The 54934-nt window shown below is 48.1% G+C and carries 52 protein-coding genes and 1 riboswitch; of the genes, 12 read left to right on the top strand and 40 right to left on the bottom strand.

The genetic code is table 11. From position 1 onward, the window contains the following. The 5 genes from JXQ28_07900 to JXQ28_07880 form a co-directional block, all read right to left on the bottom strand. Nucleotides 1–297: hypothetical protein (locus JXQ28_07900; GenBank protein MBN2277653.1), on the bottom strand; the 297-nt coding region annotated here is incomplete at its 3' end. Between the two features lie 21 nt (nt 298–318). Then, on the bottom strand, nt 319–3009 hold the full coding sequence (locus tag JXQ28_07895; GenBank protein MBN2277652.1) for a T9SS type A sorting domain-containing protein: 2691 nt from the start codon (nt 3007–3009) through the stop codon (nt 319–321). Nucleotides 3010–3020: 11 nt separating this feature from the next. Next, nucleotides 3021–5021 (bottom strand): T9SS type A sorting domain-containing protein, encoded by a 2001-nt coding sequence (locus JXQ28_07890; protein ID MBN2277651.1) that lies wholly within the window; start codon nt 5019–5021, stop codon nt 3021–3023. A gap of 521 nt (nt 5022–5542) precedes the next feature. Then, entirely contained in the window at nt 5543–8317 is a 2775-nt protein-coding gene (locus JXQ28_07885; GenBank protein MBN2277650.1) for a T9SS type A sorting domain-containing protein, read from the bottom strand. Nucleotides 8318–8630: 313 nt separating this feature from the next. Beyond that, the gene (locus JXQ28_07880) at nt 8631–9734 is read right to left on the bottom strand and encodes a hypothetical protein (GenBank protein ID MBN2277649.1); all 1104 of its coding nucleotides are present in this window, start codon (nt 9732–9734) and stop codon (nt 8631–8633) included. A gap of 722 nt (nt 9735–10456) precedes the next feature. Between JXQ28_07880 and JXQ28_07875 the strand changes: the two genes are divergently transcribed. After that, entirely contained in the window at nt 10457–11374 is a 918-nt protein-coding gene (locus JXQ28_07875) for an alpha/beta hydrolase (protein MBN2277648.1), read from the top strand. A gap of 38 nt (nt 11375–11412) precedes the next feature. On the opposite strand, the gene JXQ28_07870 is transcribed toward JXQ28_07875, so the two are convergent. After that, nucleotides 11413–13773, bottom strand: coding sequence for a carboxypeptidase-like regulatory domain-containing protein (locus JXQ28_07870; GenBank protein MBN2277647.1), 2361 nt, complete (start codon nt 13771–13773; stop codon nt 11413–11415). Between the two features lie 182 nt (nt 13774–13955). Next, the gene (locus JXQ28_07865) at nt 13956–15017 is read right to left on the bottom strand and encodes an ankyrin repeat domain-containing protein (GenBank protein ID MBN2277646.1); all 1062 of its coding nucleotides are present in this window, start codon (nt 15015–15017) and stop codon (nt 13956–13958) included. Nucleotides 15018–15203: 186 nt separating this feature from the next. Here JXQ28_07865 and JXQ28_07860 point away from each other — a divergent pair, with 186 nt between their 5' ends. Beyond that, complete coding sequence (locus JXQ28_07860; protein ID MBN2277645.1) at nt 15204–15539, top strand: hypothetical protein; 336 nt, start codon at nt 15204–15206, stop codon at nt 15537–15539. Between the two features lie 16 nt (nt 15540–15555). Here JXQ28_07860 and JXQ28_07855 read toward each other — a convergent pair whose 3' ends face one another. The 18 genes from JXQ28_07855 to JXQ28_07770 all read right to left on the bottom strand — a co-directional run bounded on the left by JXQ28_07855 (nt 15556) and on the right by JXQ28_07770 (nt 30770). After that, entirely contained in the window at nt 15556–16455 is a 900-nt protein-coding gene (locus JXQ28_07855) for a DUF58 domain-containing protein (protein MBN2277644.1), read from the bottom strand. A gap of 48 nt (nt 16456–16503) precedes the next feature. Next, on the bottom strand, nt 16504–17139 hold the full coding sequence (locus tag JXQ28_07850) for an MjaI family restriction endonuclease (GenBank protein ID MBN2277643.1): 636 nt from the start codon (nt 17137–17139) through the stop codon (nt 16504–16506). After that, a complete protein-coding gene (locus tag JXQ28_07845; protein MBN2277642.1) occupies nt 17132–18430 on the bottom strand; it encodes a thermonuclease family protein in 1299 nt (432 codons plus the stop codon). The genes JXQ28_07850 and JXQ28_07845 overlap by 8 nt, the downstream gene beginning before the upstream one ends. 117 nt (nt 18431–18547) lie before the next feature. Then, complete coding sequence (locus JXQ28_07840; protein ID MBN2277641.1) at nt 18548–19144, bottom strand: hypothetical protein; 597 nt, start codon at nt 19142–19144, stop codon at nt 18548–18550. Between the two features lie 6 nt (nt 19145–19150). Continuing rightward, nucleotides 19151–19774, bottom strand: a complete 624-nt coding sequence (locus JXQ28_07835; GenBank protein MBN2277640.1) for a hypothetical protein — start codon at nt 19772–19774, stop codon at nt 19151–19153. Nucleotides 19775–19842: 68 nt separating this feature from the next. Beyond that, nucleotides 19843–20844, bottom strand: a complete 1002-nt coding sequence (locus JXQ28_07830; GenBank protein ID MBN2277639.1) for a MoxR family ATPase — start codon at nt 20842–20844, stop codon at nt 19843–19845. A gap of 245 nt (nt 20845–21089) precedes the next feature. After that, a complete protein-coding gene (locus JXQ28_07825) occupies nt 21090–21488 on the bottom strand; it encodes a polymer-forming cytoskeletal protein (GenBank protein MBN2277638.1) in 399 nt (132 codons plus the stop codon). Between the two features lie 10 nt (nt 21489–21498). After that, nucleotides 21499–22287 carry a M23 family metallopeptidase gene (locus JXQ28_07820; protein MBN2277637.1) on the bottom strand — a complete coding sequence of 263 codons (789 nt, stop codon included), beginning with the start codon at nt 22285–22287 and terminating at the stop codon, nt 21499–21501. A gap of 14 nt (nt 22288–22301) precedes the next feature. Further along, complete coding sequence (locus tag JXQ28_07815) at nt 22302–23156, bottom strand: ParB/RepB/Spo0J family partition protein (GenBank protein ID MBN2277636.1); 855 nt, start codon at nt 23154–23156, stop codon at nt 22302–22304. Next, on the bottom strand, nt 23153–23911 hold the full coding sequence (locus tag JXQ28_07810) for a ParA family protein (GenBank protein MBN2277635.1): 759 nt from the start codon (nt 23909–23911) through the stop codon (nt 23153–23155). The genes JXQ28_07815 and JXQ28_07810 overlap by 4 nt, the downstream gene beginning before the upstream one ends. A 79-nt stretch (nt 23912–23990) precedes the next feature. Continuing rightward, nucleotides 23991–24629 carry a class I SAM-dependent methyltransferase gene (locus JXQ28_07805; GenBank protein MBN2277634.1) on the bottom strand — a complete coding sequence of 213 codons (639 nt, stop codon included), beginning with the start codon at nt 24627–24629 and terminating at the stop codon, nt 23991–23993. Continuing rightward, the gene (gene mnmG / locus JXQ28_07800; GenBank protein ID MBN2277633.1) at nt 24626–26512 is read right to left on the bottom strand and encodes a tRNA uridine-5-carboxymethylaminomethyl(34) synthesis enzyme MnmG; all 1887 of its coding nucleotides are present in this window, start codon (nt 26510–26512) and stop codon (nt 24626–24628) included. Before mnmG ends, JXQ28_07805 begins: the two co-directional genes overlap by 4 nt. Nucleotides 26513–26524: 12 nt before the next feature. Beyond that, nucleotides 26525–27895 (bottom strand): tRNA uridine-5-carboxymethylaminomethyl(34) synthesis GTPase MnmE, encoded by a 1371-nt coding sequence (gene mnmE, locus JXQ28_07795; GenBank protein ID MBN2277632.1) that lies wholly within the window; start codon nt 27893–27895, stop codon nt 26525–26527. A gap of 24 nt (nt 27896–27919) precedes the next feature. After that, a complete protein-coding gene (gene yidC, locus JXQ28_07790; protein ID MBN2277631.1) occupies nt 27920–29653 on the bottom strand; it encodes a membrane protein insertase YidC in 1734 nt (577 codons plus the stop codon). A 17-nt stretch (nt 29654–29670) separates the two neighbouring features. Continuing rightward, nucleotides 29671–29919, bottom strand: a complete 249-nt coding sequence (gene yidD, locus JXQ28_07785; protein MBN2277630.1) for a membrane protein insertion efficiency factor YidD — start codon at nt 29917–29919, stop codon at nt 29671–29673. Beyond that, nucleotides 29912–30253: a ribonuclease P protein component gene (locus JXQ28_07780; GenBank protein MBN2277629.1), complete on the bottom strand. Its 342-nt coding sequence runs from the start codon at nt 30251–30253 to the stop codon at nt 29912–29914. Before JXQ28_07780 ends, yidD begins: the two co-directional genes overlap by 8 nt. Before the next feature lies 1 nt (nt 30254). Continuing rightward, a complete protein-coding gene (gene rpmH / locus JXQ28_07775; protein ID MBN2277628.1) occupies nt 30255–30407 on the bottom strand; it encodes a 50S ribosomal protein L34 in 153 nt (50 codons plus the stop codon). A 198-nt stretch (nt 30408–30605) separates the two neighbouring features. Continuing rightward, a complete protein-coding gene (locus JXQ28_07770) occupies nt 30606–30770 on the bottom strand; it encodes a hypothetical protein (protein ID MBN2277627.1) in 165 nt (54 codons plus the stop codon). Nucleotides 30771–31325: 555 nt separating this feature from the next. Between JXQ28_07770 and JXQ28_07765 the strand changes: the two genes are divergently transcribed. The 6 genes from JXQ28_07765 (at nt 31326) to JXQ28_07740 (ending at nt 35849) form a co-directional block, all read left to right on the top strand. Further along, nucleotides 31326–31628 carry an amino acid permease gene (locus tag JXQ28_07765; protein ID MBN2277626.1) on the top strand — a complete coding sequence of 101 codons (303 nt, stop codon included), beginning with the start codon at nt 31326–31328 and terminating at the stop codon, nt 31626–31628. Between the two features lie 87 nt (nt 31629–31715). After that, nucleotides 31716–32390 (top strand): universal stress protein, encoded by a 675-nt coding sequence (locus JXQ28_07760; GenBank protein MBN2277625.1) that lies wholly within the window; start codon nt 31716–31718, stop codon nt 32388–32390. Further along, nucleotides 32281–32886, top strand: a complete 606-nt coding sequence (locus JXQ28_07755; protein MBN2277624.1) for a hypothetical protein — start codon at nt 32281–32283, stop codon at nt 32884–32886. The genes JXQ28_07760 and JXQ28_07755 overlap by 110 nt, the downstream gene beginning before the upstream one ends. A gap of 167 nt (nt 32887–33053) precedes the next feature. After that, nucleotides 33054–34697, top strand: coding sequence for a C69 family dipeptidase (locus JXQ28_07750; protein MBN2277623.1), 1644 nt, complete (start codon nt 33054–33056; stop codon nt 34695–34697). A gap of 110 nt (nt 34698–34807) precedes the next feature. Beyond that, a complete protein-coding gene (locus tag JXQ28_07745) occupies nt 34808–35293 on the top strand; it encodes a DinB family protein (protein ID MBN2277622.1) in 486 nt (161 codons plus the stop codon). Between the two features lie 190 nt (nt 35294–35483). Continuing rightward, complete coding sequence (locus tag JXQ28_07740; protein ID MBN2277621.1) at nt 35484–35849, top strand: STAS domain-containing protein; 366 nt, start codon at nt 35484–35486, stop codon at nt 35847–35849. Nucleotides 35850–35887: 38 nt separating this feature from the next. On the opposite strand, the gene JXQ28_07735 is transcribed toward JXQ28_07740, so the two are convergent. Next, nucleotides 35888–36271, bottom strand: a complete 384-nt coding sequence (locus JXQ28_07735; GenBank protein ID MBN2277620.1) for a hypothetical protein — start codon at nt 36269–36271, stop codon at nt 35888–35890. Nucleotides 36272–36446: 175 nt separating this feature from the next. Here JXQ28_07735 and JXQ28_07730 point away from each other — a divergent pair, with 175 nt between their 5' ends. After that, a complete protein-coding gene (locus JXQ28_07730; protein ID MBN2277619.1) occupies nt 36447–37031 on the top strand; it encodes a YIP1 family protein in 585 nt (194 codons plus the stop codon). 107 nt (nt 37032–37138) lie between these two features. Here JXQ28_07730 and JXQ28_07725 read toward each other — a convergent pair whose 3' ends face one another. The 8 genes from JXQ28_07725 to JXQ28_07690 form a co-directional block, all read right to left on the bottom strand. Beyond that, entirely contained in the window at nt 37139–37480 is a 342-nt protein-coding gene (locus JXQ28_07725; protein ID MBN2277618.1) for a GYD domain-containing protein, read from the bottom strand. A 215-nt stretch (nt 37481–37695) separates the two neighbouring features. Continuing rightward, the gene (gene msrB, locus JXQ28_07720; protein MBN2277617.1) at nt 37696–38103 is read right to left on the bottom strand and encodes a peptide-methionine (R)-S-oxide reductase MsrB; all 408 of its coding nucleotides are present in this window, start codon (nt 38101–38103) and stop codon (nt 37696–37698) included. Nucleotides 38104–38412: 309 nt separating this feature from the next. After that, nucleotides 38413–38559: a hypothetical protein gene (locus JXQ28_07715; GenBank protein ID MBN2277616.1), complete on the bottom strand. Its 147-nt coding sequence runs from the start codon at nt 38557–38559 to the stop codon at nt 38413–38415. A 120-nt stretch (nt 38560–38679) separates the two neighbouring features. Then, a complete protein-coding gene (locus JXQ28_07710) occupies nt 38680–39249 on the bottom strand; it encodes a methyltransferase domain-containing protein (protein ID MBN2277615.1) in 570 nt (189 codons plus the stop codon). A gap of 11 nt (nt 39250–39260) precedes the next feature. Next, nucleotides 39261–39896: an NUDIX hydrolase gene (locus JXQ28_07705; protein ID MBN2277614.1), complete on the bottom strand. Its 636-nt coding sequence runs from the start codon at nt 39894–39896 to the stop codon at nt 39261–39263. A 33-nt stretch (nt 39897–39929) separates the two neighbouring features. Then, nucleotides 39930–41105: a M24 family metallopeptidase gene (locus JXQ28_07700; GenBank protein ID MBN2277613.1), complete on the bottom strand. Its 1176-nt coding sequence runs from the start codon at nt 41103–41105 to the stop codon at nt 39930–39932. A gap of 80 nt (nt 41106–41185) precedes the next feature. After that, nucleotides 41186–42568, bottom strand: coding sequence for a sodium:solute symporter family protein (locus tag JXQ28_07695; protein ID MBN2277612.1), 1383 nt, complete (start codon nt 42566–42568; stop codon nt 41186–41188). Between the two features lie 8 nt (nt 42569–42576). Beyond that, nucleotides 42577–45048 (bottom strand): TonB-dependent receptor, encoded by a 2472-nt coding sequence (locus JXQ28_07690; protein MBN2277611.1) that lies wholly within the window; start codon nt 45046–45048, stop codon nt 42577–42579. A 78-nt stretch (nt 45049–45126) separates the two neighbouring features. Beyond that, a riboswitch (TPP riboswitch) is annotated at nt 45127–45219 on the bottom strand. A gap of 136 nt (nt 45220–45355) precedes the next feature. On the opposite strand from JXQ28_07690, the gene JXQ28_07685 reads away from it, so the two are divergent. From JXQ28_07685 to JXQ28_07675, 3 genes are all read left to right on the top strand, one after another. Further along, entirely contained in the window at nt 45356–46549 is a 1194-nt protein-coding gene (locus JXQ28_07685; protein MBN2277610.1) for a metallophosphoesterase, read from the top strand. Between the two features lie 469 nt (nt 46550–47018). Beyond that, on the top strand, nt 47019–47252 hold the full coding sequence (locus tag JXQ28_07680; GenBank protein MBN2277609.1) for a DUF2934 domain-containing protein: 234 nt from the start codon (nt 47019–47021) through the stop codon (nt 47250–47252). 166 nt (nt 47253–47418) lie between these two features. Beyond that, entirely contained in the window at nt 47419–47841 is a 423-nt protein-coding gene (locus JXQ28_07675) for a ferritin-like domain-containing protein (protein MBN2277608.1), read from the top strand. A 62-nt stretch (nt 47842–47903) separates the two neighbouring features. On the opposite strand, the gene JXQ28_07670 is transcribed toward JXQ28_07675, so the two are convergent. The 6 genes from JXQ28_07670 to JXQ28_07645 form a co-directional block, all read right to left on the bottom strand. After that, nucleotides 47904–48779: a mechanosensitive ion channel family protein gene (locus tag JXQ28_07670; protein ID MBN2277607.1), complete on the bottom strand. Its 876-nt coding sequence runs from the start codon at nt 48777–48779 to the stop codon at nt 47904–47906. Between the two features lie 107 nt (nt 48780–48886). Beyond that, nucleotides 48887–49969, bottom strand: coding sequence for a magnesium/cobalt transporter CorA (gene corA, locus JXQ28_07665; GenBank protein ID MBN2277606.1), 1083 nt, complete (start codon nt 49967–49969; stop codon nt 48887–48889). Between the two features lie 60 nt (nt 49970–50029). Continuing rightward, on the bottom strand, nt 50030–51106 hold the full coding sequence (locus tag JXQ28_07660; GenBank protein MBN2277605.1) for a mechanosensitive ion channel: 1077 nt from the start codon (nt 51104–51106) through the stop codon (nt 50030–50032). Between the two features lie 291 nt (nt 51107–51397). Beyond that, a complete protein-coding gene (locus JXQ28_07655) occupies nt 51398–51913 on the bottom strand; it encodes a flavodoxin (protein ID MBN2277604.1) in 516 nt (171 codons plus the stop codon). Between the two features lie 168 nt (nt 51914–52081). After that, the gene (locus tag JXQ28_07650; GenBank protein MBN2277603.1) at nt 52082–52597 is read right to left on the bottom strand and encodes a flavodoxin; all 516 of its coding nucleotides are present in this window, start codon (nt 52595–52597) and stop codon (nt 52082–52084) included. A gap of 96 nt (nt 52598–52693) precedes the next feature. Then, nucleotides 52694–54391, bottom strand: coding sequence for an AarF/ABC1/UbiB kinase family protein (locus tag JXQ28_07645; GenBank protein ID MBN2277602.1), 1698 nt, complete (start codon nt 54389–54391; stop codon nt 52694–52696). Between the last annotated feature and the right edge of the window lie 543 nt (nt 54392–54934).

The following is a 54934-nucleotide window of genomic DNA, read 5'->3' as shown; positions in this document are numbered from 1 at the left end:
TCCCGACTGGGTGTAATCCGGGGTCCAGCTGAACGTCCCCGTCCCATCGGTGTTATCCGTAAATGAGGCCCCGGTCGGTAGTGTCGAAGTGGTTAGCACCGGTGTGCTTTCGACATCCGATGCTGAAATCGAGAAACTCAGATTAAGATTTTCATCTATCGTCTGTGATCCGATCGGATCAAGAACCGGCAATTCATTGGCCTGCGCCATAACATTGGGGCAAGCCAATATTAAAATCGCCAGCAAACCGAAAACGGATCGCAGTTTCATTCTGTCAAGTCTAACAAACTTTTTCATTTTCCCAGCCCTCCTGTTTCCTTACTTAAGTAAAAGCATCTTTTTGGACTGGGATTTATCGCCGACTTCCAATCGATAAAGGTAAATTCCGGTCGCGACTCTGGTACCGTCGCCATCGGTGGCATCCCAAATAACGCTATACGATCCGGTGGTCATATCATCGTCGACCAGCGTTCTGACCTTCCGACCGAGGATATTATAGACTTCAAGCCGGACATGCTGTTGCGAGTAATCGCTCTGACCGATTTCAAAATCAATCTTCGTGGTCGGGTTGAAGGGATTGGGATAATTCTGGTTGAGTGTGAAGGTGGTCGGTAAAAGCGGATTGATTCCTTCGATCGGGATATCGCGGGCGCTGGGATTGGAAAGATAGGCCCGCGTGATTCTCACTTTGGATATATCATCGGACTTGATTTCTTTCTTGGTTAAAGCCGGAATCCGGATAATATCCGACAACCCGGCCGGGATGGTCGAACTGGTTTTCCATGGCTGGAAAGTGAAAAGAAGCACCTTCAATCGACCATTGCCATCATCGTTATAATCAAGAATAAAATTATCAACTTCGGCAGCCATTTCAGGCCTATCCAGTTCGATGGCGGCGGGATCATAGTCTATCTGAAGCTCTATCCCGGCGACAGCATCGGGGAATTCGCCGCGAACATTCAGTTTGGTTAATTGTCCCGACATTAAATCATCATATTCGATATCAATCGTGGCCATTTGACTGCCGGCGGGAGCTGGCGACGGTGGCGTGAAATCAAGACCCAGAACCAGGTAGGTGATCGCCACCAGATCCACCACGTTGACAATACTGTCGGTTATCACATTGGCCGTGGCGAAATTCCGGTACGGAAGCGTATGATGACCAAGAATATGCGAAACGACCGAGGTCGCATCGGCCACGTCGATACGTCCCTCCAGGGTAACATCGCCCATGCGGTCCACTTGGATAATACCGGAATCGACCACCAGCGGAAGGGATGAATCCTGATAACTGGGACTGACAGCTTCCCAGGCATCGAACAGATGTATCCAGTAATTGCCCGGTTCGGCCAGGGAATCCATACTGAAAAAGGCATTGAGGATGGCCGTGGACGAGCCCTCCACCACCGGTTCACTGGCCAGACCATAGGTGATAACATTAACGGTATCCGGAACTTGGCCGATTGTCTCCCACACGACGTATTCAGGAATTCGATCGGTAACATTAATGGAATCGAGTTGGGCCACCGAGCCGGGATATTTCATGCGGAAGTTAACACCGTACACGGTCTTGGTGGTGGCCAGATCGATCGGAAAGACCACTGGTGTCGCCCCGGCAATCCCGCCAACCGGACTCTGTCCATAAGATGAGGAAGAATATAAACGATCTCGATCGATTTCTTCCACATAAATATTTACCGTTTTGGTCGTGGTTAAACTGGTGGCATCGACAGCCATGAAAGTAACTGCAAAATCGCCTTTCTGAGAGAAACTCGGGGTCCAGATAAACTGACCGGAAACACTGCCGGTACCGCAGACGGAATCAGCTGTTCCGAATTTTGCCCCGGCGGGAAGAGACAGTGCTTTGAGACAGAGATTATCGCCGTTAGGATCCGTGGCCGAAGCGGTAAAGGTTAGTAACTCACCCTGGGTTAGGGCAAAAGAGGTCTGAACTGTTATGACCGGATTATTGACGGTAGTTCCGCCGACAATGATGGTCACGGTTTTGGTTCCCGGAGATGAAATACCATCGTCAGCCGTAAAAGTTATGGAATATGTCCCGTTATCAGTGGAAGTAGGGGTCCAGCTGAAAGCCTGAGTCAGCGGCGTAGCGGCATTGGTGGCCGGACTAAACGAGGCTCCCGTGGGTATCCCGCTTCCCGTCAGGGTTACATCATCGCCATCAGCATCAGTTACGTTGACATTAAAGGACACCGGCTGGCCGGCGGTGACATTGTATGAATCCGGACTGACCGAAATAACGGGGGAGCTGTTGTCCGGTTCTCCGACCGTAAAAGTGCAATAAGCGAACTGGGGATAACCGTACCCCGGCTGAATATAAATAAGTCCGGTGGTATCCGAGAGCTGTACCTCACGCGGTTCATCTTGGCTGTTCTTTATATAAAGGTACCCCACCTGCCCCAGCGTGGCCGTTGATTTCACCTGGAACAGCAGATTTAAAATAGTCGAGGGGTCGCTGGTTTCGGGCGTGAGTCGAGGAGAACCCCAGAGATTACGGATGTATTCGGTCGTATCAGGTGGATACGGCGGGAAAAACGAAATAAACATCGCTTTCTGGTTGGGATATGGTTTAAGCGAATCATATCGGGCGAAAACCGTATAATCTGTTTCCCAGGGCGGACTACCGCTGGTAGAGTCGATGTGAATTGTACCTAATCCCCGGCCGACCAGTTCCAGTGAGTCAAATACGACTGTCGCGGCATCGGTTCCGACATAAACAGGTTTGAGCAGGGTGGTGTCGAATTCAAGACGAATCATGAAGGCCCCAATAGACAACAGATTCTTAAGTTTGATAGGGCAGCGAACAGTATCCCCGGCCAGGCCTTTGAAATTCCCCATAGCGAGTTTATAGTTGACACTATCAACCAATTGGGCGTGGCCGGTGTTTCCTATCAAAAGCATCAGGAGTAGAACCAACAGAGGGATTCGGCTCCATCTTAGCATGAACCTCAGTGGATTATTTTTTTCGGTTTTCAATTTGGCATTCATATATCTGCACCTCACTTAAGAAGGATCATTTTTTTTCGCGCTGAATATGACTCGGTACTCAAGCTGTAGAAATAAATCCCGCTGGAAACCATCCGGCCGGCGTCATCACGGCCGTTCCAGGTCACCAGGTGGTTCCCCGCCGGAAGCACCTCATCGACCAGACTCCGGATTTCCTGCCCGAGAATATTGTAGATCTTCAGGCTGACCGGAGCCGATTGGGGAGTACTGAAACTTATTTCCGTAGCCGGGTTGAAGGGATTGGGATAATTCTGATACAATTCAAAGCCGGCCGGAAGCAGTTCTCCCGGATCGTCTTTCATAACCGGGGTCAAGATAAACCCGTCGGCCGATGAAAGCTGGATTTCATCTATGGTTAAACTCAAATCATTTTCGATTTCCATAAAAGTATTCAGTCCCGACGGCATCCGGACAGCCTCATCGCTGTAAATAATAATCCTTACCAGATCGCCGTCGATCGACATTTTTATTTGCATCCCCAAATCAAGCATCGCGGATTTGACTTCGAGCGGCTGATCGATCGGCTGATTGGCCTTCAATACCAGGGCCACGGCGCCGAGTTCGCTGACAGATCGGTAACTGAAACCTAATCCGTTCGAAGTCGGCCCGAAGGCAATATCCACCAGGGCTTCCCCGGGAGAGATTTTGGAGCTCCCCGGAAGGATATTCATCAGTCGATTGACCAGGTAAACCAGGTCGGCCACATTGGGAGCATAGCCGTCACCATTGACATCGGAATTAAGAATCTGTTCCGGGGACAATGGATAACGGGACGGATCCGCAAAATAATTGGTGAAATAAATAACGTCACCTATTTCATAAGTCAGACCGTTGAGGTTGATATCGCCGATCCCGTCCTGGGAAGACGCTTTGATTTTAACATATCCATCGTAATAATCAATCTGATCCTGGTCGATGCGCGCACCATCCGGATCAGTCATGGTATTGTCATTCTGTTCCAGATTATCCCGGAAAGCGAATTTGACGGGTATCGAGTAGCCGGCAAAAGTGAGATCGCCGGTGATATAAAATCCCATCCGGACCACCGGCCCATCGCCCACCTCAAGACCCGGCGTCGCAACGCTATTTTCCAGATCAGCCACCCCGATAATTTTAATATCCCCGGGGATACCACGGCTGTTCAACTGGTAGGTAAAATATTCAAAGTTTTCAGTTCTGGTGTTCGTGCGCGTGAGAGAACCGAAAATCATGGCCGAGGGATCAAAATTGATCACCAGATTGATGCCTGAAACCTCTTCCAAATTCATCAGTTCGACATTGATCTCAACATTTTCGCCGGGGTAAACCGAAAGAGTATCGATTTTCAGGGCATAGACTTCGGTCTGCAAAACGTGGAGAATAACCGTGGCCGTATCAGTGGCGCCAAATTGATCAGTCAGGAGGGCGGTCAGGTAATGCATGCCGGAATCGGCAAAAGTGGTAGCCCAGGTAAAATGGGCTGACTCACCGCGTGTTAATTCCATTCCCTCCGGCATCGTGACCGTGCTCCAGCTAAGCGGATCCTGATCGATATCAGAACCACTCAAATCCAGGTCGAGTATAGAACCTGAAGCTACCGTCACGGTGTCGGGTCCGGAAATGATCGGTTTGCGGTTATTGTTAATCACCACGATTTCAGTCTGAATCAAATCATAATTAAGGCCGTCACCGGCCCAGAAAGTCACTGAAAACGGCGATCCGACCGAGGAATTCGGCCCGATAAAATCGGGTTGCCAGATCAACTGCCCGGTGCCGTCGCCATTATCGACAAACGAAGCGCCATTGGGCCGGGCGGTAACGCCGAGTTGAATCGGGTCGCCATCGCCGTCGATTGATTCTATATTCAATTCAAGCAATTGTCCCTCAAGAAGATACTGCCGGGGAACCGGCTTCAAACTGGGGGCGTCATTGGCCGCTGATAAAGCCGGGCATAGCAGTCCCAGGATTATCAGGAAAATCGCCATCTTATGTGTTAATCTATATCCAGCTAACATATTACCTCAAATGCGGATTGCTCCGCCCTCCCATCAAGCAACTCACAGACCAAGACAGGGCCGAATTAAATTATCGTTCAAATCCAAAACAATTCCCGAAAAAACCTTCTCCAGGGCCCTCTATATCCTGAGCATATTCTCCTATCTTCTGTTTCAACAACAGGTTAAAAAAGCGTCAAAAAAATCCAAAAGTTAGCTACGATCAATTACACGTCCTTTTGATGGCGATAAAAATGATTATTTAAAGATGTGGCGGGTAGAATTGAAAATTTAGTACTGATATTGCTTTTATGATGCAAAACCTTGCAAGTAAATAAATCGACAGTCCTTGTACAAACAAAAAAGCCCCTATCCTTCTTAGGGATCAGATATTTGCAGGTTTTCAGGGCCATCTTCAAATTCTCAACTTTGTATAACTAAAATCTTTTCTCTTTATCTATCCTGGTGTCAATCACTCTCCCTTATTTTTCCCCCTCGGGGAGGTTGAACCTCCCCGGGGAGAAATGTGTAATAGTTTACACTTACTTAATCAGGACCATCTTCTTGGTCACGGAATACTTACCAGCTTCCGCTTTGTAGAAGTAGATACCTGAGGCCTGATTTGAAGCATCCCAAACCAGATTGACGGTACCAGCTTCGCTGTGACCGCTGAACTCACCAACTTTCTGACCGACAACGTTGAAGATGCCGACATTGTAGTTGGAGGCCACCGGCAGTGAGAGAGCGATGGTGGTCATCGGGTTAAACGGGTTCGGGTAGTTGTTCAAAGCAAATTCCGCAGGAATGATCTTGGTTGTGTAAGCAAAACCATCATAGTTGGCCGCTTCCATGGAAATCAGGTTGCCGTTGGTGATCAGAATTTCACCGGAGGCGGACATACCCTTCTCCATGCTGTAAACCAACACGTAGGTGTTGTTATCGCGAACCGCGCTGATCATCTCCATTCCAGCCGCACCGGAACCGAGAGTCACATCCACATTGCCTTCCAGAACAAACTGGGCGGCACCGAGTTCGGCGTTGACGATGATAGCATCGTTAGCGTCGATAACTTCAGCAACCAGACCAGGATTGATCTTGGCGGCGGGCAGAGGCAGGGCATCGCCGATGATGACACGGATCAGGTAAACCAAATCCGCAACCGTCAGGGCAACACCGTCGCCATTGACTTCGGTGGCCGCAGCCTGACCATCAATATTGATGGTGAATGCATTGTAACCAACGATGAAGTAGTTGGTGAAGACAACCGCGTCGGCAATTTCGTTTGGAATGCCGTTCAGGTTAACGTCACCACGATCATCGAGCTCGCTGACCGGAATGATGTCGAAGCCGCCGTTGAAGAACCGAATGAACGGTACTGGAGCCGGTTTCGGCTCACCCGCTAACGCGTGACCGGGAGGATACACACCGGCGTCATCAAGGCAGTTTTCACCAACAACATCGGCACCATAGTAGGTCGGGAATTCTTTGCTCATGGAGGTCGGAATAACCATCAGGCGATAGGTCTCGCAATAAATGGTTTCATCATCGCCGCCATAGGCATAAACTTCATCAGCCACGGCCGTGTAAACGGCGTTCTCGTCATCAAGTTCACTGGGGTTGTAGGCGATGGTGTTGTCACCGCAATCCATCCAGTAGAAGCTGACGGGAGCGAACTGTGACTGGAAGTTATAATCCGAGCTGATCAGGAAGTCGAGGGTGAACAGAATACCCAGAGAATCCTCAAAGGTGCAAGGATCATAATCCGGGATAAACAACTCTTCGGGATGATTCGGCCCATCGTTGGACTCGGCCATAGCAACCACACGGAGCAAGCCGCTCGGGCAGGCCGAACCGCAGTTGCCGTTGTAGTTGTAACGATAGGTGAAGTATTCCCAATCATAGGCCGGATCCGTGAAGATAGCGCCCTTGATAGCGCCGATAAAGGTCAGGGCCGACTGGTCGTAACCAATCAGAAAATCCCAACCAAACATGTCTTCAGAACCGTCACCCTTGAAAACACTGATGTAGCCATGGACACCCTGATGCTGGCCGTGAACCTTTTCAATCACGATGTCATAAGGAACGGCGCTGATAACGTGGAAGACAACGGTATAGGTGTCGGTGTCACCGGCGCAATCCTCGACTGTTACAGTCACAGAATAATCACCAGCGGCAGATGGAGCGGTATAGGTAAGGGTGGCCTTACCGGTCACGCCATCATAAACAATGACTCCGTCACTGGTTGACCATTCTTCAGTGTCGCCGATATTGACATCATTAGAAGTGAATACCACTGTCGCGACACCCTCGGTGCCGACTGAAATAGTGTCTTTCGCCGGCGGCTGAATTTCCGGAGCGGTGTTTTCCACCGTAATAGTGAAAGCGCAATCGGTATAGGTGCCCGCATGGGCGGCATCGGTCACACCAACGACAACGTCGTTCGAACCAACATCAGCGCATGCCGGATCCCATTCATAGAGACCGGAGGTGGCATCAATTCCACCGGGACCGGAAATCATCGCGAAGGTAACGCCGCCCGGAGTTACGGGGGTGCCATCAACCGCGTTGAAATCATAGCTGTAAGCTACATCAAACTGAATGCCGTCATCGACTGGCGGGCAGTTAGTGAAAGTCGGCAGTGGGTCCGGCTGGAATTTCACCGGCCAGCAGGTCTGGGTCCACTCAGGAAGCGGCGGGTCGAACAACCAGTTCAACTTGCCATCAGGATCCTGATCGGGAATGTGGGCGCAACTGTCAATACAGATTTCGCCTTCTTCATCAACAGCCATCGGAACATTGAGGAAGATCCTAAGACGTTCCAAACCGGTCGGGGTGTCGGTGCCGGTGTGGTTAACGACAAAGCCGGGGAATCCGGCGCCCGAGTAGTTGAGGGTGTCGGGAAGAGTTCCATCCCAGCCAAAGGCAAAGAAGAAGTTGCCAAGAGTCCAGAAACCGCCGACCTGGAAGCCGTTCATCAGCAGAAGACTTCCGTCGCCGGTACTGACGACACCATTAAGCATACTGCTGGCAGGCCATTCATAACCCTTGTCAACATGGTTGGCAGTAACGACAGCCCCGGTGCCATAAAACTGGAACGGCATCGAGATTCCGGCCTTATCGGTATCAGGATCACCGGTCGAACCGGAGTTCGCGATGCTGATATCGATATAGAATTCCTGGCCGGCCTTGATTTTCATCGTGCCGCCGTCATCCCACTTAAAGGAATCAGGAACAGACGGGACAATGGACATTCCGTAAGCCAGCCCAAAAGAAAGAAGTAATGATGCGAAAACGAGTGTAAACAAAACGCGTTTCATGCTGTACTCCTGTTTTGTTTCGTTAGCATTTGTCATACTAAACTCAAAGCAATGACTCGTTTTGAGTCAGTTAACATCCCCCTCGAGTCCGAAATCACTCTTGTCTTCAACGGCGAGAGCCACCAAGCCGAGGAGAGACGTTGAATTCCGGCAAGAAAAAGTAGTAATGTAGATCTCTTTCTTCTGAGCGCGTGTCTATCAAATTACCTCTCTTAAGTTTCACCTCCTTTCTTGTTTTTGGTTGCAAGTTAAGTTAACTGTTATTAGTCAAATATTAGCTCCCAATTAAAATCAATTTATTTCTCTCTCATGATCAGCAACCCGGCGGGCAGTGCGGGCTCGGGCCGCCGCGATAGAGGTAGTTAATCAGATAAGTGGCATCCAGGATATTACGTTTGGTATCGCAATTGACATCCATCAGATCGGCAACACAGGGTGCCGGTCCGCCGCGATAGAGGTAGTTGATCATATAAGTAGCATCCAGGATATTGACACTGTTACTGCAGTTGACATCGCCGCAGTCATAAGGCGGCGGCAACTCAATGGTCAATGAACCGTTGAATATATAAACTTTCGAAGTGTCGATATGACCGTTTAAAATGGTATCGGAAATGACAAAACTGTCGGTCGGGCCCTCTTCGACCTCTTCCCAGAGCGTGCAGATTCCACCCTCCCAGACCAGGCACTCATACCAGGTGGTATCGTAAATGGTGTCGGTCAGGATTCCGATAGCGTTTCCCTTTTCATCGGAGAAACTAAAATTATCGGCCGTGGTGGCCTGGACGTAAATGGTCACCGTCCGGTCGGTCATTTCGTCGGGAATATCATAAACATCGGCCAGAATCTTAAACAGCGGTTTTTCGCCTACCTGCGGATAGCCGATGCCAGTGGTGTACGGGGGTTTTAACTGGTTGGCCTGTCCGACCACTTTGATATCATAGGGTCCCCCGGACATGGAATTGGACCGGACATATTCCCACCCGGAAATCAGGGTGCCGGTGGTATCGAAATTACCGATGACAGCCGGATATTCATCGATATTAATCGAGTCGTAGGGGTAGAGCGGGTCAAGAATCACAGAATCGGTGATATCCCGCCACTCTTCACAGTCTGGTCCGTTCCATGAAATACAACTGTAATAAGTGGTGTCGGCAAAAGTGGCCGTGTCGGTTTGAAACTCGCAGATATAATTCTTATTCAGCAACAGCCAGACTTCAAATCCGGCGACAGTGTCGGCATAATTTTTGGCGAATACGGAGATGACCGTATTTTGTTCGCCGGGCATGGCCGTAGTATCGCCTACCTGGACAACCAGGTCGGGGAACTGCGCGACAGTCGGGGAAAACGCCAGAACAATTATGGCACAGACCAAAAGAAACGTCCAGTTTAGCCGTGAGGGCAAAGAGCTGAAGGACATTCTTTTCCTCCTTGGTTGAGATTCAATCGTGTTGACAGCAATCCCTTAGCAATTCCGGCCTAAATAGCACACCCTTGGGTTACAAATTCCGGTTGTAAAAAAGCGACAGCCGTTCTACTACCAACTATCGGCTTTTTTATCCAATCTTCCAGTTTCGCAGGTCCTAACAAGCTAACGCGCAGTTGCTTTCTTTAAGAAGGCCCCCCGCCGCCTTAAAGCTGGATTCTCTTAATTGTACTGTATTCTTCAGAGTTATCAGAAGACCAAATAATGTTCACCTTATTGTTTTAACAAGGTTATGCTGCGGACATTACACCTATCATCCGAAAGGCAATATAAACACTAAGGTCTCTTATGTCAATAAGAAAATCCTGATTTTCTGCAGTTTTTTATCAGCAAATTCCCGACCAAATCCTGTGGCCCCTTTGTTTTCAGAGGTCCGCGGGGCAACAAATCCGGCGCGGCATGAATTACGAAACATAATGTCTGCAAAATCATTCCTAAATTCGGCCCCTTGATTTGGTACTATTTTTCTCCTTTCCGGAGGCAAATTAGTGAAAAATTATTTCAATAATATTGCTGTTTTTTTGGTTTTTTTTTAGGAAATCCGGTGATTTTAATAACCCGAACTAAAATCCAATGAAAATATTGTTGGCCGAACCGACTAATTTTTGTATCCTGAACGAACAAACTCAAACCGCAATAACAGGATAATACTGAATATGGCCAAACTGATGAGCAAAAAGACCAGAGAAACGGTTTTGACGGCGACCGTCCTGGTTATAGTTGTCGCCTTTATATTCTTTTACATAATATACCCCCTGATAACTGTGCCCGGGCTGACCTGCCGATCCGACCGCGATACGTTTGATGATCCTGATTATGCCCCGGTCAATGACGCGGCTTATTTTGTCGAACTGGGCCTGAACCCTGATACCTTTACAGTTACGACCGATGATAACCTGCGGCTGGCCTGCCTTTATTTTGCCCCCGATTCGGCCATATATGATTCGGTCAGGGGAACAGTGGTTTTTCTTAACAGCTCCGATACGGATCGGACGGCTTTCGCTCCCTATTTATCGCCCTTGCTTGACTCCGGCCTGGCGGTGGTACTCTATGACCTGCGGGCCACCGGATTATCGGGCGGCACCTATCACACGGCCGGATTTTACGAATCGGATGATCTCAACCAGCTTCTGATATATCTCAAATTTCATGAGCGCGATCGGCACCCGCTTATCACGGTTGGTTTCGGAATCGGCGGCGATGCCGTTTTAAGCGCCGCCCGGAAGGAACAGCGCGAGGAGCTGGTGGTGGCGATCGATCCCTTTATCACCGCCGCCCGCTGGATAAACATGATGAAACAGGAAAAAGGCGCCTGGCCAATACCTTTTTATAACCGATTATATTACTGGTGGTATCTGAAACTTTACGGCTTGCCGCTGAATCGGACCGGCCTTGATGATATCCAAGCGGTAGCCTCGCGCACGGTGGTGGCGGCCGCGGAAGAAAATCTGGAGTCCCCCGAAATTAAGCAACTGATTGATTTGTCCAGCGAGATGGTAACCCCGGTCAAAAAGCCCACCAATGAAACCGCCATGAAAGCCTGGCTGGTAGAATTGATTTACCGGGAATTATAGATTATGCGTAACCGGTGAAATCCGACTCCAAAAAATATCTAAAATCCCATATTTAAACCGAAAGAGAAATCCTCGGTCGGATAATTCGACAACTGCCAGGTCAACATCAGCTTTAATCCCAGAAGTTGTGGAAAACCGATTCCGAAGCCAAGTTCCCGATACGGCTTCCCGGCTACCAAAGAGAGCCGGTCATCGGTCTGCGGAAGATGGTTCTTGAAATCGGTCCAGAAAGCTCCGCCATGAACACTCAGGGTCAGGGGCAAATCTTTTATCAGCGGCAAACCGCTTTTGCGAAACAGGTAGCGGCCGAAATCGTGACTGAGATGGACAGAACCGACCCGGTTGCCTATGAAATTGGTTTCGCCGGTGGTCCAGAACGCAGACTCGATAAAACTTATTTCACCGCCATGGTCCACCGTAAAATATCTCTGGGGCGATAAATCATAATCAGAGCCGCCGGCATAGGCGGTAAGATTGGTAAAACCGAAATTGAACAGGCGGAAATTGTGATCAAGCGATATATAGTAACGCGAAAAATGAAAATCATTTCCAATCAGATCGGGATCGGCCAGTTCCCCGCCTGCTTTCACAATAGTATAGGGCAAACTGTTAAGCGGTCTCTCCCCCTTTTTGAATTTTGCAAGCTGACGGCTGTCCCAGACCAACTCCGCCCCAAGTGAGCGTAATTTCCCCTCTGTAATTTCAGGATTCTTACGAAATTCCTTATCTTTATCGAACAGACTGTAGGTGGCGTGATTGGAGACGCTGTATTGATTGAAGTCGTTGTATGACAGAGTCATTCTGGTATGATTGAGAAGTTTCGCGCCGAGACTCAGCCGGTAACCCTTTTCACGGAAATAATCAACATGATCTATTTTGCTCCAGAATGCGAAAAAGGTGGAATTATAAAAATCTCCCGATACGACAGTCGGACGCTGGACGATTTCGTCATGGTATTCCGCTCCGACCCATAAGCGTTGACGTTTATTCAGCAAATATCTAAATCCATAATTATGTTGCCAGTATTCGCCATCGAAAGCATAACCGCTTTTCAGATGAAGGCTAAGTTCCGGAGTAATAGCGAGATTATAAAGGCCAAGGCCGAGATAGGCGCCCTCGACCCGGTTGTAATGGAATAAGTCATAATTGGAGAGAAGGGCTATTAACCCCATCATGGTATATCTAATGATCGTTACCGGAAGCGGTTTGGATTCATTTTCGAGCGAATCGATCCGCGTGTAACCGTATTCTTCCTCTCCGGTCAGAGGGATCAACTGGCCGGAGGCCCATTCCAGCGAATCGACATCGTCGGCGTTTTCATCGACCTCAATGGCATATTCATCGAAAGCAACTTCGGGCACATCGGCATCAAACAAATAACGGTGAAGGGCGGCGCGGTAATCGATGGTCATGACCGGAATACCGGGGAAACCAATATTGATGGTTCCTCCGAGGGTGATTTCGATGGGCATCCAGATATTATTATCAAACTCAGCATACTTCTGAGTGTATCGAATATCATAGAAATAGGGTAGCTCGACCCCCTCGCTGAAACCAACATCGACTCCCACCACGGCAAAGGAGGAATCGACAATATCGATGGTGCCGACAAAAAGCGGCTCATTCTGGTTTTTGGGTTCGATCTCCAGTCGGAAAATGGCTTTGTTATCGACATAAATGGTATCGATCAGATAATAATTATAATGATCCAGGGCATCATAAGCGGTTGGCGAGACCACCGAGTAACGCTCGATTTCCATCCGGTTGCCGTTGAAATCCAGAATTCCGCCGACCGTGACCATGTTTCCTTCGGCGGGAAGGTTTGAGGTTTGTTTGCGGGCCAGAATAATTTCCTTGTATTTATCCGGTGCTTCCCAGTAAGAAATCAGTTGAGTCTCGGTGATCAGAATAATGGCGTTGGAATCAGCTTTCGATTTATCCTTGACTACCAGCCGGGCGTAGGCCTCGAAAGAATAGTCGTGAAGCAGGGAGAGAAGGTCCTTTTTGCGGTCGATAGCCTGGACGATTATCTTCTGGGCCGGGTCATAGGCCCGCTGATAAACTTTCATTCCTTTGAGTATTTGAACCGACTGCCTCAACCGGACATCAAGAGTGATATTGCTGTCGGGAATTTCGATTTCGACTGTTTCCGAGTAATGGGCGATATGGCTGAACTTCAGTTGATATTTTCCGGGATCGAGTCGCAGGCGGTACTGCCCCTGGTCATTGGCCAGCATGGAGCGGCCGGTTCCTTCCACTCGAACAGTGGCGGCGGAAATTGGCTGGCCGCTGTCGAAATCATAGATTGTCCCCGTGATAATTCCCGCGAAGGAAGATGCCGCAGAAAGAATCATCAGAATTACATTGATGATTATCGTGAAGGGATAATATTTTTTCATGTATCAGTCGGTCTCCCAAAAGAAGGAATCGAGTTTATAAATGACAATTATAGACTGATACGTTTGTTATTCAAGATGGTTTCAGACATAAATAACACTTCTGTCGCGTTGATTTATGATTTCATTCGGGCGACCTTACCATCCGGGTATAAAGCAATATTTAAAATTACCGAAGCCGCTTTTTAGTCTATTCCGGCGGCTTTCAGGACTTCCATCATTTTAGCATCGCTTTTATTGGCGACACTCATCAGCGGTTCACCCTGAGCATTCTTGAACCTGGTGTCGGCCCCGGCTTCGATTAGATATTTAACCAGATCGACGTGGCCGTACTTGATCGCCTCTCTCAAGATGGTGGTGCTTCCCGATCCATAGACCATGTTGACATCGGCCCCGGCCTCCACCAGCATTTTGACGATCTCGGTTTTACCGTATTGAGATGCCGCCAGTATCGCCGACTGGCCTGTCCCGGTGACCAGGTTGACATCGGCCCCGGCCTCGACAAGAAATTTGACGGCCTTATCCCGGCCGTACATGGCGGCCATTAATAATGGTGTGTAGCCATCGCCGGAATCGAAATTTATATCGACTCCCGCATCCAGATGCTTTTTTATGACCTCGATATTACCCATCCCGGCGGCATTGACAATATCGATATCCTGTGAGCCCCCCGATGATGACTCGCTGAAAGGCGTATAGCCTTCGGGACCCTTGAATTCGGCCCGGTCTATTTTACCGGTTTTGATATTGGTTATTTTCGCGCTATAATCAGCCATCACCAAATTCTGGATTTTAATGGGGAAATTGAATTCCCGTGCTATCCAGACGATCATTATATCCTGACCACTGCTGGAATATTTGAACTTATCGCACTCCTGCTGTCCTATTTTTTCGATCCCGAGACTTTCTTTTTTGGCAATCGAGGCGGTATAGACGGCACTCTGAAAAGGATCATTCATCAGGCTGGTTTGATCCTGGCTCCCCATTTCACGGAATTGTTTTTCCTGGGTATTATAAACATGGGTGACGCTTTTAGTGCGGTCGACAATGACGATAATCGGTTGTCCGGACGGAGTGAAATCCATTTTATAGAACTCATCGCTGACCTTGATATTCCCAATCAGAGTATCTTTCCCCTGGGCAATTGTCAGATCACCGCTAAAATCGGTGGCGGCCGCGGTATGTGCCGCAGGTATCAGCGCCATGATAATCAGCGCCAATCCGGCAATGCTAATGGATCTGTTCATGTTAACTCCTTCCCTGATCCGGTCCGGCCGGAGATTTCTGGATTAAAACTGACTTGTGATAAATCCATTATAATGAAAAATTATATTGACATATATAAAAAGTTAGCCTTTGATTGACATCAGATTGATCATCATAGTTTTCACACCGAAAAATCAATAATATATCATCAAGCAGGGGAGGCAATTATGCGGACTCTAACCCTGATTGCGATATTTTCCCTTATCGCGATTATAACATCCGGGTGCGGCGATCAAATAGTCGAGATCAAATCCGATGGTAACTGGACGTGTACCTACCTGGGCGGCCCCAAAAATCCACTTCAGACTGTCACCGGCAACGGAAACAAGTCGGTCAATATCTATGATAAGCCGCCGGTCACGGTCGGGCTGCGGCTGGACGGCGGATCTTATGTAAAATTTAAGATTACCTGCAAACAATGGGCCTTTCTGGGCAGCTGTCATACGACCGGATGGAAAGAAAGCAAGAGTTTCGGTACCTGGGTTTATCTGGAATGGAAATAACAACAGGCCGGCGAAATTAATACAACCGCTCTCGTTTGGCCAGGAAGGCATAGAGAGCCAGGTCAAACGGGACCGAGGTGTCGATCAGATGATAATCGATCCGGCTCTGGCGGCATTCGGCGGCGATATGGTCGCAATATTCACGCGTCAGGCGGGCATAATGTTTCTTAATCTGCCAGGGTAAAGTGGTAATCTCTTCGCCGGTTTCGAGGTCCTTGAAAACCGCCTCGCGCGGGAAAGCGAAATCTCGTTCGCGGGGATCGAGGATATGAAACAGGATCATCTCATGGTTGCGATGGCGGAAATGTTTCAGACCGGAGATGATGGCGGCCGGATTATCGAGCAGATCGGAAAAGAGAACTATTAATCCCCGGCGATGAATTCGTTCGGCCATTTCGTGAAGGGCAGAACCTATATCGGTCTTGGATGAAGGGGTCTGGTTGGCCAGTTCCTGGAGAAGAATATGCAGGTGTCCCGATTTTGAACGCGGCGGCACATAGCGCCGGATGGTTTCGTCAAAGGTCACCAGTCCCACAGCATCCCGTTGCTTCAGCATCAGAAGCGACAGCGCCGCGGCCAGGGTGGAGGCGTAGTCGTGCTTGACCGGACCGCCGGAGGTGTAACTCATCGAGGCCGAGCAGTCCAGAAGCAGGTAGGCCTTCAGGTTGGTTTCTTCCTCGTATTGTTTGATATAAAACCGGTCGGATTTGGCATACACCTTCCAGTCGATATCGCGGATATTATCGCCGGGCATATACTGGCGGTGTTCGGCGAATTCGACCGAAAAACCATGGTAGGGTGATTTATGCAATCCGGCAATAAATCCCTCAACCACCATCCGGGCCTTGAGTTCCATCCCCTTGAGTTTCCCGACCACTTCGGGATCGAGATATTTTCGGTATTCGAGATTGGGCATATTCTATTATTTTAATGTAACTGACTTAATAAAAACGTAGAAGTATGTTTAAATTTGCTCAAGTCTTTTTATTTCTTTCTTTATTTCATCTATAACTTCAGTATTTTGAATAAATTTACTTTTATCCTTTTTAACGGAGATCACATAAAAAACATTCCCGCCATATTTTTTGAAGAAATTCGCATGAGTATTTTTTTGAAGCTCTCTTTCCTTAAATATTTGTGCAATATGAGACACATTACTTGCTGGCTTAATCTGAAGGCCAATATGTCGACCTTTTACAGTTATAAAAAAATCGACATTATATAACCTGTCCCATTCATCGGGAGCCGGCCTAATTTTCACACCAAGTATTTCTTGCAACTGCCCGTAAATTGTTCTTATTTCTGTTGTGTAACCATCATAAGTTCTATTAATAACCAAATTATATATATATTTAATACAGTCTTCTTCCGTTATATCATCTATTTCAGCAACAAGAACTTCTGTAATCTTGGCATATAATTTCCTTCCCAAATCAACCAGGTGTTCGTTAGAGAAGACGTTTTCGGAATAATATCTTTCCCATTCTTTCAGGTTTTTTGGTGCACACTTCCGTATTGCTTCGGAAACTGCACCGACATTTCTTTTAAAATTTAGTTGAAATCTATTGGTCGCAGAGTTGAGTATCCACTCTTTAGGCATGTATCTCACTCCGAAGCTTCAAAAGGGTTCTGTTTGAAATGCGGTAATTATCATCGATTTCAGCAAACCCCTTTTTAATCAAATGAGCATTAATAAATGTTTTGTTAATCAGGTACATATAGACCAACAGGTTGTTTTCAGTGTCATAGCAGTCATTATCAAACTTTAAAATCACTCTTCTCCCCTTGACGGTTCGATTCAAATAATTATTAAATTCATTCAATTTTGACTTTCTTGCTTTAATACCAAGTAATTTAAGTGTCAACCCATTTCTTGTCTTGAGCAGATTATCACCCAGAATTTCATCAATGATACAATAATCTATCTTATAATTACTCGTTTTAGAATCGATCTTAGATCCAAATGTCAGTTTTTTTACATCTATTTTCTTGTTAAATTTAACCGGATCCTTAAATTTATATGGTAATTTACTGATTCTTTCTATTAAATTAATTTCATTCTGCTTCAATTCTATAAATTCAAACCGGTTTTCCTTATTAAAAAGATCGCCATTATTCAAACCTAGTTTCTTCTTGATGTGTTTTTTATATTGAGAATTCATTTCGAAGCCTATTGAATTACGACCCTCATTTCTTGCTGCAAGAGCGGTAGTTCCACTTCCCAAGAACGGATCAAATATGGTATCGCCAACAAAAGAAAACATTTTTATTAGTCTTTTCGGTAATTCCTCCGGAAACATTGCGATATGGCCATTTTGCTTTTCACCCGCAAAATTCCAATGACCGTTGAAATAAAGATTCCATTCTTCGATTGACATCTTCGATGCTAATTTCACTCCATTCCCGACCTTTGGAGGTAACCCGGGTTTCTTAAAAACCAAAATAAATTCATAATCCAACTTCAGGATGCCATTTCTTGGATATGGAAATGAACCCATAATTGTTGCTCCACCGGTAGTATTGCAGGTTGTCACTTTCTGCCATATTATTGCTCCCATATAGTCAAAACCGATAGTTTCGCAGAATTTTATAATTTCGGTTCGTATTGGGATTATTTTATAGCGGCCGTAATAAACTGATCTGGCAAATTGATCCCCTATATTAATACAAAGCCTGCAACCCTTATGCAATACTCGATAACATTCCGACCAGACCAGATTAAGATTATTAATATATTCTTCATAAGAGTCATTGAATCCAATTTGGTTGTCTACTTCATAATCCTTTAGTTGCCAATAAGGTGGCGATGTTATCACCAAATGGATAGATTCATCATTAATGACATCAAGTTTTCGTGAATCTCCAAAGAATATTCTGTGTTCTGTATTCATAAAAATACCAATTTAAATTTCCCAATTTATTTAAATAATATAGGTAAATTAGGTTCACAATCACATTAATAATTAATCTAACTGGATTTTTATTAATTATCTATTCGCCGCAAGTTATCAGGCCGTGTCCTCATCAGTGAAATTTTTCTCCAGATTGCTGTTCAGCGAAAGCGAATACAGTGCTATCAAAATCAGGTGCAGGACAAAAAGAACCATACTCAGGACCAGTTTCAATCCATCGCCGACACCATATCGCGCCAGATCCATTTGATAAAATAAAAAGGTGTTGCCCAGCGAAATAATTGTCAGGGCCGTTATCGAGAGCCCTTTCAAACTCAGGATATTTGCGTATATGGCCGGATATTCAATTTTGTTTCCGGCGCGGCGATACGACAGCGGGTAGTCCTGCCAGAACTCCATGTTGGTGAAAAGAAAAAAATGTTTTAAAAATTCGAGCCGCCGGAGCATCAGGCAAAAATACAGCCGGATGTGAATCAGCAGGAAAATAAACATTATCCCCAGAATAATACCGATGGCCGGAAAATAGTCGGCCATGGACGCTGATTGCCCGCCCCGTAGAATAAAATACGCGGCCCAGATAGCCGGATATACTATTATATATGTGATCAGGACGGCAAAATAAACGCGGCCGTAACTTTTAAGAAGATCATAAGTTTTTGCGAACTCAATCTTCTTGAACTCATCGGGAATCATCGCGATTTATTTTTTCCTTAAATTGACCAGAATCATCAGCGACATGATAAAAAACATCACCAGTATGACCGGTCCGCAAAAATAGGTAAGGAAATTGGCCGGCCAGCAGAATCCCTTACCGGATAAACCGAACAGATGACCGATTATCAAAATACCCAGAATAATAAAAAACCATTTCTTCAGGGTTACCGGGTAGGTGCTAAATGCAAAAAGCAGACAAACCACAAAGTACAACAGGGATTGAGTGGTGATATGTCCGATCGCCTCGGCCATATTCCCTTCGAACTGGAGCCACATCAACTGACATTCCTGTTGCCGGGCGTACTCCTCAAATTTGTCAAGGTCGTCATATTCAATCGGTTCCTGTTCGCCCGAATCGGCCCATTCCGGGGCGGTCACGGCACTGTCGTCGGATAGAATGGTGTTAAAATCGGCTTCGGTATCATATTCGCCGTAACCTTCGCCAGCTTCATAATCATCCAGATCGGTGTTCAATTCGCCGATAATACCGATACTCATTAACCCGATCACGGTCATCCAGACAACGAGGAACATGACCAGGACGGCGAAAAAGGCGATAAAAGTTTTGCCGTACGGCGGCAGTTTGGTAAGATTGAAATCGTTGAACATGATTCCCTCCTATGGCCTATATATACCTATATATAATAGTATAAACCGGCATCCATTCCGGTTTGAAATCAGCTTTTTTCTTTGACTGCTTCCAGCAGACGGGTAACAATAGCCGGAGTATCGACTCCGTCGGCCTCGGCATTGAATGATGTCACAATCCTGTGGCGCAGAACCGGCAGGGCGGCAAAACAGATATCCTCGGGTCCCGGAGTCGGACGGCCATCCAGAATCGCCCTGGTTTTTGCGGCCAGAATCAGATACTGCGAGGCTCTCGGACCGGCTCCCCAGGAAACCCAGTTTTTAATAAAATCAGGCGCGTTTTTTTCATTGGGGCGGGTTGACCGAGCAATCTCGACCGCATAATGGATCAGATGATCGGAGACCGGAACCCTTCGAACCAATTGCTGTAAATCTATTATTTCTTTACCGCCCAAAATCTTATCGAGTTTATAATCAAGCGTCACGGTTGTCTTTTTGACCATCAACTCCTCTTCCTCAGAAGAAGGATAGTCCACCCCGACATGAAACATAAATCGATCCAACTGCGCTTCCGGCAAGGGATAAGTCCCCTCCTGTTCAATTGGATTCTGGGTTGCTAGGACAAAGAAAGGTTCTTCGAGAGTGAAAGTTTGTCCGGCCGAGGTGACTTCGTGCTCCTGCATGGCCTGCAAAAGCGCCGCTTGCGTTTTAGGCGGAGTGCGGTTGATTTCATCTGCCAGAATGACATTGGCAAAGACAGGACCCTTGACGAATTTGAATAATCTGCTCCCGGAGGCGCGATCTTCCTCAAGAATTTCAGTCCCGGTGATATCGGATGGCATTAAATCCGGGGTAAACTGAATACGATTAAATTTCAGATCGAGAATTTCGGCCAGAGTTGAGATCAAAAGAGTCTTGGCCAAGCCGGGAACACCCACCAGCAGACAATGCCCTCCTGACAGAAGGGCAATCAGCAGTTGTTCGATTACCTTATCCTGGCCGACAATTACTTTGGCTATTTCGCTTCTGATTTTTTTATAGGCATCATTAAGTTGTTCGACGGCTTTAAGATCATTCTTACTTTCGGTCATTTGGTATCCTCCGTAGACTCGGGAAAAAGCTTTCGGCCGCAGAGCGGCCGTTACAGGATTCGGCCCCCGAGAAATTTCAAGGGAACCTTAATAATTATCATAAGTCCAAAAGAGAGGATGAGTTGTGGAAAAGCCACCAAATTAGGGCTTTAAAAAAATGATGCAAGCCTCACTCTTTCAATAGGATTGTTGGCTATCCACAAAATCGCGGAGTTGTCCACATATTGAAGCCTGTCCGTCCAGACTTACTTCTTAATTTCCTCTTTGGGCTTATCTTTGACAATAAGAGAGTCTTTTTTCTCCTCGGGAGGAATAAAGCCGAGATTAGATCTCCCTTCCTTCATCTGGCAACCGCCGCAAAATATCGCACCCTGTTCCACCACCAGCGATTTGGTCTTGATATCGCCTTCAATATCTGATTTAGCCTGAAGTTCGACTTTTTCATTGGCGACTACATTGCCGACCAGTTTTCCGGCTACTACAGCGATCTGGGCCTCAATATCGGCCTCGACCAGCCCGCCGGAACCAACGGTCACGGTGTCGGAACATACGATTTTGCCTTTAACGGTCCCATCGACACGCACTGATCCCTTGATGTCGAGGGTTCCGGTAAAAACGGCGTCCTTACCGATGATTGTGTTCATTACTCCACCTTCATTTTTGCTCATGGGATTCTTCATCATAGCTGATATATTTTAAAGGGTTTACCGGTTGATTATTTTCCCTTATTTCATAGTGCAGGTGCGGTGCCGTCGATTTACCGGTATTGCCCGAGAGAGCAATCCGTCCTCCGACCAAAACCTCGCTGCCTTCTTCGACCAAAATTTCACTATTGTGACCGTACAGGGTCGAGATACCGTCATCATGCTCGATAATGACTATCAGGCCATACACGGAATCCTCGCCTGCGAAGGTCACCGTTCCCGATGCGGTCGCCAGAACCGGGGTGCCGATCGTGGCGGCGATATCGATGCCGGGGTGGTATCCCGCCGAATCATCGCGAAATCCCCTGGTCATATAGCCCTGAAGAGGCAGACCGTCCGGACGACCATCGCCGGCGGCCACCGATCGGGTCATTATGGCCGGGGGAGTTTTCTCGAAGCTTGCAAAGAGGACCGAATCCGACGGCAGTTCCGGAAGTTCGATATCGACTCCGGCCAGTTGTGATATCCGGCCGACGATTTCGCGGGTATCATTCATTTTTTCTTCGAGTAACCCCACCTTGTACTTGTATCTTTTCAAATCCTCGTTTTCTTTTTCTAATCTATCGGCCAAAGCGGCGCGAGCTATAATCTTTCCATAAAATGAAAAGAACAAAATAACCGCGATGACAAAGAGAATCGCCAGCACTACCAGCGTTTTAAACAGCCAGGCGCGCATTTTAATCCCGAACGGACTCTCGACACCGTCGGGGACAATCATCAGACTGAAATATTTGGCCATTAGTCAAACTCGATTCAATTAATCTTCCTGAACAGCTCCAGAAGACGGTCCAGATCTTCCTCGCCGTAGAACTCTATTTCAATTTTACCGCGTTTCAGGCGTGTGGTTATTTTTACCGCCGTTCCGAGAAGCTGTTTCAAATAATTTTCAGCCTCGACTAAGGCCGGCACTTTTCTTTTGGGCACCAGTTTCCGCCGTTTACCCTTACGGGCGGTATCCTCGGCGGAACGAACCGACATATTTTCCGAAACGATCCGCTCGGCCAGACGCACCTGCGACAGCTCGCCATCAACAGCCAGAATGGCACGAGCGTGGCCCTCGCTCAGTTTACCCTCACGGATCATATGCTTGATCTTGTCCGGCAATCCCAGCAGACGAAGCATATTGGCAACAGCGGCGCGGCTTTTGCCGACTACCACGGCCAGCTGGTTCTGGGTCAGGCCGGCTTCATCCATCAGATGCCGGAAGGCTTCGGCGGTTTCGAGAGGATTTAAATCCTCGCGCTGAAGATTTTCCACTAACGCCATCTGGAGCATCTCGGACTCGTCTTTTTCCTCGATCACGATCGCGGGAATTCTGTCCAGACCGGCGATATGAGCTGCCCGGTAACGGCGTTCGCCGGCGATCAGGATATAACCCTGGTCGGCGCTTTTCACCAGGATGGGTTGCAGGACTCCCTGGCTTTTAAACGATTCGGCCAGTTCTCCCAGACTGCTATCATCAAAGTCCTGTCGGGGCTGCATCGGATTGGGCGAGATCACGGTCAGCGGCAGGTTGATATATTTCGCGCCGCCGGGACTTTTCTCCTCTTCCCGCTGGCTCGGAATAAGGGCTTCCAGCCCGCGCCCCAGGACAATTTTGCCACTCATCGGCTTAATACCTCCTTGGTCAAAGCCATGTAATTTTCTGCACCGCTGGAAAGAATATCGTACAGGATAATCGGCTTCCCGAAGCTCGGTGCTTCCGAAAGACGAACATTGCGGTTTATTATTGTATCATACACCCGGTTGTTGAAAAATTTGCGGGCCTCATCGGCCACCTGCCTCGAAAGATTGAGCCGCCGATCGTACATGGTCAGCAGGACGCCCTCTATTTCGAGCGCCGGGTTAAGACTGCTCTGTACCAACTTGATGGTATGGAGCAACTGACCCAAACCCTCCAGAGCATAATACTCGCACTGGATGGGGATCATGACCGAATGGGCCGCGGTCAGGGCATTGAGCGTCAGCAGGCCGAGCGACGGCGGGCAGTCGATAATAATATAGTCATATTTATCCACTATTGGAGCAATGACCCCGGCCAGGATTTTTTCACGGGAAATCATGCCGACCATCTCGACCTCGGCGCCGACCAGGGCGATCGACGACGGGGCGACGTTTAATGAGGACAAATCCGTCGATAATATGACATCGGCAAGATTTTTACGGCGGATCAGAGTATCATAGATCCCGGCTTCGATCCGGGTCTTTTCGAGCCCGACTCCCGAGGTGGCATTGGCCTGCGGGTCAATATCTATCAAAAGCGTCTTTTTTTCGGCCACTGCCAGGCAGGAGGACAGATTGATGGCGGTGGTGGTTTTGCCCACCCCTCCTTTTTGATTGGCCACAGCGATAATTTTCGCCACTTATACCTCTGTATTCTTAATTCTACTCAGTTTTACGACAAGAGATTACGATGTTAAAACACCTTTTGCAAGGAAAAAATCAAGCCTCGGCCGAAAAGATAGTGAAGGTGCGAAGTTGTTTATTATCATCCAGATAATATCGGTGGGAGCCAGCCCTAAAACCGGGCGGGATTTTGATCGCGGCCGAATCAAAATCGGCATAGTAGATAAAATTCCCGGATGGTTTGAGGAGACTAATCGCCCGGCCGAGTATTTTCAAATCCAGGCGAACCAGCTTCATCGTTCCCAGGGGAAAGGAACCGGGATCCATTTGACCGGCCGCTTCAATAAAATCCTTCTCTATCACCCGGGCTTTAAGGTCAAAATGCTTGATTGCATCGCGGAGAAAGGTCGCCTTTTTTCCTGTTCTTTCGATTAAGACAGCCTCAAGATGGGGGTGGGTCAGAAGCAGAATAAGGCCGGGCAATCCCCCGCCGGAGCCAATATCAAAGAACCTGCCTTCGGGCCTGCCGAGGATATCAAATGGAATCAGACAGTCGGCCGCCAGACGAACCAGATTGACCGGGGTTGTTTCACGTGAAACAATATTGACATACTTGTTAAAATCAAGGACGGTCCGGATATATTCCGGAATGATTTCGTCAAGCCTATATCTGGAAATAATTTCCCGCGAATGATAAAACGGAATACCGGCGTTGTCTTCGGAAAGATGTATCATTGGTTGGTCGCTGATGGTCTGGACTGGGTTATCCGGAATTTCCTGACATGAATCGAAAGAGCCGCAATATCTCCGGTTGTAACACCTTCGATCCGGCCGGCCTGGCCCAGTGATCGGGGTCTTATTTTCTCAAATTTTTCTTTTGCCTCATTGCGCAAACCGTTCAATTGCCGATAAACCAGAGCATCGGGAATCAGTTCGTTTTCCAGACGGCGGAATTTCTCGACCTCGCGCTCCTGCTTTTTGATATAACCGGCATATTTGATACTGACAGCCGCCCGCTCTTTTACTTGTTCCGATATCAATTCATTTCCGCCGCTGTCTAACGGTTCTATCTCACTATAGGTTACTCCAGGGACTTTCAGCAGATCGGCCAGAGAGATAGTTTCCCGCCGGACAAAATGGTGCGATAACCCATCCAGTTTTGAAACAGCCACAGTGGTTCGTTTGAGACGTCGAATCTCCCGATCGGTGATTTCCCTGAGCCTGATAAAGTCCTCATAATCAGACTCAGGAATCAGTCCCAGCTGATGCGCATTAGGAAACAGACGATCCCGGGCATTATCCTCACGGAGCCTCAAGCGGTATTCGGCGCGAGAAGTGAACATGCGGTAAGGTTCTGTAGTTGAATGAGTTATTATATCATCAATCATTACGCCAAGGTAGGCATCAGCCCTGTCGATTATAAATGGCGGATGGTTATCAATCTTCAGGACAGCGTTAATGGCCGCCATCAAACCCAGCCCCCCGGCTTCTTCATAGCCCGAAGTCCCGTTGATCTGGCCGGCCATAAAAAGATTCTCCAGTTGTTTCGATTCCAGGGTCGGTTTGAGTTGATAGGCGGGACAATAATCATACTCAATGGCATACCCCGGCCTGGTGATAGTGGCTTCTTCCAGACCCGCAATGGTTCGGATGGCCTCGTGCTGAACTTCCTCGGGAAGAGAAGTCGAGAAACCATTGGGGTAGATTTCATCGGTTCCATTGCCCTCCGGTTCCAGGAAAATCTGATGTCTCGGTTTTTCGCTGAAGCGATAGATTTTGTCCTCAATTGACGGGCAATAGCGCGGTCCAACCGAATGTATTTGCCCGGAAAACATCGGCGAGCGAAGCATGTTTCTGGAGATTATTTCGCGAGTGCGGTCATTGGTATAGGTTAGATAACAGGGCACCTGATTAATGTGATAAGGATGAGTTTTGTATGAGAAAAACGGGATCGGTTCCATCCCCGGCTGAATCTCGCAACGAGTAAAATCGATACTCCTGCCATTGAGCCGCGGCGGGGTTCCGGTTTTCAGGCGGCCGACTTCAAATCCATGAGCTTTAAGCGATTCGGTCAATCCGTAGGCGGCCGGTTCACCCACCCGACCGGCTTTAATTTGCTTTTCACCAATATGTATCAATCCGCCCAGAAAAGTCCCGGTGCAGAGGATTACCGCTCCGGAGAAATATTTCCGGCCCGATTCGGTTTCGATTCCGATAACACGATCGCCCTTGGAAACAAGAGCCGAAGCAATATCCTCGATTATGGTCACATTGGGATCGGCTTTGACAAAATCCGAAACATATTGAGTATATTTGATCCGATCCGCCTGGGCCCGGGTAGCCCAGACCGCTGGACCTCGGGAGAGGTTAAGTTTACGAAACTGGATTCCGGTGGCATCAATGGCCTGCCCCATAAGGCCGCCCAGGGAGTCGATTTCGGCCACAATCTGCGATTTGCCCAACCCGCCAATAGCCGGGTTGCAGGACATCAGGGCTAATTTGTTCTTATCCATGGTAATCAGCCCGACCGTTTTGCCCATTCGCGACCCGGCCAGGGCCGCTTCAACCCCGGCATGTCCGCCGCCAACCACAATAATGTCAAAATCAAAATGCTTCACGTGAAACAACGCCTATTTCCCGATACAAAACCTCGAAAAAATTTGCTCCAGAATTTCCTCATTATATATCCTGCCGGTTATCTCGTCAATTTCATTTATACCCGATCGTAATTCTGATACGATCAATTCCGGCGGGATAATATTTTTAAAACCTTTTTCGGCCTTTTTAAGAAATTTCAGACAATTATCCAGTTTTTTCCTATGCCTTTCCGAGGTTACCACCAGGCGATCGGTTAAATCCGGCATATCGATATTAATACCGTTCAAAAGAGTTTTTTTCAGATGACTCAATCCTGTTTTATTCCGACATGAAATCGCCACCGCTCCTTCAATATCATTAATAAAACCCTGTCGTTTATCTATCTTGTTGATAGCTATTAATATATCTTTTGAGAATGGGATTTCATCAAGATCTCCGGCGAGTTCCTCGCGCCATCTCCTACGAGCTATATCTACAATCCAGATAACCAGATCGGCGTCCTTTAATATCCTTCTGGCCGTTTCCTGGCCGGCTTTTTCGATCAGACCGGCCCGCCCGCGCAGTCCAGCCGTGTCAGTTATGGCAACAGCGACTCCACCCAAATCAATCCACTCGGTCAGGTAATCCCGGGTGGTTCCTGGAGTGGGAGCAATAATGGCTCGGTTTTGATTTAGCAGAAGATTAAAAAGCGATGATTTTCCGGCATTGGGTCGACCCGCTATGGCTATATGGTAACCCTCTCTGATTATTTTTCCAGATCGATATGATTCTGAGAGGCTTTTAATTTCATTAATAATTTCCTTCAAGGCCTGTATCTGTCTATCCCGATCGGTTGTTTCGAAATCCTCTTCGGGGAAGTCGAGAGCCGCTTCCATTTCGGAAAGGAGAGCAATAATTCTGGTTCGGAGATTGTTGAGACGCTCGGAATAAAAACCCAGCAGGTTGTGTCGAGCGGCGCTATAGGCAAATTCGGTTTTGGAAGCAATTAGATCGGCCACAGCCTCGGCCCGGGTCAGATCAATCCGACCGGCCAGAAAAGCACGACGGGTGAATTCGCCCGGTTCGGCCGGGCGAACGTCATGATCAAAGATAACCGCCAGGATTCGTTTCAGAACATATTGCCCGCCATGACAGAAGATTTCCGCCTGATCCTGACCGGTGTAGGAGCGTCCGGCTGGCATGAACACCGTTGTCACTTCGTCAACAACATCGCTTGATTTGTTTATTATATGACCATGGTACATACGGAACGGTTCCGGTGCAAAGCGGTTATCGTGAGCAGGTCGGAATATCTTATCGATTATTTTCTGAGAACCGGGGCCGGCGATACGAATCGCCCCGATCCCGCCCTCGCCGGGCGGGGTAATTATGGCCGCGATAGTTTCGCGGCCGAAATCAACAATGGTCTTTTTTTTTTCATGGTCAGGCTATTTTACCGCCGGGACGGCTTTTTCAGCCGACCGGCTTTTTTTGAAAAGCACCTGCTCCAGGAAAGAAAACAGGGAAAAACAGGTCCAGTACAGGACCAGACCGGCCGAGGCCTTGTAGAAAAAGAATCCCATCATGAGGGGCATTACATAAATCAAAGCCTTATTCTTGGGATCAGTCATGGTCATCTTCTGCTGGACAAACATCAGCCCCGCCATCAAAATTACCAGGATAATATAGGGATCGGTGAAGGAGAGAGCTCCCCGGGAAAGATCATTCCACCACAATATAAAGGGAGCTTGGCGAAGCAGAATGGTCGAGCGGAAGACCGCAAAAAGCGCGAAAAAGAGAGGCATCTGCGGCAGATAGGGCAAACACCCGGAAAGAGGATTTATACCCATCTCCTTGTACAGCTTCATCATCTCCCGGTTTAAAGCCTGAGGATTATTTTTGTGCTTTTGTTTCAATTCCTCCATTTTCGGCTGTAAATCTTTCATGGCCGCCATCGAGCGAACAGTTTTCTTGGTCAACGGCCAGGTGATAAGCTTTATAATCAAGGAGAAAATAATAATGACAAACCCGTAATTGGGAATGACGGCATACATCCTTGGCAACAGCCATATGATCGGAATGGCGAATATTTTTATTATCCATCCAACAAAGGGGGTGGTGCCGATATCGATCACATCAACCACATCACTGTTGACCTCTTTTAAAAGCTCATAGTCCATCGGGCCAACATAGACGGTGAAACTGTCGACCATGGCCGAATCACGCGGCGGCTCCATAACCAATCCGATGGCCAGTTTTCGGGCATTGACTTTCTGATTATCCGCAAAATGCTCGAATTTAATCCCGGAGGCTTTGGCGCCGGCCGCAGACCGTGAACGGGGAAGTAAAATAACCGAGAAATATTTGGACCGTGATGCGATCCAACTGGTTACCCCATCATCCATCCGGCTGAACATATTGTCTTTATAATCATCGAGTTTGACCCGCTCGTTTCCCTCCATTGCCATAGCCCACATGGAGTTATAATCATCCTGTAGATACAATTCGGTGGGTCCCAGTTTATTATTCCATTCCAGGGAGTATTTGCGATTGAGATTTAAATTCTCCGGGTTTTTCACTTCGACTATCAGATCGAAATCATACCGATCGGCATAAAAGCGGTATCTTTTAACAACCGAGGTCCCCGAATTATCGTTATATGTATATGTTACGTCGACACTTCCGCTTGTTATCAAACGTTTGCGGTCGGGCCTTGAGGGGGTATATACAAATTTATTGGCGTTGATCTGACCGCCATTAAATTTAATTTCCGGCGAGGCCATTTTGTTGTCCGGCAACATCTCAATCCGCGATGAATCCCAGGCATATTGATAATCTTTGAGCTTGATGGATATCGGTGCCCCGCCATGATTGGACATGACCACCTGAAAGACATTGGTTTCGATAAAGATTGTATCCTCTGGCACTTGGGTGGCAGTGTCAATAGATGCCTGCCGGATTTGAGGAGTCGTTTCGGTTTCAGTCGCCATGGTTTCGGATAATTGCTGATCAAGCTCCGGTTCCGGAGTATCATGGATCGGTTCGACCTGTTCGGTTGGCTGGCTGGTTGTCGGGGGCGGCGCCTGCCGTTTTTCCATCAGACCCAGTCCCTGCATGATTGGGAACCAGAAAATCACCAAGGCCCCCAGGAGAATAATCACAATTATCGTTCTTTTGTCCAAAACATTACTCCATTTATTTACTGTTTGGTTCTTTCCGGAACCGGGTCATAGCCGCCTTCGTGCCAGGGATGGCAGCGGAAAATCCTTTTTATGCCCATAATTGATCCGCGAATCGGGCCATACTGCCTGAGAGCTTCCTCGGCATAATGGGAGCAGGTGGGATAAAAACGGCACTGATTGCCGATTATCGGCGCCAGGGTAAGCCGGTAAATTTTAATAAGAATAATCAGCGGATAACTGAATATGGGAATTTTAAGATTATTCATTGGGCATAATCGCGCTGTACAGCTTTGCCAATTCGCCGGAGAGTTCCGGGTGATCGGCATTCTCCGCCATGCTTTTGAATCTGACTATAAAACCGCCGTTAACTTTCCTTTGTTTTTGCAGATCCCGGAAATCCTCACGCAACCAGCGTTTAATTCGATTCCGCTGAACAGCCTTACCGGCCCGGCCCGGAATAAGGAAAGCCACCAGGTAATCATCGCCGGCCTCCTGCAATCCGATCTGATAATGAAGAGTCAATCGGTCGGATGAGACTCGCCGGGAATTCTCCAGCAGGTCCCGAATCAGCTTCCTGCCTTTCAGGCTGTGGCGGGGCAACCTATTTTTTCTTTTTGACCGAAACGGTCAGTCTTTTTCTGCCTTTGGCCCGCCTTCTGGCCAGAACCAGTTTGCCCCCGCGGGTCGAATTTCTTTTTCTGAAGCCGTGGTCGTTCAGTTTTTTTCTGTTGGACGGCTGAAATGTTCTTTTCATATTTCCATTACCTTCTCAATCAAATATAGAAAAGTCAATATACCCAAAATCCGTCTTTCGTCAAGCGAAATTGGTGATCTTCGGCGGCTATCCGGTCCGCCATCAACATTACGTCTCCCGAACGGATTTGATATTGTTTTTGACTTTCCCTCCGGCTCTTTTGGCCAAAAAATCCCGCTCGCTTCAATTATCGCGCATTTAACATGACCGGATACAGACCCGGATGAAGATCAGATTTCCGATCGCATCGGCGAATATTCCGCGGGTTAGAATCTTCAGTTTATTATCATCGATCTTATCCGAATCGGCCGGAGAAAAAATCTCCAGACTTCGCTGTTTGGATTCGATACAGATTTCGATCATATATTCCATCAGGTCGTCATCGTCAAACGAGCAGGTCTTAATCTCTTTGATGTGATCTTTATTGTTAATATCAAAAGTTACCAATTCGGATGCGTGGGTCGATTGTCCGTATTAGTGCTGGTGATCCAGACCCGGAATGTGTTTGGCAATGGCTACCGGTGAACAGGCCTCTTTCTACATGGTTTCTATTTTCGAATGTACGGTTCCCCTTACTATCTTCCCCCCGACGGTTTCCCCGATGATGGCTGTCTTGATCCGGGAGAATCATCACCGAGGTCACAGTGCATCGGGACATGGGCATCGACCAAAATGATGACAGTAGAAGGAAAAGGTATTTGAGATGTTCCATATTATAGCCGTCATTATAATTTCTAAGTATGGTAAGGTCATTTATGATTTTGGCCAGGTGATCGACTTTGCGGGCGGCTCCATCGCCGCCCTTGATGCGATAAAATATGTCTTACCTGTCTTGTCAAGGCTGAAAACCCGGCAACGGTATATATGGGAAAAGCCTCTACAAGGAAATTTGATACGGAGGTCCGCCTCAGCCGGGAAATGACCCTTATAGACGCCGCTTTGATTGGCATGGGGGCCATGATCGGAGCCGGAATTTTCGTCTTGATCGGCATTGCCGCCGGCGTTGCCGGCCCCGCATTATTGATAACCTTTATCCTTAATGGTCTGGTGGCGCTATTGACAGCCATGTCATATGCTGAACTTGGTTCATGTTATCATGATGCCGGTGGCGGCTATTTATGGGTTAAAGAGGGTCTGCCATGGTGGAACGGATTTATATCCGGATGGATGAGCTGGTTCGCGCACGCCGTTGCATGCAGTCTTTACGCGCTTGGTTTCTGAGCCTATTTTAAATTCGTTTTCAACGAACTTGGGATAACTCTGCCTCAGTGGGGTTTTCTGGGTCATCAGAAACTGCTGGCCGACGGGGTGTGGCTTCTGACATACAAAACCTATTCCTCGAAAAGAGAAGTGGAGCATATCCGCAAGATCAAGGCGCTGGATCGGATAGAACGCAAGGATTACAGCATTCTGGTCGGTCTTTCCAACCCCGACACCGTTGAAAGCCTGACGCATCTGGCCATTGCCATCGCCAAGAAACACCATGCGACCATAATTTCCCTGCATGTCATTGAAGTCCGGGAAGATCAAAAATTGATGGCGGGGCTTGATGAAGCGGCGCGGGTACGACCGATGTTTGATAAAGCCGAAACTCTGGCTGAGGAGTATGATATTCCGGCCCGCTCTGTTATTGAAGTATCGCATCGAATTTCGCTGGGTATTGTCGAAACGGCCATCGAAGAAAACTGCAATTTCATCCTGATCGGCCGCCAGAAGCAACCCAATTTCATGGATCGCTTATTTTCATCATTGATCGATACGGTTCTTCAAAAATCGCCCAGTGAAGTAGCCGTCCCTCATGGTGATTTTGAGCACCGCCGAATTAATAGTATCCTTATACCTTATACCTTTTGGGGGGGATATTCACACCCGTTTGGCGACCGAGATTGCTCCGGCATTAGCCGAGTATTTTCATGCCCGCCTCAAAATAGCCCTGGTCCTTGGGCCGGATATTGCGGAAAACAAAAAAACCGAACGGATTGACCAGGTCAAACAGATAATTGCGGAAAACAGCCCTTCGGCGGAGCTGAAGATCATTCTCGAAAAAGATATCTATCGGGCCATTATGGCACAGGCCATCGGGGTTGATCTGGTCTTAATGGGTGGTAGGACGGGTGATTTAATCGAATTGCTTCTGGGTAAATCACTTTCGCAGGCCATAACAGAAAATGTTAAAGGCCCGGTTATCTGGGTTAAGGAATATGAGGACAGCGGGTCTTTCTGGGCATCACGGTCCATGCTTCGGGCTTTGCGACGGGAGAATGTTCCTCGCCCGACCCTGGTAGCCAGATTCTCGAAAGCCATGCTGCTTTTCTTATTTTCGACCATGTCCCTGATTGAATTGAACATTGCCAGGGAGATTGTCCTGATCGGATTTGCCACTATTATTATTACACTGGGTGTTTTGACGGTGGTGATCACCGTAATAGGCGGCAAAGAATTCGTTCGGAAAATCCAGGAGTCACTTGACGAAGATTGACCCGGATCCGGGGGACTGTGCTTTTTTATCGGTTTTGAAGAGAAACCCGAGCATTGACCACGGTTACAGTTTTGTTTATATCCATCCAGATGTATATTGATTCTTGCGCTTATATAACCTTATAAATTACATTTATAGATAATTTTCAACTCTGGGAGGATAATATTATGAAAAAATTTTTGTATTTGACGGCAGCTCTGGTTTTCGGGCTTGGCGGTCCGGGTTCAAAGGATATCGATGCCTGCACCAATCTTTTAGTCACCAAGGGGGCCTCAACCGATAAATCGGTGATGATTACATACACCTGTGATGGTGAATTCCATCCCCACCTGGAATATACCGCGGCCGCCGATTACCCGGCGGGTGATTCGCTGGCTATCGAAGACTGGCATGGTAATACCCGCGGATATATCCGGCAGGTTGAACATACTTACGCCGTGGTCGGTATGATGAACGAGCACCAGCTGGCTATCAGTGAAACCACTTTCGACGGCCGCGAGGAACTGCGCAATGATGACGGCCTGCTGCATTACTGGGATTTAATAGGGTTGGCTCTACAACGGGCGCGGACCGCCCGGGAAGCTATCCGGGTGATGACCGATCTGGTTTCCGAATACGGTTATTGCGCCACCGGTGAATCATTCTCAATTGCCGACACCGAGGAAGCCTGGATTATGGAGATGATCGGAACCGGTTCGGGCGGCCGGGGGGCTATCTGGGTGGCGCTTCGGATTCCCGATGGCTACATCTCGGCCCATGCCAACAAGGCCAGGATCGGGCGATTTCCGATGGATGATCCGAAAAACTGCCTGTATTCCGATAATGTCGTATCTTTTGCCGTGGAGCATGGATACTACCAGCCGAAGTTTGGACGGCCGTTTTTATTCAACGAAGCTTACTGTCCGTCAACGCCGAAAAATCAACGTTATGGTTCGGCGCGGGTCTGGAGTATTTTCCGCCGCGCGGCCCCATCGCTAAATCTTTCCCCTGATTATACCCGTGCGGTTGAAGGTGCCGAACCATATCCCCTCTGGATTAAACCGGATAAGAAGCTTTCACTGGCCGATGTTTTCGCGCTGATGCGCGATCATTATGAAGGGACTCCTTTCGATATGACGGTCGGTGTCGATGCCGGTCCGTTCGGTTCGCCATATCGCTGGCGGCCGATGTATTTCACGGTTGATTCGGTCGAATACGCCTGGGAGCGGCCGATCTCCACCCAGCAGACCGGATTCACATTTGTTTCGCAGTCGCGGGGCTGGCTTCCCGATCCGATTGGCGGGGTATACTGGTATGGTGTCGATGATACCTGGTTCACATGTTATATTCCCCTTTATTGCGGAATTATCGATATTCCCAAATCGTTTACAATTGGCTCTCTCCAGGAATTTTCATGGGAATCAGCCTGGTGGGTATTCAATTTCGTTTCCAATTTCTGTAATCTGAAATACTCATACATGATTAAGGATATCCAGGCCATTCAGGGCGAGCTTGAAAGGCAGTTTATATCATTGCAACCGACCGTCGAAAAAACCGCCCTGGAGCTTTATAAAACGGATTTGCCATTGATGACTCAATACCTGACCGATTACTCGGTAATCAATGGCGAGATGGTGGTGGAGAAGTGGCGCGAGTTGGGTGAATTTTTGATTATGAAGTATAATGATGGTTATGTCAAGGATTCGACCGGCAGTCCGGAGGGGGTCGGCTATCCCGAAAGCTGGCTTCGCGATGTTATTAAACTTCGCCCGGAACAATTCAGACTGCCGGTCGCCAATGAAGCTGTCCCGGAAACAAAGCTGGTGGATTAAAGGGCGAGCCGCCTGGCTATTGAATATCTTTGGAAATAAAATATGATATCTGAAGCGTCTGATATAAATAAAATAAATCAAATATTAAAACTCATTGACCCGGAGAAATTATGGCTGATAAAAATGTTCTGCTCGAACTCCAGATAAATTTCTGGCGGGATAATATCAGGAACTCCATCATGGAGGCTCTGGAACTGATGCCGGAAGATAAAGGCGACTGGATTCCGGCGGATAACATGATTCCCCTGGGCCAGTTGTTTCTGCATATTTGTGAAACCTCAGATTGGTGGTACGATGAAATCATGAAAGGCAACAAGGCGGTGGAACTGGCCGTGCCGGGCGAGAAATGTCCTGATAAAAAAGTAATTAAAAATCACCTCGAGGAACACTGGAAACGGCTGGAGCGGTTTTTCGCCGAGCCAAAAGAGGCCTTTGAAAAAACGTATAAGAGAGAAGGCTCGCACGAAGGCAGGAAGTGGAAAATCGAGCAAACCGGCTACTGGATTTTCACCCACCTGTTCGAACATGATATCCATCACCGGAGTCAGATAAATCACTATTTACGAATTCTCGGGATCAGGCCGCCCCGGATATAAGGTGGCTTACGATATCCTCATAATTTCTTTTCCAGTATTAAACAATACAGGCCCAGATCAATGTATTAAACAGAATCTGTATATACATTGAACATTTTTAACTGCAACAAAAACAATGTTGCTCCGTATATAATGGCACACAACATCATCTGCTTCACGGCGGATCGTACTTTAATCCTGGAGGATGACAATGAAGATGACTGATGATTTCCGGGATGGAGTGGCTATAATTGCCCTTGAGGGCAGAATCATGGGTGGTCGGGATGCCACCATGTTTCATGGTAAGGTTTATGAGTATCTTAACGGCGGTTTCAAAAAGCTGGTTATTGATCTGGGCAAAACCAAGTGGATGGATTCCATCGGCATGGGAATGTTGATTTCGGCCATGACGGCTGTCACGAAAAATTCCGGCAGTATGAAAATCGTCAATGTAACCGACAACATTAAGTCACTTTTAACGATCACGCGCCTGGTATCGGTATTCGAGACTCATGATTCGCTTGACGATGCCATAAATTCTTTCAACCCTGCCGGTCTGACAGCGGGGACATCATGATTACGATCTGACTTAATGTTTATTAATATCCGGGGCGGCTAATTGTCGTTTCCTTTAAGCAGTCGGGCGGTAACAAACGATCTGACCGCCATACTGACATAAAGGAATGACAACAAGGCCATAATGCCCTGGCTGATAGTCGCGGCCGGGCGGACGACCCCGCCCCCTGACAGCATTATAAGCATTTTGTATAATCCGCCGATGGTCGCGAGGAAAGCAATCAAGGCCAGAGCGGTCGAGATATGCATGGCATGTTTTAGCCTATTGGGATCGGCCGCTATCAAGGCTATCAGGCATATGACTATACCGAAAAAAGCTGGAATGAGGGCAGTTATACTGATCCGACCCAGGCCGAAATAGCCAATCAAACCCAGCAGAATCATCAAAACCGCATATACAATAGTAACCAGCCGCATATTCATTAAGATCATCTCCTTCCAAAATTACTAAATGATAAACAATCCTAAATTTAAATATAACAATAACACCTCTGCCGGGAATCCGGTTCGGTATAATTATTTTATTTTTAGGATTTGTTTTTTGAACTTATTCCATTCATATTATAGGTTCTGGTTATTCAAATCTGGAGGAAGCTGAATGAATATTGTTGACAGAGCAAAAAATATCCTGATCCAGCCGTCGGCGGAATGGGAAGTTATCAAGGCCGAGAAACTGACGGTGGCGGAGATGTTTACCCAGTATGCCATAATCCTGGCGGCCATCCCGGCCATCGCCGGCTTCATTGGCAACTCGATTATCGGTCACGCTGCTTTTAGTCTGTATGGCCGGACGCCTGTATTTGCCGGATTGATCCAGGCTGTTTTCATGTTCATGCTCTCGCTTGGTGGTGTTTACCTGATGGCTTACATTATCGATATGCTGGCGCCATCATTCGGGGCCGGAAAAAATATGGAAGATTCCATGAAGGTGGCCGTCTTCTCGTGGACGGCTTCATGGATCGCCGGCATATTCGCCATTCTTCCACCAATTTCGTGGCTGTCGATTGTCGGGTTGTACTCATTGTATTTGTTATACCTCGGGATGCGCATTATTAAAGAACCCCCGGCGGATAAGCTGGTCGGGTACTTTGTCGTCAGTCTGGTGGTAGCCATAATAATCTATGTTATAATCGGGCTGATAGTAGGTGCTATAATGGCAATTGTCTATGCCATTATGCGTTGATTTGAATTATTCGTAAAATGAAAACAGGCCTCCGGCAAAATGAAAACAGGCCTCCGGCAACTGGATAAAAAAGCCGAGGCCTGTTTTTTTGGAGTATGTAATAAAAGTCATTTCCGTTTCTTGCCATCGGGGCACTGCAAATCATCGGTCAATTTCAGGATCCTTTCGTAGGGTAAGGCTACCCAGCTTTCGACCTGAGCGGCGCCATGGGAACGAGTCATCATGGAGACCACAGCCGCAGTTTCCTCATCAGGCGCTTCATAGATATGCATCGAGTCCCAGTAGCCCATTAGAGCATAATGATCCTTGAAGCGAAGTTTGGGGCATCGTTCCTCGATTTCCTTGATCCATTTATGCCCCATCTGAAATCTTTCTTTATGCTTGGCGCCGATCTCGACCAGCTGGGCATTGGCCGAGGCCAGTTTGACCATCAGGACAAAGGTCCGCATAAAACCTCCTTTTATTTCAATCAATCATCATAGCCGAACGGGCTCTTAATTATTTGCGAACATGGAAGCTGTTTTCGGTCCGAATAAATTTAGAAATCAGATATTGAATGCCTTATGTACAAATATACTATTTTTGGCTGAATTAGAAAGAAAAAAGTCAGGGATATGAAAACCCTGATTTAATTGAAATCGAAATTAAAACGCGGGCCGCACTTCTATTTTTCTTTTGAGTCCGCAACGAAATCGAGTGCGGCCGAGTTAATACAATAGCGTTGTCCGGTTGGCTTCGGGCCATCATCGAAAACATGTCCCAGATGCGCCCCACATTTACTGCAGATCACCTCGGTCCGCACCATCCCCATCCGGTCATCTTTTAACTCGCGGATATTATTGTCGGAGAGTGGCTTCCAAAAGCTCGGCCAGCCCGAACCGGATTCGTATTTGGTATCCGAAGCGAACAACTCATTGCCGCAACAGACACATTTATAGACCCCATCACCTTTGAAATGGTAATATTGACCTGTGAAAGCCGGTTCGGTTCCCTTTTGACGCGTTATTAGATACTGCTCCGGGGTTAATTCCCCGCGCCATTGGTCATCGCTTTTATTAACTTCAAACTTCATGTCGGACTCCTGTTTTAACATCTCCCCGGCCGGTATTCCCGATTCAACATCACAGCTTTGCGCCGCTATCTCCTTTTGGCGACACGAGATAAGCATCAGAATAAGAAATATCAGAAGGGCAATATGGTAATTTCCTGATTTGCCGAATCTTTTGGTTTTTAATTGCTTTCTCATGACTCTGCCCCGGTTGTTTTTCTTTTTTAACATATTCCGGGGCATTCTGGTTCCCCATGGGCCGACGTGAAAATTGGTGGGATCCGGATTCTTGATTTTTGCTGTTGATGGCTCGATGAAGCGAGCGGAAGCTTCTTATCGTTTGCCTTCTTTAAGATTAGCCATATCGCCCATCAATTCGACTTGAACCTGCTGGATTTTAAGCAATCTCTGCCAGGAATGGTTCATCAGTTGATCCAGTTTGGCATGGAGTTGTCTTATTTCAATCTCCGACCGGGCCAAGTATCAATTCCGCGGACCGGCCTTCACTTAAAGGTTTTGCCGTCGAACAAATGGGACAGATAAAATTAGGTTGATTTTCCTTTGTCATAAGTCACCTTAAACCCAAAATATCATGACAATTTATCCTTCCATCGGCCGCCAGAACCTGATATAAAAATTCTGCTGACTTGAGGACGAAGCCAGATATTGCAGACCGGCCATTTCGGCCAGATCGACGAAATATTCACAATTCTGGCGGCGGTTTTCCCATCGTGTTCCATAGCCGGTTTTTATAGTGCGATCGTCGATTTTAATTTCCAGAGGAATCATATAAATCTCCTTATCCCCCGGTCGATACGGCGGGATAATATTATCCCAGACCAAAAATATCCCGCCGGGTTTCAGGACCCGGGCGATCTGGCTGAAAACCTGCTCGTGATCGCCGCGATCCATATACATCAGAGAATAAAAGGCGGTCACGACCTCAAATGTTTGATCGGGGAAAGCCAGACAGCGCGCATCCATGACAATCTTGATCGGGCCCGGCGGAGCCTCATCGAGTTCCGACCGTCTAATATCAATAGCGAAAATATCATTCCCCAGCAGTTGCCCGATGATTCCCTCACCGCCGCCCCCGATATCGAGCAGCCGCCCCTGGTAACCAAATGACTGGAGTTCAACATATTGCCGGTCGATAACATGTCTTTCCATCGCTGTCTCCGCTATAAAAATCTCAGCACTTCATCATGCAACCGGGCCCGGTAGGACAGCCCACCTGATTCCATGCCGGAGATAATCTTTTTGTATTGCTCGAATTCCGAGAGATCGGCCAGTTTCACTTCTCGGATTTCCCGGATGTCGATCGGCCGAATCCGGCCCGATATATATCTGGCTGTGAAAACATGGGTCCGCCAGGGAAGGAGTTTCCGCCCGCATGAGAAATATACATTGACCTGCAGGATATATTTGACCAGTTCAATTTTTGTCCCGGTTTCCTCGTACATCTCGCGATGTACACCCTCGTGAAAATCTTCGCCCGGCTTCAATCCACCCGATGGCGCCCGGTAGAGACCGTCCGGATAATGATGCTTGGCATTGACAACAATCTTATTATTCTTGAAGGCATAAACGGTGATATCGTGACAGCGGCCAAAGGTCTGGGTGGATCGGATAAAATTGTATTCCTGTTCGTCCACCGGAGCATCCATCTTAATCACCGGCGGATAGCCATATTGATCGGCCACAATCTGGACCATGCGCGGTGTAAAATACATATAAAAAATCTCGGCGACCGGGTTCGAATCCGGTTTATGACCGGAGGTCAAAGGCAGTTTAGTAAAACCGGCAACTATTATCAATATTTAATTCCATCACACCGCCATCGGGGTCGATCAACTCCGCATAAGAGGCAGGATTTCGGTCTGCATCGGCAGGGTTGTAACCTCGGGTCCATCCTCGGTCAGCAGGCAGTCAATCTCGGAACGAAAGCCGAAATTATCCAGATAGATACCCGGTTCAATCGAGAAAAGGTGCCCGGCCAGGAGTTTTCGTCGATCCTCGGTTTCCAGGTTGTCGATATTCGGCCCCGGACCATGGACATTCTCGAGAATCGAATGGCCGGTGCGATGGAAGAAATAATCGCCATATCCGGCTTCTTCAATAACCGAGCGGCAGGCATTATCGACCTCGTAGCCATACACCGGTCCCTCGACAAATTTCTGCCGGAGAAAATTGACAGCTTTATCGCGGGCGAAAGTTACCACTTCAAAAAGCCGCCGGTATTCATCGGGAACGCTTTCCCCGGCATAGGCCATCCAGGTGATATCGGCAAAGATTGAGTTTGGAATCTTAAGTTTGGCCCAGAGATCGATCAATACCAGCGAGCCTTCGATAATCGGTGATGATTTCGATTCACTCGGCTCATAATGTGGATTACAGATATCGGCATCGATAGCACAACAGGGGGGAAAATCGGTAATCATGCCGTTTTCTTCGAACTTACGCAAAATTCTCAAAACCACCATCCGCTCGTTGAGATGCTGCTTCTTGCGTAGCGAGTCGGAGATGAAATCAAAGATATCATCTTTGATCCGGTTGATAAGGACGGCGGCTTTTTTATGCATCTTGATCTGGTCGGATGTCATCCGGGCCTGGAAGAAGGAGACAATATCGGCCGAGGAAACAATTTCAACACCGATTGATTTGACCAGTTCGATTGTCCCGGCATCAACCAGCCCGATATACGGCAGGCGGCCTTTGGGTGAATACTCCATAGCCACCCGGGTATAACCGGAAAGCATGGCGGCCAGATGTGTCTCAAGGCTTTTATAGGAAGAAAAGGTTAGTTTCCGGCCCGGGAGATGAACAAAACGGTCTTTTTCGATATTGTGTACCAACGCCACCGGTTGACCGTCGGCCGGGATCAGATAAAAGGAACGCCGGGTGATATGGGCGGTCAGATCGAGCAGATCGACAGCGATATTATTACGGGCGTGGAAATCGGCCATCAACCAGGCATCGATTTTTTCCGATTTCAGAAAGCCCTGGATCCTCTCAAGATTTATCATACTCCTGCCAGATTTAAATATGGTATATCATCAGCAAACACGTTACTCAGGGAAATCATTTGAGGACTAAAATAATCATGTCAGGTAACATTTTCAACCCTTTTGCTTCCTAAAAGATAAAAGAGAATGGAAACGGCCAGGCCGGGAAAGATCGGCTGAATCCCCAGCCAGTATTCGCCCTCGGCTCCCCAAAATCCCGAAATAAGCCAGGCCAGTGACAATCCGCCCGAGACAATCACCGAAATGAAGGCCGTTTTGGGCGGCATCCGGCGGCGTCCGTTGAAAGCAAAAAAGAGCGGAACCAGAAGAGCCGGAGTCCCGACCGACCCAAAATGATGCCAGATATCGACAATTGATCGGAAAAAGAGGGCGGCCGTGACCGCCAGAACGGCTGAAAGAGCCAGCCCGATTCGTGTATAGTATTTCATTTTTTCATCGGGAACCCGGAAAATCCGCCAGACAATATCACGGCTGAAAGTCGAGGCGGCCAGGAAAGAATAGGAGTCGACTGTCGACATAATTGTTGCCAGCAGGGCCAGAGCGAAAATACCCAGAAGACCGGCCGGAAGAACTTTGACGGCCAGGGCCGGATAGGAGGCGGCCGGATCGGCCAGATCGGGAAGCAGGGCGCGGGCATAGAGGCCGCAGGAGGTAGTCATAAAATCGAAGACAATCCAGAAAATTACTGATATTAAAATCCCTTTTTTGGCGACGGCTTCGGATCTGGCGGCGTAACATCGTTGATAAAACGACGGTTCGATCAGGGTGGCCAGGGCAATGACATACCATACGGCGATATACATGGGGCTGTTACCGCCGTGCCAGGTGAGGTTTTCAGTCGGGACGGAATTTTGTACAAATCCCAGGCCGCCGTAACGCCCGACTAGAACCGCCAGTAATATGAAAAAACCGAGAAACATAAGTAAAAACTGAAGCAGGTCGGTCCGGACCACCGATCGGAATCCCCCGAGATGAACATAAAATAGAGAAAAAATGGTTCCGGCAATCGCCCCCTGCCAGAGCGGCCAACCCCACAGCACTTTAAGCAGTACCGCCAGCATCAGAATATAGGCTCCCGGGAGGGTCATCAGAAAGAGGATGATCGACCCGGCCACGGCTGTCGGCCGGCCATAGACATTATCGAGCCGGTCGGGAATAGTCAGGATATCGGAACGGCGTGCCTTTTTGGCTATAAAAAGGGCAAACAGGATGGCGGCCAGATAGTACGGCACTCCGAACACCAGCCAGGTGGAAAGACCATAATTGTAGCTGTACTCCCCGATCCCGAGAATACCGCCATACCAGGTTGAAACCAGGGTGGCGATAAAAGCCGGCAGAGTCAACATGCGTCCGCCCAGAATAAAATCGGCCGCAGTCTCGTTTTTATCCGACCGGCGGACAATCCCCAGAAACACCAGGGCGCCCAGATAGGCCAGGATAATTATGTAATCTATAACGGTCAAGGGTTACTCTATTCCAACTCCCATTTCAGCTCGAAGTAAAAATTCCGTTCGGCGGCGGGGTAATATTCTCCGGCCATGACGCCATCGTACAGATATGAATATCCCCCTTGCTCGTATTTGGCGTTAAAGAGGTTATTGACGGTCCCGGTAATGGTCAACCTTCCCAGGCCGGAAAATCTCCCGATTGAGAACGAACCGGATAGCGATGAAACCATGTAATCCCCGATCGACAGGCTGTCGTTATTGCCGTTTTCGATATATTGTTTGCCGACTGATCGCAGGTGATAGGTGAGACGAACCGGATTACAGTCAAAATCGGCTGTCAGGTTGGCCAGATATTCTGGAAAACCGGCGGTGGGATTACCGGAGTAATCAACGATTTCATCGACCTGCCCGTCCCAGTCATTATCATTTTCTATCACGAAGTCTTTCAGCCGGTTGTAATTGTAGGCGGCGTTGGCGGAAAGCTCGAGATACCGATGGGGACGCAGAGCGCCATCAAATTCGATTCCGGAATGAACTGACCGGTCGGCATTGGTGATCCGCGGCCGGCCGTCATCATCGATACCGTTACCCGGAACGATTTCGTTATAGAACTCCATCCAGAACAGGTTGACTCCGATCCGGTAGGAATCACCCCTGACATTACCGCCCAGCTCGAAATTATAGACTCGTTCGGGATCGATCAGGGGATCGCCGAAGTAGTACACCGTATCTCCTGAGGCGGTTTCGACGATATTATCCACGGCCAGTGACGGAAAGGCACCGACTTCCTCGGCATCGTAGATGGTAACATCGGCCGGCTCACGGGAGGCGGCCGCGAAACTGAAATAGATATCGGTCCGGTCATTCGGCAGGTAGGTGATTCCGGCGCGTGGCGAAAGAAATACCCAGTCGATATCATACCGGTAACCCGGTAGAGCACCCAGCCGGGTTTGGTCGAAATCGTATTTCAGATAGCGCAGTTGAAGGTTACCCATGAGGCGGATTTTATCGGTCAGGGAATAATAATCGAGGGCATAGATCGAGGCCGAGTATTTGGTCCCGAAATATTCATAGTAGCGATGACGCGGATCGAGCCGGTTGTTCAAATTTTCCGCCCAGATAACCTGGCCCCAGTGTTCCGCATCGAAATAATAAAACGATCCGCCCAGCGAGGCGGTACCGCGGGAATGGTCGATATCCAGCCTCGGGTTCCAGCCGTACTGGTTTTTGGCCACCCATTTCTGGCGCACCAGGTCGACTTCGGTAAGACCTGGGTCGATTAAAGCCTCCGGCGGGATATTGTACTCATAGATATCACGATCATCCTTGTACTGCTCATAAAAACCTTTACCCCGGATATAATAGAGGGTGTTCTTGACCGAGATTTTATCGTTGATCCTGTAGGTGTTATGAAGTTCGTAATGAGGTTGATTAAAATCATCCTTTTCGTTTTCGTACCAGGTCCAGTTGGTGCGGCGGTCGGCCATTTCGGTAGCCCGGTCGATACCATCGAAAGCCAGAGCCGCCTGCATCGGTCCACCATACAGGTTAACGGTGGTAGTCATATTGTTATCGAGACGGGACAGCGACAGGTAGTACGACCAGCCGTCATACCAGCCATGATCACGGTAACCGCCGCTGTAGAGTTTGGAGTACCGTCCCGCCAGCGACCAGTGACCGTCGATCAGTCCCGAAGAATATTCGACCGTTTGACGCCGCATGGCTGCGGTCAGTTCATCGTCGGCGGTATATCGTCCGTAGCCGGTACTGACCCCAATCCGCCGGGTCTGATCGAGTCCGGCCGACGCGATATTGATTGATCCCCCGAAAGTGGCATCGCCGTAAAGCGAGTTACCCACCCCGCGTTGTACCTGAATATCGGCGACATTCGAGGCAAAATCAGGCAGATCGTAAAAATAGGTGAAGCGATCCTCGGGATCGTTGAGCGGAATCCCGTTGACATACACCCCGACTCGTTTGTAGTCGAACCCGCGGATTTTATAATCGCTGGCTCCGACCGCCCCGCCGGTGTATGATATAGCATACATGTTCGGGGTACTTTCCAGAAGGACCGGGAAATCTTCGACCGTGTAATCCCGTTTGATTTCATCCGGGGTGAAATCGGCAAAGGCAACCGGGGTCAAACCGGTGATCGCCCGCATGGCTGTCACCCGGATTTTCTGTCCGGGATAAATGGCATAATCGAGTATGATTTCGAGATCAGTCAAATCTTTGGCTTTTTTCAGGCTGATCATACTCGGTTGATAACCGATATGGCTGAAAGTGAGACTGGCGGTAGTTTTGTCACCGGTGTTGATTTCAAAATGGCCGCTTTTATCCGTTTGGGTAATGAAAGCGGTCTGCTCGGTTTGAACAGTGACTCCTTCAATCGGATTGCGATCGCGGTCAAGAACTCGGCCGCCGATTGTAATTGCATTTATGTTATTAAATAACAATAACATAAATGCTGTTATGAGAAGGCTGACAGGTCTCATGACGGACTCCTTACTTTCATTGGGCCAAATAAAAAACCACCTCCCGGCAATAGACCGGTATAGTGGACATGAGGAATCTGTCATGATTTCCCGTTTCCCTACGCCGGTATTATCCGGGTCAGGTTCGGGGGGTATAATCTCAGGCCTTTTGGGCCACCCCCAACGGATCTATATTTTATTTTTTATAATTTAAGTTTAGATTAACCTTAAAATCAAGTCTTTTTTTGCTTTTGCTGAACTCGGAGCCTCATTAATCGATTATAATTAATAATTGTATCCGATTCGATAATTGAATTTCGGGAGACTGATGCGACTTTTCTGGTTATCTTTGTTCAGTATATCGGTTCTGGCCTTTTTTGCCATTGTTGATCTGATAATATTGAAATACTTAAATAAATCCTGGTGGAATAACAGATTAATCCGCAGGGCCATAATCATAATGCCCTTTTGGGGTATCATCGGAGTCGCCATCTGGTCGGGCGGCAGACTCACTGATCTGCTTTTATGGACTGGAATAGGTTCCACCTTGGCGATAACCATGCTGGTTTTCCTTATGGGTCTGGCTGTTACCCTGCCTCTGTCGGGCATAATTAACAGCCTGCTATTGCGAATGGAAGGCCGATCGCGGAAAAAAACAGCGACAAAATTGGTCGATTCCAACCGGCGTCGGGTTTTAAAGGGACTGGCCGCGGCTCTGCCGCTGGCCGGTATGAGCGCCGGGGGTTCCGGGGTAATTCATGCCTACGGCAAAACCGAGATTCCCCGAATAGCCATGAAGTTTAAAAATCTTCCGCCTCAAATGGAGGGCTTCAAAATTCTTCATCTGTCGGACTCCCATCTGGGAATTTATAAAAACCTTGATGATCTGGAGGAAATACTGGTTAAGGCCGAAAAGTATTCCCCTGATTTACTATTATATACCGGAGATATTGCCGATGATTTGACCATCCTATCTGATGTCCTCAAACTGGTGGATGGATTAAAAACTCGTTTCGGGAAATATGCTTCGCTGGGCAATCATGAATATTATCGAGGTATTCGCGATGTTATCGAAATTTTTGACCATAGCCCGATACCCCTTTTAAGGAGCTCCGGAGTTGGTATAAATATTGATGGGGCAACGGCTTATATTTCCGGAGCCGATGATCCGCGATATATGGGAAAAGATAATCGGGATTTTTTATATCAAACCATTGAAGAGGCTGTCAGCGGAGCCCCATCCGATTCCTTCAAAATTCTCATGTCCCATCGTCCGGAAGGTTTCGATCCGGCCGCCGATTTGAAAATTGATCTGACCCTGTCGGGTCATACCCATGGCGGGCAGGTTGGATATGCCGGTCAAAGTTTCTGGACATCCTTTATGCCGGAGCGCTATTTGTGGGGTAAATATACCAGAGAAGGCGGGCAAATGTATTTGACATCCGGAATCGGCCACTGGTTTCCTTTCCGCCTGGGTTGCCCGACCGAGGCGCCACTGATTGTATTAACCTCCGATAAATAGACCAATTAGCTTATTTTCACAGCGAATTTGCCGAAGACTTTAATAGAATCTGGATTTTTATTAAGAAGGATTATAATAAAAATCAAATCCCAGCGTAATAAGATTAGAAAATGGCGCAGTTTTTTTGTAGCCAGCAGATAGTTTCCGGCGTATAATCTGACACCGTAATGACAATATTTGAAAATATGCATTCAGTATACAGGAGGTTGTTATGATCAAGGAAGTCAAGAGAAACACCTGGTCGAAGTTTATTAGAAAATTCAGTTCCGATAATCGGCACCGGGTTTTCAACGTCAATGTCAAAGATAAGAAAAACATCCAGACGGAACTTTCGGGCAGTTTTTCTCTGATGGGTCTCTCATTGGAAAAGAAAGGCCGATTGATCGACGGCATTAAGATTTATGCCGGATGGGCCGATCCCGAAATGGTCACCCAGCCGATCATTGCTTTCAGGGAACCGGCCAAGATCATGGTTGAGACGGATGATCACGGCTTTGACGCCCGGCTTAAGGTCAAAACAAAGGATGGAACCGAGGCTACCATCGATTTAAACGGCGGAGTCAGCACTAATCAGGGACGTCAGCTGGTGGAAAAAGTCGCCTATTCTCTCTATGAACGCCGCGGCTATACCAACGGCAACGATCTCGGCGACTGGCTGGAAGCCGAGCACAAGGTTCGTGAGGCTGAGGACATGTTTGTCTGATGCCGGGATCTTCAACTCGAAAAATAATTTTCTGCCTTTTTAATCGGGTATATGAAACATAAACCCGGACGGTGTGGTTACTGCCTGAATCGTCCAGATTATGTTTGACTTATCCCGGTTTTCTTTATATGATGCCATCATTCTATTAGAAAACATGGAGGAATTTATGCCTATCACGAAGAAAAAATTGCTGGAAAATCTTAATAAGGATCTGGAATGGGAATTCGCCGCCGCCATCCAGTATGTGCAACATGCGGCGGTGATGACCGGCCCGCATTACGAGGGAGTTATCAAGGAATTGATTATTCATTCCCAGGAAGAGATGCAACACGCCGTCACGCTGGCGGGGCAAATCGATTATCTCGGCGGTGTCCCGACCACCAAGGTGGAAAAAACGAGCACTTCCGAAAACAGCAAGACCATGCTGGAACAGGACCTGGCCGGGGAAACCGATGCCGTCCGCCGTTATACCGAGCGTATTGCCCAGGCCGAGGAATTGAAACTGTACGGTCTGCGCCGGGCTCTGGAAGATATCCTGATTATGGAAGAAGAGCACCAGCGCGATCTGCAGACCGCTCTCGAGCTGTAATCGCTTTTATTAAATATGAGGCCGCCGGGAATAATCCCGGCGGTTTTTTTATCTCCGATGGTTTATCCGCCAATGGCGGCATTTTTGCCATTCAGAGATAATTTAAATGAAGCCGCCTGTCCTTCCTTATTCTCGCCTGCATATATAGTCAGGTGAGGGAAGGGGATTTCGATATGGTGCTCATCGAAGGTTTTTTTCAAACGACGATTGAATTCCCGGGCTACTCGCCATTGTTTGATCGGTTTGGTTTTGATCCGGGCTTTGATTATAACGGCCGAATCGGCGAATTTGTCCAGTCCCATGATTTCCATCGGCTCCAGAATGTCATCTTTGAATTGAGGATCGAGGCGTATATCTTCGTCGATTTCCCTGATTATTTCCATTACCTCATCGACATTTTCCCGGTAGGCCACTCCAATATCAAAAACATAATATGAAAATTCTTTGGTCATATTGGTCACTATATCAATCTGGCCATTGCGAATATAATGCACATTGCCCGCCAGGTCTCTCAGAGTCGTCATCCGCAGGCTGACATTTTCCACCAGACCGCCCTTGCCGGCTATTTCAATAACATCGCCGACACGGATTTCATCTTCGAGCAGAATAAAAAAACCGCTGATTATATCCTGGACCAAATGCTGGGCACCAAAACCGATAGCTACACCGGCAATTCCAGCCGCGGCCAGAATGGGGCCGATCTGAATACCGAGTTGACCGAGAACCATGACAAGCCCGATTGATATGATAATAACGCTGACGATATTGCGAATCAGAGAGCTGAGGGTATCGGCCCGTTTTTTTGATTCGCCTGCGAGACCATCCTTGGTTAAGGAAGCAAAAACGCGGTTGATTAAAATCCGTGCGATTTTCAGAGATAAAAAGATCAGGATAATAATCAGAAGCAATTTAAAACCGGTGGTGATCAGCCAATCCATGATAATTCCGATTAAATCATGTAAATCCATACCCTTCTCCTGTGTTTATAATCTTATACTCCCCATTGCATTACAGGGGGAATTTTTTGGGATGGCGCTGGTTTTTTCTAAAACCACCCTTTTTTTCTGAAGAAAAGAAACATTCCCCCGCCAATCAGAACCGCCAAACCCCAGAATAATAGATAACCATAGGGTAAGCCCAGTTCCGGCATATTAAGACCGCTGGCGGAAGTGTCAAAATTCATGCCGTATACTCCGGCCAGAAAACCAAGAGGAATGAAAACGGTGGCGATTATGGTCAGCACTTTCATGACCTCGTTCATCTTGTTGCTGACGCTGGAGAGGTAAATGTCAAGAAGACCGGAAACCATATCGCGAAAGGTTTCCACCGTATCGATCACCTGAATAACATGTTCGTACAAATCCCGGAGATAGGCTCTGGTCTGTTTATGGATTATGGTCGACTCCAGCCGTTCCAGGCCGCCGACGACTTCGCGCAACGGCCAGATGGCTTTTCTCATATAGATCAATTCGCGTTTCAATTCATGGATCAATTCCAGGTTGGCCGGTTTCGGACGGGTGACCAGTTCCTCTTCAAGCGATTCGATACTTTCCCCCATCACTTCCAGCACCAGGAAGTAGTTATCGACAATGGCATCCATCAGGGCATGAGCCAGATAGTCGGGGTTCATGAACCTGACCCGCGGCGAAGTTTTCCTGATTCGATCCCGGACCGAATCAAATACATCACCGGTCATTTCCTGAAACGAGATCACGAAATTCTCGCCTAACACCAGGCTGACCTGTTCCGATTTTAGTATATAGGTTTCCGGTTCGATACGGAGCATTTTCAAAACGATGAAAACATAACCGTCACCCTCCTCGAGTTTCGGGCGCTGGCCGGTGTTGGCGATATCCTCCATAACCAGGGGGTGTAATCCGTAACGAGTCCCGAGTTTCTCAATAACCGAGGTATCATGGAGGCCGTCGATGTTGATCCAGGTTACGGTCGGGCTGTCCCTGAAGGGGAAGCAATCCTCGATCTTTTCAACCGTCATTTCCTTTATTTCGATCTCATTATAATCAATAATAGTAATTTTCGTCTTCGCAACTTTTTGGTCGCCGACGAATACCACCGATCCGGGTCTAAGACCTTTTTTTCTGGAAATTCGTTTGTACAGGTGAACCATCCTAACCTCCCTTCTGATGGTATCCGCAATGATGAAACATTACCCGGCAGGTTATAGCGATTATTTCTTCTCCTGCTCGCGCCGCTTGATATATTCGGCCAGACGTTCACGGCGGGTTTTAAGGAATTCGATTTTCTCCTTCAGTTTTTCTTTCTGAGTATCATCGGCGGCCGGCGAAATATCCGCTTTCAATTGCTCAATATCATGTCCAAGAGAGTCAAGGCGTTCCCTGAGTTTCTCAATCGACTCGGCCTGTTCGGCCTTGTCAAATACTAAATTTTCGGGCAGTACTCCCTCCTGCTCATTATCATCATAATCACGATCCTCGCGAGTTCTTATGGGGATGAAAACGTTATCAGGAGTCAGCGGCCGGGTATTCATGAAGGTCGGCGAAACGATTTCGATTCCGCCCTGATGGAGACTATCAAGCATCATCTCACGCAGGCTCGACCGGGTTGAAAGAAGTTGCTTGACTTCTTCAAGCATCCCGGAAACACGGTAAACGACCGAAAAATCTCCCAGATTCATAACATATACGAAGGGTTCTTTCAATCCTGCGGCTCTAGCCGCCTCAAGGAGTAATTTTTCGATTTTTTTACGCGGAATATCGTATCCCAGCGAAACCTCGGACCAGACAATTGTCCCCGATGATCGAACAACGCGGACCGGGTTGGTAACAAGATAAAGATTGGGGAGGGTAATCAGGTCGCGATCTTCGGTCTGGATTTCGATATGAAACAGGCCGCGTTCGGAGACACGTCCGAAATAATCGCCGATTTTAATAAAATCACCAATCTTGAAACTGTGTACCGCTCGCAACATCAGACCGGCCATGGCATTGCCGACGAATGTGGTCGAGGACAGGGCGATGGCCGCTGAAAGAAGGATACCGATCAGGCCCAATAATTGGCCCTGCTTGTTTTCGCTCATAGGACTGACCAGGATTATCACCAACAGGCCGACAAATGACAGCAGAATAGTAATCATTTGGCGGCGGACAATATGACCCTCGGATCGTGAAGACCGTTTTTCCATCAGGTAACGGAACCCGAAAAGCAAAAGCGCAAATCCGGCAATGGCGATTCCGGCTGGAATCAGCGCCTTAAATCCTTCCAGTAGCGATTCCAGGATATCCATATATATTCCCTTCGAGCATTCCGATACCCGGACAGGATGATTGCCGCGTGTATTTCATGAAAAATAAATCAAACGGCGTTTTGTCCATCAGATCATCCCCCGGGAACCTCATTTAAGAAGCAAACGAATACTTGAGTGAATAATAGCCCTGTCGGGGAGGGGATGCAATTAATTTTTCCCCCGGAATAATCGAGCCCCGGAGGGCCCTGAAAAAGGCCTTGAGATCGGGCATCACGCAGTCCCGCCGGAGTAAGGTTATATCATCCGGCGGGAAGAAGACATTCAAAGTTCCTAATCGGCGAATTGTTTTTTAAGATCGGCCACCCAGGCCCGGATACGATCTTTGGTGAGGAAGTCCTCGTTATCCTGATCGATAGCCAGTCCGACGAAATAATCGCCTTCGGAGGCATCGGACCGATTGAAGAAATATTCTTTATTGGGCCACTGTCCGACCACCTGGCCGCCGTTCAAATAGACCGGGCGAGCCAATTTGCCAATGGAATCGACAAAATAATCGGGATAACCGACCTGATCACCCAGTCCCAGGAAAGCGACTCTTTTCCCGGAAAAATCGAGATGGGCAAAATCGGTGTAGATAGTTTCCCAGTCATCGGGCAGACTCCCGCGGCTCCAGGTCGGGGAGACCAGAATCATGCGATCATAATGAGCCATAGTCTGCAGATCGGTATCGGCCACATCGTACATATCCACATCAAGGCCGACATTTTCAAGTTCCTGGGCCAGGATACGGGCGACCTCTTCGGTATTGCCGGTGGTGGTGCCGTAAAACAAACCAATTTTATGCATAATTAAATTCCCCGAATTTATGGGTTTCCTTTTTCAAAGGTTCCCGACAGCACCCCCCCTGGGCTGTCAGGATTTTCAATAAATACGCCGGCCGGCCCCGGATATTGGACTGTTTTGAACCATAATACAAGCACGATTTAAAACTGACCCGGTTTTGAAGATAGGATATCATTGACCGAATTGCCCCGTAATCATGGTTACCCAGCGGTCCAGCCGTTCGGCAGTTTGGTCTTCTTCCGAATCCTGGTCGATAGCCAGCCCGATAAACATCTCGCCCCGTTCGGCTTCGGAATTTTCGTATTCATAATCCTCACGCGGCCACATTCCGACGATTTCGGCGCCGTTTTTTTCCACCGGGCGGGCCAGCAGGCCGATCCCGTTGAGAAAAGTCTCCGAATGCCCGGCCTGATCGCCCAGACCGAGAAAAGCCACTTTTTTGCCGGTGAAATCGAGTCTGGAAAATTCCTCGAAAACCACCTCCCAATCCTCCTGGAGTTCACCCATATTCCAGGTGGGCGAGGCCAGGATAAGATTATCATAGTGCATCATATCCTCGAGTTCCTGCCGGACGATATCGTGGATAACGACTTCGAATCCGTGTTCGGTCAGTCGCCCGGCCAGCATATTGACGACTTCCTCGGTATTACCGGTGGTGCTTCCGTAAAAGATTCCTATCCGGGGCATATGCAGTCTCCTTTTTGGCTTCGTTATTTAATTTCTTATAAACAGCGCCGGAGCGGCAATTGTTCGGAGGAATTTCCATAGAGGGAGTGTTTCGACTCACATACGGCCGCTACGGAGGATCGAAATTAAAAGCCAGAACCCCATCAGTCCCGCCACCAGAAATCCGAACAGCCCGATCACGGGGATTCCGCCGAGACGGGGCGGGATATCGGAGTGAATTATCAGCGAGGAACCGATAATGAGGGCGGCCAGGACAATGGCGAAAACGATGCGGTTGCTGATTTTTTCATGGGAGGCGATCATATGGTCCAGACCGCGATGCTCGAACTGGATTTTGGCCCGGCCGTCGCGGACCTGTTTGACCAGGGTTCGCAGTTCGGCGGGGATCTCGCGCAGGAGATGGAGCAGTTCCATGCCGGAGTCCATCATATCGCCGACAATTCTTTTGGGATTGAGGCGGTTCAACTGAATTTTTTTGACAAACGGCCCGGCGTGCCCGCCGATTTCGAAATCGGCATCGAGACGGCGGCCGATCCCCTCGACCGTCCCCATCGCCTTCATCATCAGGTAAAGATGCGGCTTGAGACTAAGGCCATGCTTTGAAACCACATGGAGAAGCTGGTGGAGCAGTTTGCCGGTATCGATTTCATTGAGCGGCAGGTAAAGAAACCGGTCGATCAGGTCGGCCAGATCGCGTTCCAGCAGGTTGCGGTCCGGCTCCTCGTCATAATCGGTCAGTTCCAGGAAAATCTCGGCCGCCTTTTTTTCCTCGCGGTTGACCACCCGCATCAGAAGTTCGGCGAACTGCTCCCGTTCCATCAGGCTGATCCGGCCCATCATACCGAAATCGAGATAGCAGATGACATTGTTGTCGAGAATGAAGACATTGCCGGGGTGCGGGTCGGCATGGAAGAAACCGTACTCGAAAATCTGTTTCATGATCAGGACGGCCCCGCGGCCGGCGATTTCTTTGAGGTTGTACCCGGCCTGCCGGAGAGCCTCGATTTCGGAAACCTTGATCCCTTCGACATATTCCATGGTCAGCATCCGCTCGGTGGTCAGTTCGCGGTACACGCGGGGAACATAAACGGTCGGATCATTGATAAACATGCGGGCGAAATGCTCCATGTGGGTGGCTTCGGTATTGTAGTCGATTTCCTTTTCGATAGTCCGGGCGAATTCCGCGACAATCCGGGACGGGCGGAATTGCTCCAGTTCCTTGATATGCTGTTCGGCCAGGCCGGCCAGATGGAGCATAATTTCCAGGTCGATCTCGATGGTCTTGACGATTCCCGGCCGCTGGACCTTGACCGCAACTTCCTCACCGTCGGACATAACCGCCCGGTGCACCTGTCCGATCGAGGCGGCGGCATAGGGTTCCGGTTCAAATTTGTCGAACAACTCCTCGGGTTTACGTCCGGTTTCGTTTTCGATAACCTTGACGACTTCCTCGTACGGGAAAACCGGGACCCGGTCCTGGAGTTTGGTAAACTCGGCGATATACTCCAGCGGGATCAGGTCGGGACGGGTCGAGAGAATCTGGGCCAGTTTGACGAAGGTCGGGCCGAGTTCCTCAAGGATTTTGCGAACCCGTTCCGCTGTGGTCAGGTTCTGAATCTGGTGTAGTTGTTCTTCGGGGACAATTTTCAGTCCGATTTTGAAATACTGCTCGATTTTAAGACGGTCGATCAAGTCCCCGAAACCGTACTTGATAACGACATTGAGGATTTTTTTGTACCGGTTGAAATGCCGGTAGCGCTGGCCGATAACGCTGATTTTACGAATGCTGAGCATCGATAACTGCTTCCTTCCCAATTTCGGGTTGAAGATATGATTTTCTTCAACGGTCAGGCAAGACATTTTCGCGGATCCTGTCACGGCGGGTAAGGCACCCGATTTTTAAAATGGGTTCGTTTCATCCTTGAGATAAATTTTCTGAGTTGCCCGGGGCATATTGATAAAAATGGGTTCGTTTTTTCAGTAAAAATGTTTTTGGCGGCAATTGCTTTGGGTAAATTGGTTTTCATATAAATCGGGGCGGGGGCCCGATTTTTAAAATGGGTTCGTTTCATCCTTGAGATAAATTTTCTGAGTTGCCCGGGGCATATTGATAAAAATGGGTTCGTTTTGTCAGTAAAAATGTTTTTGGCGGCAATTGCTTTGGGTAAATTGGTTTTCATATAAATCGGGGCGGGGGATGGAATAAGGGTGAAGTGGTGGAGAAAATGAAAGGGGGGATGTTGTTAAAATAAAAATAGAAATAATAAGGAGTGCAAGGCTTTGAGCTACTCAGCCATGCATTTTGTTAAATCAAACGGGGCAGACGAAGGCGTCTGC

The organism is Candidatus Zixiibacteriota bacterium (assembly GCA_016933955.1).
Taxonomy (GTDB): domain Bacteria; phylum Zixibacteria; class MSB-5A5; order GN15; family PGXB01; genus JAFGTT01.
Note: the sequence above shows the minus strand (reverse complement) of the source record. Positions and strands in the feature narration are given on the sequence as shown.

Excerpts from the sequence above, each read along its gene's own strand:
- JXQ28_07895 (MBN2277652.1), bottom strand. The coding sequence starts at position 3,009 with ATGAATGCCAAATTGAAAACCGAAAAAAATAATCCACTGAGGTTCATG.
- JXQ28_07890 (MBN2277651.1), bottom strand. The coding sequence starts at position 5,021 with ATGTTAGCTGGATATAGATTAACACATAAGATGGCGATTTTCCTGATA.
- JXQ28_07885 (MBN2277650.1), bottom strand. The coding sequence starts at position 8,317 with ATGAAACGCGTTTTGTTTACACTCGTTTTCGCATCATTACTTCTTTCT.
- JXQ28_07880 (MBN2277649.1), bottom strand. The coding sequence starts at position 9,734 with ATGTCCTTCAGCTCTTTGCCCTCACGGCTAAACTGGACGTTTCTTTTG.
- JXQ28_07875 (MBN2277648.1), top strand. The coding sequence starts at position 10,457 with ATGGCCAAACTGATGAGCAAAAAGACCAGAGAAACGGTTTTGACGGCG.
- JXQ28_07870 (MBN2277647.1), bottom strand. The coding sequence starts at position 13,773 with ATGAAAAAATATTATCCCTTCACGATAATCATCAATGTAATTCTGATG.
- JXQ28_07865 (MBN2277646.1), bottom strand. The coding sequence starts at position 15,017 with ATGAACAGATCCATTAGCATTGCCGGATTGGCGCTGATTATCATGGCG.
- JXQ28_07860 (MBN2277645.1), top strand. The coding sequence starts at position 15,204 with ATGCGGACTCTAACCCTGATTGCGATATTTTCCCTTATCGCGATTATA.
- JXQ28_07855 (MBN2277644.1), bottom strand. The coding sequence starts at position 16,455 with ATGCCCAATCTCGAATACCGAAAATATCTCGATCCCGAAGTGGTCGGG.
- JXQ28_07850 (MBN2277643.1), bottom strand. The coding sequence starts at position 17,139 with ATGCCTAAAGAGTGGATACTCAACTCTGCGACCAATAGATTTCAACTA.
- JXQ28_07845 (MBN2277642.1), bottom strand. The coding sequence starts at position 18,430 with ATGAATACAGAACACAGAATATTCTTTGGAGATTCACGAAAACTTGAT.
- JXQ28_07840 (MBN2277641.1), bottom strand. The coding sequence starts at position 19,144 with ATGATTCCCGATGAGTTCAAGAAGATTGAGTTCGCAAAAACTTATGAT.
- JXQ28_07835 (MBN2277640.1), bottom strand. The coding sequence starts at position 19,774 with ATGTTCAACGATTTCAATCTTACCAAACTGCCGCCGTACGGCAAAACT.
- JXQ28_07830 (MBN2277639.1), bottom strand. The coding sequence starts at position 20,844 with ATGACCGAAAGTAAGAATGATCTTAAAGCCGTCGAACAACTTAATGAT.
- JXQ28_07825 (MBN2277638.1), bottom strand. The coding sequence starts at position 21,488 with ATGAACACAATCATCGGTAAGGACGCCGTTTTTACCGGAACCCTCGAC.
- JXQ28_07820 (MBN2277637.1), bottom strand. The coding sequence starts at position 22,287 with ATGGCCAAATATTTCAGTCTGATGATTGTCCCCGACGGTGTCGAGAGT.
- JXQ28_07815 (MBN2277636.1), bottom strand. The coding sequence starts at position 23,156 with ATGAGTGGCAAAATTGTCCTGGGGCGCGGGCTGGAAGCCCTTATTCCG.
- JXQ28_07805 (MBN2277634.1), bottom strand. The coding sequence starts at position 24,629 with ATGATACATCTTTCCGAAGACAACGCCGGTATTCCGTTTTATCATTCG.
- yidD (MBN2277630.1), bottom strand. The coding sequence starts at position 29,919 with ATGAATAATCTTAAAATTCCCATATTCAGTTATCCGCTGATTATTCTT.
- rpmH (MBN2277628.1), bottom strand. The coding sequence starts at position 30,407 with ATGAAAAGAACATTTCAGCCGTCCAACAGAAAAAAACTGAACGACCAC.
- JXQ28_07770 (MBN2277627.1), bottom strand. The coding sequence starts at position 30,770 with ATGATCGAAATCTGTATCGAATCCAAACAGCGAAGTCTGGAGATTTTT.
- JXQ28_07765 (MBN2277626.1), top strand. The coding sequence starts at position 31,326 with ATGACCCTTATAGACGCCGCTTTGATTGGCATGGGGGCCATGATCGGA.
- JXQ28_07750 (MBN2277623.1), top strand. The coding sequence starts at position 33,054 with ATGAAAAAATTTTTGTATTTGACGGCAGCTCTGGTTTTCGGGCTTGGC.
- JXQ28_07745 (MBN2277622.1), top strand. The coding sequence starts at position 34,808 with ATGGCTGATAAAAATGTTCTGCTCGAACTCCAGATAAATTTCTGGCGG.
- JXQ28_07740 (MBN2277621.1), top strand. The coding sequence starts at position 35,484 with ATGAAGATGACTGATGATTTCCGGGATGGAGTGGCTATAATTGCCCTT.
- JXQ28_07735 (MBN2277620.1), bottom strand. The coding sequence starts at position 36,271 with ATGAATATGCGGCTGGTTACTATTGTATATGCGGTTTTGATGATTCTG.
- JXQ28_07730 (MBN2277619.1), top strand. The coding sequence starts at position 36,447 with ATGAATATTGTTGACAGAGCAAAAAATATCCTGATCCAGCCGTCGGCG.
- JXQ28_07725 (MBN2277618.1), bottom strand. The coding sequence starts at position 37,480 with ATGCGGACCTTTGTCCTGATGGTCAAACTGGCCTCGGCCAATGCCCAG.
- msrB (MBN2277617.1), bottom strand. The coding sequence starts at position 38,103 with ATGAAGTTTGAAGTTAATAAAAGCGATGACCAATGGCGCGGGGAATTA.
- JXQ28_07710 (MBN2277615.1), bottom strand. The coding sequence starts at position 39,249 with ATGGAAAGACATGTTATCGACCGGCAATATGTTGAACTCCAGTCATTT.
- JXQ28_07700 (MBN2277613.1), bottom strand. The coding sequence starts at position 41,105 with ATGATAAATCTTGAGAGGATCCAGGGCTTTCTGAAATCGGAAAAAATC.
- JXQ28_07690 (MBN2277611.1), bottom strand. The coding sequence starts at position 45,048 with ATGAGACCTGTCAGCCTTCTCATAACAGCATTTATGTTATTGTTATTT.
- JXQ28_07685 (MBN2277610.1), top strand. The coding sequence starts at position 45,356 with ATGCGACTTTTCTGGTTATCTTTGTTCAGTATATCGGTTCTGGCCTTT.
- JXQ28_07680 (MBN2277609.1), top strand. The coding sequence starts at position 47,019 with ATGGTTGAGACGGATGATCACGGCTTTGACGCCCGGCTTAAGGTCAAA.
- JXQ28_07675 (MBN2277608.1), top strand. The coding sequence starts at position 47,419 with ATGCCTATCACGAAGAAAAAATTGCTGGAAAATCTTAATAAGGATCTG.
- JXQ28_07670 (MBN2277607.1), bottom strand. The coding sequence starts at position 48,779 with ATGGATTGGCTGATCACCACCGGTTTTAAATTGCTTCTGATTATTATC.
- corA (MBN2277606.1), bottom strand. The coding sequence starts at position 49,969 with ATGGTTCACCTGTACAAACGAATTTCCAGAAAAAAAGGTCTTAGACCC.
- JXQ28_07660 (MBN2277605.1), bottom strand. The coding sequence starts at position 51,106 with ATGGATATCCTGGAATCGCTACTGGAAGGATTTAAGGCGCTGATTCCA.
- JXQ28_07655 (MBN2277604.1), bottom strand. The coding sequence starts at position 51,913 with ATGCATAAAATTGGTTTGTTTTACGGCACCACCACCGGCAATACCGAA.
- JXQ28_07650 (MBN2277603.1), bottom strand. The coding sequence starts at position 52,597 with ATGCCCCGGATAGGAATCTTTTACGGAAGCACCACCGGTAATACCGAG.
- JXQ28_07645 (MBN2277602.1), bottom strand. The coding sequence starts at position 54,391 with ATGCTCAGCATTCGTAAAATCAGCGTTATCGGCCAGCGCTACCGGCAT.